This window comes from Rhizobium rhizoryzae, from assembly GCF_011046895.1.
GTDB classification, from domain to species: domain Bacteria; phylum Pseudomonadota; class Alphaproteobacteria; order Rhizobiales; family Rhizobiaceae; genus Neorhizobium; species Neorhizobium rhizoryzae.
Genome location: NZ_CP049249.1, coordinates 902,501 through 959,095 on the forward strand (window position 1 = coordinate 902,501; position 56,595 = coordinate 959,095).

Here is a 56,595-nt window from a genome sequence, read left to right on the forward strand (position 1 = left end):
TTCGAGCTCTTTGGCCTCGAAAACAACATCATAGCCGGCATCGATTATCGCGGTTCCGATAATTCGCTCTCCTCTGCGACAGGCGTGATCAGCGGCGCGCAAAGCCTCTACAACTGGAATACCGGCATCGCGCGCCCGCGCATCACCTTAAGCGCGCCATCGGAAACAGAGACTAGGCAGACCGGGGTTTACGGTCAGTGGCGCATCAAACCGACCGACCAGCTCACGTTGATCGGGGGCGGCCGCTTTACCTGGTTCGACAGCGAAACCGGCAACAGCAAAGTAAGCGCAAATGGAGAATTTACGCCTTACGCAGGCATCACTTACGATCTGACGAACTGGCTTACGGCGTATGGTAGTTTTACCGAAATTTTTCAGCCTCAATCCGTTACCAATGCTGCCGGCAACATTCTGGATCCTCGTACGGGCAAGCAATATGAAGTTGGCCTGAAAGCAGAGGTTTTTGAGAATGCTAATGCCACGCTTGCCTACTTCAATCTGACGGACAAGAACAGGGCGGTTTCTGATCCCAATAACCTGAGCTACTATCTGGCGAACGGAGAAGCCAAATTACAAGGTCTGGAACTGGAGGTAAGCGGAACCATTCTGGATCGCTGGGAGGCAACTGCCGCATACACGTTCACTGACACGGAGTTCAAGAACACAAACCGCGCTGCGGGCTCTGAATTCTACACACCCGAGCACATGGTTCAGTTGTGGACGAAATACACGTTTGATGATCGCACGCCAGCGCTTGACGGCTTCTTCATCGGCGGCGGCGTGAAGATGTTCAGCTCATTCAAGAACGTTTCGCGGACTGCGGCCGGAGGAGCGACGAGCATTGAGGCACCCGGCTATGCTGTCTTCGATCTTCAGGCAGGCTACAAGTTCAACGAACATGTCACCGCAAGCCTGACGGTCAACAACGTGTTCGACAAGACCTATTATGAGCGCGTCGGCGGCACCTCGGTCTTCAATTTCTACGGAGAACCGCGCACGGTGGTCCTGCGGGTCGGCACCACTTTCTAAGATCGCGTTGAGCTCGGCGGGATGACCGTCGAGCTCAACGCGCGGGTCGCGAATTCAGGCCGTTTTCTGTTGTGCAACGGTCTCATTCCGACCGTGATCATCGAGGATCAGAGTGCGCGCATCATCAGGTGTCAGCGGGCGAGAGAAGTGGAAGCCCTGAACATATTGAACGCCCATTTCGCGCAAGACTTCGAGTTCTGCTTCGCTCTCGACACCTTCAACGATGGCTCCGAGACCGAGTTCGCCACAGAGCGAAAGCATTGTCCGGATGATTTTCGCGCTTGCGGGTCGCTCATGCACTTCGGAAACGAAACTGCCGTCGATCTTGATCTTGGAAAGCGGCAGTTTGTGAACATGGTTCAGGCTCGAATAGCCTGTGCCGAAATCATCAAGAGAAATTCCGGCCCCCAATCGTTTCAGTAGCGTGATTGACTGGGTCGCCTGCTCGAAATCTCGGATGACAGCAGACTCCGTAATTTCAAAGTTGATGCGCTTGGCATCGAAGCTGGACTGCTCCACCAGTGCGACGATTTTCAGAATGCTATCAGGGCTCGCAAGATCCAGCGGCGAGAGGTTGAAGGATAGGATAGCATTCTCAGGCCAGGACTTAGCCTCTTCAAGTGCCTGGCGAAGCAGAGTGCGGGTGACGAGACTGATCCGCCCGGTATGTTCTGCAATCGGTATGAATTCGGCTGGGGAAACTCGGCCAAGCCCGGGACTTCTCCACCGCGCCAAAGCCTCGAAGCCAATGCAATGATGTGCCTGGATATTGTAGATCGGTTGATATTCGAGTGTCAGTTCGCGGTCCAGATCGGCCGCCATCAACGCCTCTTCCACCTGCTTCTGACGATCGAGGGATTGAGCCTGTGCCGCATTGAAGATCACGACACCTGCGCGCTGATATCTTTTGGCTGTGTAGAGTGCATAATCGGCTCGCTCATAGAGATCCTGCCCGTCGCGACCCACATCCGGATAGATCGCAACACCCATTGAACCGGTCACCTGCACCGTGTTCCCGCCCACAGGCATTCTCTCCGCAATCGAACTGCAAAGCTGTTCGCCCAGACGGGTCAATCGTTCTTCGCTGCAATCTCCTGTACAGATCATGCCGAATTCATCACCGCCGAGGCGATAGAATGACAGATCGTCCTGCTCGAGTTCTTTAAGACGTCTTGCGACCTCGATGAGGACCTTATCGCCCGCGGCATGACCGTACATGTCATTGATCGGCTTGAAGCCATCGAGATCGATGACCCCGACGCAGATTGGTTTCGTGTTCCGTTCGGCCGTTCCGAACACCTCGGTCAGCACGTTGAAGAAATTTCTTCGGTTCGGTATTTCCGTCAAGCTATCCAGATTTGCCAGCCGGAGATTTTCGTCCGAGAGCGCCTGCAAAGCCTTTTGCTGTTCAAGAAGCACCAGCCTCGACTCGTTCAGCTGTCGGAAATCCCGATAATGAGTGACGACAATCGCAATCATCGCACCGGTTACAAGCGCTACGTTCACACCGGTTGCTATGAAGGTCGGCTCTCCTGTCAGGAACATGGCGACCATGAACGGAATATTGACGGTGACCGCCACAACGAGTGCAGCTGAACGCAGGTGCATAAGGCAAAAGATGATGCCGATCACGGTGATCGCCATGAAGAAGGCAACGTGTGCCTTCTGATAAGCATCGCCATAAGGAAGCAGGGAAATCGACCACCAGGTGCAGAACACCGCTATCGGCGCAGCCAGAATATTCGTAGAGCGGAGCTTGCGATAGGCGAAGTCCGGCGAAATCACCTTGTTTCGATAGGAAATCCACTGGGCCGCCCGGCGCACGCACAGGATCGCAAAGACAATGGGCAAACCTACAACCATCCAGAACGGTGCAGAACCCGCATGCGTCAGAGCGAGCGACGTCATGTTCACGAGAAGAATGAAGTAAAGCAGAGGAACCTGCTTTGATAGCGCCTCGAACTGAGAAACGTTCAATACCGGATTATGGTTCGGAACCTTCAACTCGCTGATGATTTTCGATGCGTATCGACGTAGCATTCGGGCTCTTTTCGGTAGGTCGTGTGGTGCATTTGTCTTTCAATATTTAGCACCCCTCCGTTAAACCGCAGATAACGATCAGTGCAAACCTGCGGATCACTACCCCCACAGATTGAATTCCTCGATTGTACTTAATAGATCCTAGCACCCGACCAACCGTCCAAAACGCCGCGAGATTGGTCTGACCTTTGACGATTTCATTTGAAGTTTTCCAGAATTCATCATACGTATTTGTGGAGTGGTGCGATTTGGTCACCCTAGCAGGATGGAAATCGTGGCAGTGGAACTGAAGACCGGTCGCAAGGGAAGCGGCTCCCTCGTCGCCAAGGTTGAGCAAAGCTTGAGAGATGCGATACTCGCAGGCAACTATGCTCCGGGCGATCGTCTGCCGAGCGAAATTGAATTGACGGAAACGCATGGTGTCAGTCGCACCGTCGTTCGTGAGGCCGTTACTGCCCTGCGCTGTGACGGCTGGGTGGATGTGCGCCAAGGTGCGGGCATCTTCGTGCTTGATCGTTCCACCATACCCCAGAAGTCGGAAACTCTTGATGGTGCCCGGCTCGCGTCAGATCTGGAAGTTCTAGAGGTTCGCACGCCCCTGGAGATCGAGGCGGCAGGGCTTGCGGCACTGCGCAGATCCCCTGCTCAGGAGGAATTGATTTTCGATTGTCATGCGGCGGTTTTGCGCTGCATCAACGAAAACCGATCGATTCGTGAAGCAGACTTGGCGCTCCATCTTGCAATCGCTGCGGCAACAAACAATCCGCTGTTCACGCAGTTCCTGGAGCAGCAAGGCCAACATGCCATCCCGCAATCAAAGGTCGTTGCAGAACATCAAAATGACGAGCAGACTGCCTACAGACGGCTCATCCACAAGGAACACGAAGCTGTCGTTCTGGCTATATCTGATGCCGACGATCGAGCCGCCAGACTGGCAATGCAGAACCACCTTAGAGGCAGTCAGCTGAGATACCGAGACCTGTTGCGGGCGGCACGCGGCCTCGAACGCTCCTTTCCCTGACGCCCGCTGTTGTGCAATTCCAATGGAACCGACAGAGGTCATCCAGAGACCGATCGGTTAATGAACGCGGAACCCAACTTACGGCTGCGATTCGATTGGGGCTAGCATAGCCTCAGTTCCCCAGGCCTCGAACTGGGTCAATGCGGGAAACGGTGACGGATCGTCGGCCTTGATGAGATCATGCAGTTTCAGCCACTCGATCCGCCGTGGCTTCACGGCAAAACGTTGAGCCGATCCCGATTTTCCAAGCTCCAACTGCTCGGTTGATCCGTCGGAGAAGGTCACCGAGGCCTGCTTCCACCACGCATCATGGGGAAAATCGGCTCTGAGATAGAGCTTCAATTCATCGATACTCACTTCGCGACCGAAGTCGATTGTCAGCTCGGCTTGCGGATCCTGATTGATCCCCCAGCTGGTGAATGGCCACTTGCCATGGTCAGTATTTGCCTTCTCGCCATCGATCGCATTCCTAGCCGCAAAGGCTGCCTCTCCTCGTGTTTCGACATTTGCGGAGGCGTGCGGGTAAAGGGCATTGTTGGCGGCAGTATCGAGCGGATTGAACGCAAGATTCCGTCTCGTCACGATCTCTTCATGGGAGGCCTCACGCGCGAACAGCCGATGAATCTGCCCCGCAAAAGCAACGGGGGAAATTGTTTGTCCCTGCTGACCAAGAGGGAGAGGATAGGAATATTCTCGCTCACGCATGAAGAGAAGCGATGGAGCGATGGCTGCATCGAACGCAAGGAGCAGATAACCGGGCTCTGAAACGGTCAGACGAATGCAGTCGCCGGCCTCATATTCACCGCGATAGACGAGATTAAGTTCACCGTCCGATCCTGCTTGCGCTTTGGAACGGCCATTGATATCCATGATCGCGAGTGTGATGTGCATGTCGTTTTCCTCAGACGATACGGATGGTCAGTTCCGCGCCGACCACCGGCACGAGTGTTCGATAAAGGCGGGCGGGCCAAGCCTTTCTCAGGCGGGCATCCTCGATCTCGATTTCTTCGACCGTCGGCATTTCGCCGCCCGAGATCTCCAGTGTCGCAAGGCCAGGCAAGGTTACGAGGCCGCGCCTGACGAGAGGCCGCTGCTCCGTCATCAAAGATAGAACCGGCGTCCGACCGCATTCGTAACGATCGGCGAGTTCGATGAACCTGCCCTTGAACAGGCTCACACGGCGGGTGAAACGGCTTAACTGCGCCTCGGTCGGATAAGCTTCGGCAAGTTCCATGGTGAGGCTTGCCTGATCAGGGCCCAACACCGCTTCAACCTGTTTTGCCGCGAAGGTTTCTCCATCCTGCTGCATCACATCGCCGAATGTCGGCAGATTGTGGAAGGCGGACTGCATGGTCCAGATCTCGTATCGGCGGGGAGAGAATGTCTTGGCGGTATAGGTCTCGACGCCGATATCGATCAGAACGGGACGGCCATTCTTGTAAACGGTAAAGCTGCCGACATCGTTGTGGTTATGGCTTTCGCCGTTGCTACCTGCTTTTGCAGCAAGACAATAGCTGCCATCTCGCGCAATCATCAGGCCAATGCCGGGGAGGAAGACGTCTTCATGCACGACAGTCATCGCGGGCGTGCGCATGATCTCACCGTGAGTCTCCGCCGCTTGAAGCCGGTACCAGAGGTTCCATTCCTGCGGCATCAGACGGTCCGGATCGCACCGATAATCGGCGGCCGCAAAGGAACATAAAGCCTTGGAGCCAACAGCCTTGCCAAACAGATATTCGCGCGTGCCGCAGGGCGGCACCACTGCCGACGAGTCTGCAAAGTTGATGTAGTAGTTCTTCGAAACATGCATGTGGCGGATGAACTCCGCCATGTTTTGGATTTTCGGCTCTGACCACAGCGCGCCGATGAAACCATCGCCGACCTGCTGCAGGATTTGCATCGCACCGAACATGCACAAAGCAGCATGACGATAGTAGACGACACCCTCCTCACAGGCCCCGTCATCCGCATAATCCTTGACGAAGGCGTCGAGGCTGCCGAGTGCCTTCAGCGCAACCGAACGTCGAATGCGTTGGTCGGTCGGTAGCAGAAAGGCGGACAGGAGAACATTCTGCGTTATCCAGGCAGTCCAGTTGTTCATGCGCTCTTCGCCATGCCCCATCCACCAGAAGTGCTCTGACAGGTAAGGCGTGAGAATACGACGACCGACTTCCTCTTCGATCCTTAGACCGATTGCCGGGTCGACGGCGTCCAGTTGCTGTTTCAGAAGATGCCGAACGACACACAGGTTAGCAGCGGTTTCGGCTGCGAAGAGATCAATGATGGGACGGTCTGCGCGAGGCAAAGGCAGCCTTGCTCCACCGCGCACATAGGCGTTGTGTGCTGGCAATTGCCAGCCGCTCTCTTCACAGAGGAGGAAGATGCCATCGATGATCTGGTCCAGATATCGCCCGGATCCCGACGCCCATTCTGCAAGCACAAGATCATTCAGCTTGAGGCGGCGGCCAAAGTAGCGGTCTTCAAAGCGAGCACGGTTGCCGCTTGAGACATAGTCTCGGTAGTGGCTGGCCAGCAGTTCCGGCCAAGGCTTCGTCAATGCGGCGTCTCCCGCTACTTCCAAAACCCTACGGACCTCTGGATCAATCTCTTCGATCCCGCTCAGTGACAGATGCGGGGAAAAGTCTGCCAGATACTCCGGCAGCCGACTGCCAAATGCACTGAACATGCTCACGCGCGCTTGATCTCCTTGCTACTGATCATGTCCCTATCATACCTATTTTCGCTCATCCAGCAAATTTGTCTGATGTTATGTAAAGTTGTTTGACCAATACAACGAGTGTGCTATGCAGAGGCCGGGAAGTTGATGGAAGTTGGGAGGAGTGCTGGTGGCAAGTCTGGATCCAGCAATATCTGGCGATGCGGCAAAACCCGTCAAGGTCCGCAGAAAGGTCCGCGTCGTGTCTCGGCGTCGCCGTCGCGTTGAGAATGCCCTTGTTGCGTATTCCTTCATTGCCCCAAACTTTCTGGGTTTTGCGGTCTTTACACTTGGCCCCATCCTTTTCGCGTTTGCGCTGGCTTTCATGCACTGGGACGGCTCAAACCCGATCAAGTTTGCCGGCCTGGATAATTTCTGGCGGCTGTTCGAAGATCGTGCGTTCATCGCAGCATTCTGGAACACGGTCGTTTACACCGTCGTCTCCGTCCCGCTCACCCTCGCCTGCGCACTGGGTCTCGCAATGTTGCTGAACCAGAAGATCGTCGGCCGGGATTTCTTTCGAACTGCGATGTTCTTTCCCTATGTCGCATCGCTGGTCGCCGTTGCAGTCGTCTGGAACATGATCTTCAATCCGGAAATGGGTCCGGTGAACATGCTTCTCTATACGCTGGGGCTGGATCCGAAGGACATGCCGGGCTGGGCCGCTGACCGCCACTGGGCCATGGTCACGGTCATCCTTTTCGGCGTCTGGAAGAGTATGGGCTATTACATGGTCATCTACCTGGCCGGGCTTCAGGGCATCAATTCCGAGCTTTACGAGGCAGCGGGGCTGGACGGCGCGAATGCATGGCAGAAGTTCCGCCACGTCACATTGCCGCAACTGGCGCCGACCACCTTCTTCGTCACGGTGATGCTCACCATTCAGTCCTTCAAGGTGTTCGATCAGGTTTACATGATCACGCAGGGCGGCCCCGGTACATCAACCCTCGTTCTCGTCTATCACATCTACAACGAAGCCTTCATTTCCTGGGATCTCGGCTATTCCAGCATGATTGCGCTCGTCCTGTTCTTCCTGGTGCTGGCGGTAACCGTCATCCAGTTTCGCCGCCAGAAGGAGGATTGAGCCATGCGCAAGACAAAACGCCGGATCGATTTCTCGCGTATCGCCGTCTACGTCACGATCATCGCCATCACGATCATCATGCTGCTGCCCTTTGCATGGATGCTGTCCGCGTCCCTGAAGCTCAGCCGTGACGTCTTCGTGTTTCCGATCGAGTGGATCCCCTCGCAACCGCGCTGGGAGAACTACACGGAAATCTGGACGAAGATCCCGCTTGCGCTCTTCATCTACAACACATCGAAGCTGACGATTATCGTCACCCTGCTGCAATTGCTGACATCCAGTTTTGCCGCCTATGCCTTTGCGAAACTGCGCTTTCCCTACAAGAATACGCTGTTTCTCGGCTACATTGCGACGATCGCGATGCCTTGGCAGGTCTACATGGTGCCGCAGTTCCTGCTGATGCGCGAGTTTGGTCTGAACAACACGCATCTGGCGCTCATCTGCCTGCAGGCCTTCACTGCCTTCGGCGTATTCTTGATGCGGCAGTTCTATATGTCTATCCCGGATGAACTTTGCGAAGCGGCTCGTATCGACGGCATGAACGAATACCAGATCTGGGCAAAGATCATGCTGCCGCTTTCCAAGCCCGCGCTCTCCACCCTGACGATCTTTACGTTCGTCACGACGTGGAACGACTTCCTCGGACCGATGATCTACCTCACCAAGACTGAACTGAAGACAATCCAGATCGGTCTGCGCATGTTCATTTCGCAGTATTCTGCCGAGTACGGATTGATCATGGCCGCATCAGTTGTGGCCCTGATACCGGTGCTCATTGTCTTCCTGTCGCTGCAGCGCTTCTTCGTCGAAGGCGTCGCTTCGTCAGGTCTGAAAGGGTAATGTCCATGAACGCTCTCGCATCCGGCTCGCCTGCTCCGATCAAAGACGAAGAAGTCAATGCGGCACTCGATATTGCCGTCGCGCAGGTACGCCGCAATCTGCCGCAGTTTACCTATCAGGCGCAGAACCACTCCAGTGTCGGCAACATCTATCCGGCTGTTGCAAACGACCAGTGGACAGCTGGTTTCTGGCCGGGCGAAATCTGGTTAGCCTTTGAACATACAGGCGACAAGCTGTTCCAATATGCGGCGCAGATCCAGGTGCAGAGCTTCCAGCACCGCATCGAGAACCGGATCGAAACCGACCATCACGACATGGGGTTTCTCTATTCGCCCTCCTGCATTGCCGCTTGGAAGCTGGTAAAAGATGAAGACGGGCGCAGAGCCGCACTGATGGCCGCAGACCAATTGCTGGAGCGCTATCAACCGGTCGGCCAGTTCATCCAGGCCTGGGGCCGCAAAGGCAATCCAAACGAATATCGCTATATTATCGATTGCCTGCTTAACCTGCCGCTTCTCTATTGGGCAAGTCAGCAGACGGGCGATCCGAAATATCGCGACATTGCGCTGCTGCATGCGAGAACGACACTTGCGAATTCGGTCAGAGCGGACGATTCCACCTATCACACCTTCTATATGGATCCGAAAACGGGAAAGCCCGTGCGGGGTGCCACCAAGCAGGGCTATAGCGACGATAGTTTCTGGGCGCGCGGGCAGGCTTGGGGCATTGCCGGAATGGCCCTCTCTTATCGCTATGAGCCCATTGCGGAATACAGGGAGGCGTTCGAACGTCTGCTGACATTCTATCTGAACCGTCTACCGGCTGACATGGTGCCCTATTGGGATCTGATCTTCACGGACGGAGATGCAGAACCGCGCGATAGCTCATCGGCATCCATTGTTGCCTGCGGCCTTCTGGAAATGGCCGAACTTGTCGATGCAGACGATGCGGCTCGCTACCGCGATCTCGCACGGCGGATGATGAAGAGCCTGGTTGATCACTACGCGGTCAAGGATCCGTCTCAGTCCAATGGGCTCGTCCTTCACGGCACCTATTCAAAAAAGACCCCGCACAACACCTGCCGTGGCGAAGGCGTCGATGAGTGCGTGTCCTGGGGCGATTATTATTTCATGGAAGCGTTGACGCGTCTTTCGCGCAACTGGTCTTCCTACTGGTGAGGGCCGAAGGGCAGATGGCAAGCATTTCTTTGAAGAAACTGAACAAGACCTTTGGCGCTCTGACCGTCGTACACGACATCGATCTGGAGATCGCCGACAAGGAGTTCATCATTCTGGTCGGCCCTTCCGGATGCGGCAAGTCGACCACTCTGCGCATGATCGCAGGGCTGGAGGAAATCTCCGGCGGCGAACTCATCATCGGCGATGACCTGATGAATGATGTGCCCTCCAAGGATCGCGACATCGCGATGGTCTTTCAGAACTATGCGCTCTATCCGCATATGACCGTCTACAAGAACATGGCGTTCGGTCTCGAACTCAGGAAGGCTCCCAAGGACGAGATCGACCGCAAGGTGCAGGAGGCGGCAAAGATTCTCGATATCAGTCATCTTCTAAACCGGAAGCCGAAGGCCTTGTCGGGCGGCCAGCGCCAGCGTGTGGCATTGGGCCGTGCCATGGTGCGCAATCCGGAGGTCTTCCTACTGGATGAGCCGCTCTCCAACCTCGATGCGAAGCTTCGCGGCACGATGCGCGCTGAAATCAGCAAGCTGCATAAGCGACTGAATGCCACGTTCATTTACGTCACTCACGACCAGGTCGAGGCCATGACCATGGCCGACCGCATCGTGGTGATGAAGGACGGGCATATCCAGCAGGTGGATACGCCGCAGAACCTCTATGACCGGCCAATCAACATGTTCGTAGCAGGCTTCATCGGCGCACCGCAGATGAACATGTTACCCAGCACCATCCGAAAGGATGGAGAGCGGCTGGTCGCGGTTTTCAACGATCATGTCCTGCCACTTCCAGTAAGCTTCGATCGGGCGCGGATCGAACCCTATGTCGGCAAAGAGATCATTCTCGGAATTCGACCGGAAAACTTCCACGAACTTGCGCCGGGCGATATCGATCCGGCCAATACTGCCCCCTTCTCGGCAACCGTCGAACTGGCGGAACCCATGGGCTCGGAGGTGCATCTCAATCTCATCGCCGGCGGGCAGAACATGATCGCGCGCGTGTCGCCGCGTTTTAAAGCGCGATTGGGCGAAGAGGTGCGGCTGACTGCAGACATGACCAATACGCAGCTTTTCGACCCGCAGACTCAGGTTTCAATCCTGTACTAGGAGCAAATAACACCATGGCCGTTCAATGGCTGCAAAACTACTGGACGAAGGAAGGCGCGGGCATCCCAAAAGATGCGCCGAAACGCACCGGCCTCGCCCTGTTTGCAGAAATTCTCGGCCGCGAGTGGTGGGAGATGGTGAAGCTCAACATCCTGTTCCTGCTGACATCTCTTCTGGTGGTCACGATCCCGGCAGCGATCTTTGCGATGGCGAGTGTTTCCCGTGCCTTCGTGGAAGACCGGAACGTTTATCTTTTGCGGGACTACCTGGATGCGCTGAGAGCTTATTGGTTGAGAGCGTCAGTCTGGGCTATCGTTACAAGCGCAGTGCTGGGCCTTTGCGCCTATGCAGTCCGGACTTACGCATCCTACGCGGCAACAGATCTCGCCTATGCAGCACCTCTTACGGTCAGCCTGTCCGTTACACTGTTCGTGGCGATGATGACATGTCAGTTTATCGTGATTTCCGTCATCGAAAGCCGCTCTGTCTTGTCTACGATCCGTCTCTCGGCGCTTGCCATTCTGCTCACGCCGCTGCCGCTCGTCGGCGCGCTTCTGTTCGTCGGCGCACTTTGGCTCGCCCACATCCTGCTTTACCCGGTCTCGGTCTTCATGCCTGCGGCCATAAATTTTTCGCTCGGAATGTTCGCCATCGTCTTTGGCGCACATGGAGCCGCAATGCACGCGCTTGCCCTGTCGAAGGACAGGAACGGTTCATGAAATACAGGTGTTGCAGAAGCAACGCCTGAACCAGACACGATCAGGGAAGGAGATCAGAATGGTTCTGGAACAGTTGGGGAGAACATTGAAGCTTGCGGCCACCGGCCTGGGGCTTGCGACGCTTTTGGCAGGCACGGCGCTTGCGCAATCTGCACCGGTGACGCTGAAATGGGCGCTGTGGGACTGGGACAAGGTCGCCTACTACAAACCATTGATCGAGGCGTTCCAGCAGAAGAACCCGAACATCAAGGTCGAGCCGGTCGATCTCGGCTCCCAAGACTATCCGCAGATGGTGTCTACACAGTTGACCGGGGGCTCCAAGGACCTCGACATCGTGACCATCAAGGATGTGCCCGGCTACGCCAACCTCGTTCGGGCCAATACCATCACGGATCTCAGCGCCTTCATCAAGGATGAGAAGATTGATCCCGCACCGTTCGGTGGCTTGCTGCAGGAATTGACGGTCGACGGGAAGATCTATTCCATCCCGTTCCGCTCGGATTTCTGGATCGTCTACTACAACAAGGACATTTTCGACAAAGCAGGCGTTCCCTATCCGACCAATGACTGGACCTGGAAGCAGTTTGACGAGACGGCTGTGAAGCTTACGGGCGGCATGGGCGTCAACAAGACCTATGGCGCGCTTCTGCACACCTGGCGTTCGACGGTACAGCTTCCGGGCATTCAGGATGGAAAGCACACCGTAACCGGTGGTGAATACGAGTTCCTGAAGCCTTGGTACGAGCGCGCGCTGGCGCTGCAGAAGGCTGGAGCCGTACCGTCCTATGCGCAGTTGAAGACCTCCAACACGCATTATTCGGCTCTGTTCTTCAACGGCACAGTCGGCATGCTGCCCATGGGCACCTGGTTCATCGGCACGCAGATTGCCAAGGTGAAGTCCGGTGAATCCAAGGCCAAGAACTGGGGTATCGTCAAGTTCCCGCATCCGGAAGGCGTTGCAGCCGGCACGACGGCTGCGCAGATCTCGGGCCTCTCCGTCAACAAGAACTCGGATCACCAGAAGGAGGCTCTGGCCTTCATCAAGTTCGTCACCGGAGCGGAAGGCTCTGCGATCGTGGCATCGACCGGCACTCTGCCTGCCATGCGCACCGGCGACGTAGCTGCCAAGATCACGTCGCTTCCCGGCTTCCCGCAGGACCAGAACAGCAAGGATGCGCTACAGTCCGGCAAGTCCTATCTCGAAATGGCAGTCAACCCGAATGCCGCTAAGATCGAAGTGGTTCTGAACCGCGCCCATGATGCAATCATGACCGACAACATGTCGATTGCCGACGGCATCAAGGAGATGAACGAAGGCGTAAAGGCCATCAAGTAAGGCCCGATCAAACCCAGCCGCGGAGCAGTTCTCCGCGGCTGGTGAAACAATCGCAGACTGGAATTCTTGCCGTGCCTCATCCCCTGCTCCGCGCCAATCCGCTCCATGGCAATCCCCTTCAAACCCGCCAGGATGTGGCAAACGCGCTGATCGACCTGTTCGAGCCGCTCTTGCCCTACTTCTCGGAAGGCGGCGCGCGCGTCACTTTAAGTGCAGCAGGCGCCATCTTCGATCACCCGGCGGCAGATCTGGAAGGCTTCGCGCGCCCGCTCTGGGGCATCGTGCCCTTTGCGGCAGGTGGAGGGGAATTTGCGTACTGGGATCTCTACCGATGCGGCCTCGTCAACGGCATGGACCCCGATCACCCCGAATATTGGGGCGATGTATCCGACCGGAATCAGAGACTTGTTGAACTCGCCGCAATCGGGTTCGGGCTGGCGCTCGTGCCGCACCATCTCTGGGCCCCTCTGGACAAGCGCGGCAAGGACATCGTGTCCAGTTACCTCCTGAAGGCACGGGAACGAGACTATGTCGACAACAACTGGAAATTCTTCCGTGTTCTTGTCGATCTTGGCCTGGAGAAAATTGGCATAGATTTCGACAAAACGAAGACCGAAGCCTATCTGGAAGAGTTGGAAGCCTTCGACATCGGGGATGGCTGGTATCGGGATGGCCCTGTCCGTCGTGTCGACCACTACATTCCCTTTGCCATGCATTATTATGGGCTTATCTATGCCGTTCTTGCCAGCGGAGATGATCAGCGAAAGGCGAGGATCATCGCCCGCGCAGAGCGCTTCACACAGGATATTCGCCACTGGTTCGGGCCGGATGGTTCCGCGCTCGCATTTGGTCGCAGCCAGACCTATCGCTTTGCGCAAGGCGGCTTCTGGGCCGCACTCGCCTTCGCAAATATTGAAGCCCTGCCCTGGGGCCAGATCAAAGGCTATTACCTCCGTCACCTTCGCTGGTGGTCTAAGCTTCCGATCGCAGATCGCGATGGCATTCTGTCCGTCGGCTACGGCTATCCTAATCTTCTGATGAGCGAGAGCTACAACTCCGCCTGCTCGCCCTATTGGGCACTCAAGTTCTTCCTGCCTCTGGCTCTGCCGGCTAGTCATCCCTTCTGGGCCGCGACCGAAGAGGAAGCCCCAGCTTGCGACGATGTCGTAGCGCTGGAAAAGCCTGGCATGGTAGCCATGCATCAACCGGACAATATCGTGGTTCTGGCGACCGGCCAGGAGCATGACAAGATGCGGGGCTCGAACGAGAAATATTCGAAGTTCGCCTATTCAACACGCTACGGCTTCAACATCGAAGCCAACGACAGGCACTTCGATGCGGCGAGCTTCGACAACATGCTTGGCCTATCCGACGACGGCGTGCATTTCCGCATGCGGGAAACCTTGGAAGACGCACTGATCGCTGATCATGTTCTCTATTCGCGCTGGAAAGCATGGAGCGATGTCGAGGTAGAGACCTGGCTCATTCCGCGCAACCCGTGGCATCTGCGCGTACACCGCCTGACCACACCATGCAATCTTTTCACAGCGGAGGGTGGTTTCCCGATTCAGCGTGCCGATTTCAATCGCGATACGATGACCGAGACGGAAAACTCAGCCATCTGGTATGGCCAGACCGATACAAGCCTGATCATTGATTGCGGTTCGTCGGTCAAACGAGCGGGCAAGGCACAGCTGGCCATTGCCAATACCAATCTGATCTGGGCGCGCACACTGGTGCCGCAACTACGTGCAAGTGTCCCGGCAGGTACATCCACCCTTGCCTCGGCAATCCTGGCTATGCCCAATCACGCCTGGAAGGCCGAATATCTGACCAATCTGCCAGCAATGCCGACAATTGAGCAACTCGAACAACTGGTTAGGGACAAAGGCCGGAAGATTGCGGCCTTCGATCTCTGATCAGCGACTCGCGGCCTGCTGCAACACACGTTCGATGGAGAGACCGACTGAGAGAATCTGACGGTCACGCATCTCCGTTCCCGCGATCATCAGGCCTGAGGGAGCTTCATCGCCCTGATGCATCGGAACGGAGAGTGCACATCCATCGAGAAAATTGATCATGGTCGGGTTGCGAAGGATGAGACCATTGGCCGCGAAGAACTTCGCATCGTCATTGATAAGCGGCTGGATTGCAGGGGCAATCACCGGCACCGTCGGCATGATCATTGCATCGAATCCGTGAACCTTCTGCAAGACGCGGCGCTTCCATGCAGCCCGTGTCTCGAGAGAGCGAATGTAATCGGCGGCGCTCAGTTCCCCTCCGCGGGTAATCCGCAGCTTGACGCGGGGGTCATAGTTTTCAGCCGCTCGGGAAATAAGCTCACGGTGCCAGGCAAAAGCTTCGGCAGCGACCATGTTGCCGCGCGCATAGATATCGGCAACTTCGGAAAACTCTTCCAGGCCGATTTCGCTGATGATCGCACCTGCATCGGACAGTAAGTCCAGCGTTCGGGAGAAGGCTCGTGAGACCGTTTCGTCCATGTCGAACAGGACGATCGTCTGCGGAACAGCAAGTCGCAAACCCTTGATCGGGGCTTCCACCGGAACGTCCAGGCCGTCTCCGGAAATGATACTGTCGATGATGGCACAGCAGGTCACACTGGCCGCCAGAGGTCCGATTGAATCAAGGGATGTCGAAAGCGGCACCACGCCTTGCGCAGAAACCCGGCGCGCAGTGGGCTTGAACCCGGTCAGTCCGCACAGCGCGGATGGAATCCGGATAGAGCCACCCGTATCCGTTCCGATTGCCGCGACGGCCATCCCGTCCGTCACGGAAATCGCGGCACCCGACGAAGAGCCACCCGGTACCCGCCCCGTGTCCCGGTCGTAAGGATTGCGCGGCGTCCCGTAATGCGGATTGATGCCTATGCCTGAAAAGGCAAATTCGCTCATGTTGGTCGTGCCGGTGATCACCGCCCCGGCGGCGATGAGGCGCTGTACAACCGGCGCAATTTCCTGCGCTGCGGGGGCATCCTTCAGCGCGATGCTACCCGCAAGCGTCGTTTCACCAGCGATATCGAACAGATCCTTGACCGATATCGGGACACCCTCAAGGGGTGATCGCTTGATACCTGCCGTTCTCAGCGTATCCGAAGCCTCGGCCAGCTTCACGGCTCGCTGATCGTTGCGGCGGATGTACACCCGAACTCCTTCGCCTGCCGGATCATTGATCCGCGCGAGTGTCTCTTTGGTCAGCGTACTCGACGATACGATCCCACGATCCAGGGCCTCGGCGGTTTCGACGACGGTAGGATATCTGGACATGAATGCTCCGCAGCTGACGTTTTGAGGTCTACCGATTCATTAGCCGCCTGCAATACAAATTCAAAGCTTTATCGCAGCATCGGACGTAGTTCTGCAGCGATCCGTTGCAACGGACGAAGGAAGCGGTCCGCCATCTCATCCGCCGCGATTTGCGCTGCCGGCGCCCCGATGTTGACGGCTGCGACCACCCTGCCCTTGGCATCGTGAAGCGGCACCGCGAGAGAGCACAGGCCCAGTTCCAGTTCCTGGTTGATCACCGCATATCCCTGACCCCGTACTCTCTGTAGCTCCGCCATGATCTCGTCGGGTTCCGTCATCGTGTGTGGCGTGTTCTTCGTCCTAGGACATTGCTCCAGCAGAGTTCTGGCCTGATCCGGCGGCATGGACGCCAGCAGAACACGCCCCATGGACGCGCAATAGGCCGGGAGTCTGCTGCCTGCTGTCAGATTGATGGACATGACCCTTCTCTGGGAGGCTCGGGCGATATAGACCACCTCCCAGCCGTCCAGAACGCTGACGGATGCGCTTTGACCAACCTCTTCTGAAAGCCTGTCGAGAAACGGCTGAACGATGTTGGGCATGGGCGTTGCAGACAAATAGGCATGGCCGAGCCGCAAAATTCGCGGCGTCAGACTGAAGAACTTGCCGTCATAATCGGCATAGCCAAGCTCCGACAATGTGAGCAGGCAGCGGCGTGCGGTTGCGCGGTCGAGGGCCGTGATCTTCGAAACGTCAGCTATGGAAAGCTTGGGCGTATTTTCGCCAAACGCTTCGATCACGCGCAGGCCTTTGGCGAAGCCACCCATCAGATCCGTATCAGCCACCGCCATATCCCTCCGCTACAGTTTGCTCACATTGTGCGATAATCGAACAAATGTCAAATAACGCACAAATTGTTTGACGCATGCTGGCGAAAGGCGCTTACTGCGCCGCGAAGAGGAGCATGGGAGTCTCTCAAAATGGACAAGACAATTCGGAGCGCGGCAGAAGCCGTCTCCAAGATAATGGACGGCGCAACCGTCATGATCGGCGGTTTTGGTGGTTCTGGCGCGCCGATCGAACTCATTCACGCGCTGATTGACCACGGTCCGAAGAACCTGACCGTCATCAACAACAATGCTGGCAATGGACGGATCGGCATCGCCGCGATGATTGATGCAGGCATGGTCAAAAAGATGATCTGCTCGTTCCCGCGCTCCTCCGATCCGCGCGCCTTCACAGATCGCTATCTCGCGGGCGAGATCGAGCTCGAGCTGGTGCCGCAGGGGACCCTTGCAGAGCGAATCCGCGCTGGTGGCGCAGGCATCCCGGCTTTCTACACCCCCACGGGTTACGGCACCGAACTGGCCGACGGCAAGGTGATCGCGGAATTCGAAGGGCGTCACTATGTGCAGGAGCGCTGGCTGAAGGCCGATTTTGCAATTGTGAAGGCGGAACTCGGCGATGTTCACGGCAACCTGACTTACAACAAGGCAGGACGAAACTTTAACCCCCTGATGTGCATGGCAGCCAGGACGACGATCGCGCAAGTGTCCAAAATTGTGGAAGCAGGCAGCATCAATCCGGAGCATGTCGTCACACCGGGCATCTTCGTGAACGGCGTCGTGGAAATCGCCGACCCGCAACAGGAAGAAGTTCTGATCCGCGCAGGAGTTGCATACGCATGACCCTCGACACACGCGAAGACATCAAGCTTTCCAACGCGCAGATTGCATGGCGCGCTGCACAGGACATCGAAGACGGCGCCTATGTAAATCTCGGCATCGGCTTTCCAGAAATGGTTGCCCGTTTCCAGCCGCCCGGACGCGAAGCGATCTTTCACACCGAGAACGGAATCCTCAATTTTGGCGAAGCCCCTGCTGCCGGTGAGGAAGACTGGGATCTCATCAACGCTGGCAAGAAAGCCGTAACGCTGAAGCCGGGTGCAGCCTTTTTCCACCACGCGGACAGTTTCGCCATGGTACGCGGCGGTCACCTCGATGTCGCCATCCTCGGCGCCTATCAGGTCGCCCAGAATGGTGATCTCGCAAACTGGCGTGTCGGGTCCAAGGGCGTTCCGGCCGTTGGCGGGGCCATGGATCTCGTGCACGGTGCCAAGCAGGTTTTCGTCATCACCGAACATGTCACGAAAGACGGCAAGCCGAAGCTGGTCGACAAGTGCACATTTCCGCTCACCGGTGTCGGCTGCATCACGCGGATTTACACCAGCCATGCGGTGATCGACGTGAAAGATGGTCACTTTGTCGTTCGCGAAAAGCTGGCTGACATGACGATGGATGAGCTTCAGGCCATGACAGGAGCACCGCTCCATACGGATGGTCCTGTGGCCGACCTCGTCGTCCCGCAAGTGTAAGGAGCATGCCAATGACCGACGCATTTATCTGCGATTACATTCGCACGCCGATCGGCCGCTTCGGCGGTTCCCTTTCCTCGGTTCGTGCGGATGATCTCGGCGCCGTGCCGCTGAAAGCCCTGATGGAACGCAACCCCTCCATCGATTGGGAAGCGGTGGATGATGTCATTTTCGGCTGCGCCAATCAGGCCGGTGAAGACAATCGCAACGTCGCCCGCATGTCGCTTCTCCTTGCCGGTCTTCCGGTGAGCGTCACGGGTACAACGATCAACCGCCTCTGTGGTTCAGGCATGGATGCGGTGATCACAGCTGCCCGAGCCATCAAGTCCGGCGAGGCCGAATTGATGATAGCCGGCGGCGTCGAGAGCATGAGCCGCGCGCCCTTCGTCATGCCCAAGGCGGAAACCGCCTTTTCCCGCAACGCGGAGATCTACGATACGACCATTGGCTGGCGCTTCGTGAACCCGTTGATGAAGAAGCAGTATGGCGTCGATTCCATGCCGGAAACGGGTGAGAATGTTGCCTTAGACTTCAATATCAGCCGCGAAGATCAGGATGCGTTTGCCGTGCGCAGCCAGAACAAGGCCGCAGAAGCGCAAGGCAATGGGCGTCTGGCGAAGGAAATCACGCCGGTTACCATTCCGCAGCGCAAGGGCGATCCGGTGATCGTTGCAAAGGACGAACATCCCCGCGCAACGACAATTGAAACGCTGGCGAAACTGCCGACGCCATTCAAGAAGGAAGGCGGCACTGTCACGGCTGGCAATGCTTCTGGTGTGAACGATGGTGCGGCGGCGCTGATCATCGCGTCTGAAGCGGCGATCAAGAAATTTGGTCTTCGCCCAATCGCTCGAATTGTAGGCGGTGGCACCGCTGGCGTTCCTCCGCGTATCATGGGCTTCGGCCCGGCACCGGCCTCCGCAAAGCTCCTCGCGCGCCTTGGTTTAACGCAACAGCAGATGGACGTCATCGAACTCAACGAGGCCTTCGCAAGCCAAGGTCTGGCGACCCTTCGTCATCTGGGCATCGCGGACGACGATGCACGCGTGAACCGCAATGGCGGTGCAATCGCACTCGGACATCCGCTTGGCATGTCCGGAGCCCGCATCGTGGGTACAGCCGCCATCGAACTGCATGAAACCGGCGGCCGCTATGCGCTTTCAACGATGTGCATCGGCGTCGGTCAAGGGATTTCCACGATCATCGAACGGGTTTGATCGGGGAAGGCGCGATCGGGGCGGCTATCGCCCCGATTGTCGACCGTAGAATTGCGCGGCATCCCCGAACATTTTGCTTCGCTCCGCATCATTCGTGTAGAACATATGTCCACCACGATAGAGCCTGAGTTGGGTTCGATCCTTGGCGATTGATTCCGGCAAATGATTGAGCACAAAGCGGCTTGCGCCATACGGCGTCAGAATATCGCTGTAGCCGTGGACCACCATGACACGAAATGACGGGATGACGGACAACAGGTCCCTGAGATCATTGGCGATACTTGCCGAGACACGGGCATCTCCACCACGACCGCCATTCCACTCCCAGCGACGGTTAACCTCTTCGTTGAGCAGGGAATAGGTCATCTCGGTCTTGAAGCCGAGCACGTCTCTTGCATAGGCCGCGAAGGCCGACCCGTAGGCGCGTGTATAGCCCTCCAAAATAGGATCATCGTTGCGGGCGTAGCTGGCTTCAGGATAGGCATCCGGCACAGGAACGCTCGCGTCATACGGGCTTAAAATCTGCCCTTCGCCCGCCGCCTGCTTGGCATAGATCTCCCCAACGAAACCGCGTGTGCGAACGACGTCTTGCCGTGCAAGGCCCGTCATCGTCGCGATGCGGTCGTAGATCGCGTCAGCATCCGCGCCCTGCTCCGGCGGATCAATCAATGCGCTGACATAGTCGCGATTGGCGAAACGTTCGGCCAGCATCACCCCATCCGTGGTGAATGTGCCCTTTCGTTCCATCTGCGCCGCCACGAGTGAGGGGAACTGAAGCGCTGCCGCCAGCGGATCCTTCTCGGGCCCGAAGACGAACCGGCCTTCCATCAATGGCGAGACCATAATAATCCCGGCTGGCACCATGTTCTGATTGTTCTTCAGCGCGAGCGCCACCTTGGCTGCGCGAAAGCCGCCATAGCTTTCACCCAGCAGATATTTCGGAGCCGCTAATACGCCATTGTTCTGCACGTAGAGCGCGATGGCCTTTGCAAGGCTCTCGGCATCCTGACGCACACCATAGAAGCGCGCCGCCGCATCATCATTGACGGCGCGGCTCCAGCCGGTCCCTACCGGATCAATCAGAACAAGATCAGTGAAAGCAAGCCAGCTCTCTGGATTATCCCGCAGCTCGGGCCGGGTTCCATCTCGATTGGCTCCTTCGAAGGGGAGGATCTTCGGTCCGACGAGCCCCAAGTGAAGATAGGCAGATGCGGCACCCGGCCCACCATTGAAGGCAAAGGTTATGGGTCTGTCCTGTACCGGATCCTTTGCCCGATAGGCCGTATAGAAAATCCTTGCGGTAACTTTACCGTCGGAGCCGCGCAGCGCCAGTGTTCCAGCCGTTGCTCGGTAAGCCATCTCGCCTTGCGACGTCTTCAGGACTGCTTCGGTCGTCACGTCGGATGGTAGAAGGTCAAGCAGACCCGATGGGTCAGGCGATGCCTGTTCGGCTCTCTCCCCTCTTGGACGCTCCTGCGCGAACCCAGGTGCAGCGAGGCCGACTGCGGCAACAAGAGCTGAAATCAAGACATATCGCAATGGACTACCCCTTCTGCTGATTTCAACATAGGGCAGTCCGCCGTGAGGGAAACTCAACTCAGCTTCAATACCCGGTGAATGCCTTCAAAGCGAAAGCAGGAACCTGATACAAATCAGCAGCAGAAAGACACCGAAAGCCAGTTCAAGTCGACGACGGGACAGGCGGTGCGCAAGATTGGCGCCAAAGGAAGCACACAGCACGCTCGTGGGGATAAACAGTATGGCGCCGAGAAGCGATACATAACCGATGGCGAGCGGGAACTGCAAAGCGGCTATTTCGGGATTTTCGGCAGCTCGCCCCCAACCCGCGTAGATGTAGCCGAGCGCTCCCGGGATCGAGACAAGCAGCCCTACTCCGGAAGAAGTAGCTACGGCCTGGTGGATTGGACGCGAATAGAAGGTCAGCATCAGCGTCGATAACTGCCCTCCACCGATGCCCATGAGCGACGACAGCAAGCCGATCACGACACCATAGGCACGCAGGACAGGCTTGCCCGGAAGCTCCACACCGAGCCGCCAACTCTCCCGACCAAACAGAAGCCTGACAGCTGAAAAACCTGCAACAGCGATGAAGACCAGCTTGAAGACTTCCGGCGGCGCATAGCGGGCAATCACACTTCCTGCCAGGACGCCAAACAGGATCGGAACCGCCCAAACCTTCAAGACGTCCCGATCAACGGCTCCCTTGCTTCGGTGTGTTCGGTAAGAGCGGAAGGACGTCGGGATGATGATGGCCAGCGAAGTGCCGACGCACAGGGGCATCCGCAACTCTTCCGGCACACCGAGCAGACGAAAGAGTTCGTAAAGCACAGGCACAATGATGGCGCCGCCGCCGACACCGAATAATCCTGCCAGTATTCCTGTCAAACATCCTGCGAGAAGGAGTGCAATGACAAGCAGTGCAAGTTCCTGCACCGATACTCCCAAAAACGCCACCATGTCGTCCCTCGCAAAAACGCCTCATGCTTATGAGCATGAGGCGCAAATTGGCCAAGGGCGCTCAAGACGTAAATACGCCCATCAACTTTATTTTTTCACGATCACCCAGATCGCGTGAATGATACCCGGGAGATAGCCGCACAGCGTCAGCAGTATGTTCAGCCAGAAATGAAGGCCGAGACCGACCTGCAGAAACACGCCTACCGGGGGCAGGAGAATGGCGAAAAGAATACGAATGACGTCCACGGTCGTTCCTCATAATCGGCGTTGTCTGGAGCCGTGCAAACGCACAACTCCGCTGATGGTTCAGATCTGGTTTTCCTCAGGCCGCACCGCAAGGCATCCCGCGCAAGAATTATGATCAGGATCCCTTTCCGATGTATCCAGCCGCTCTAATTCCGCGAGGTCAGGACTTGCGCTTATCTGGAGGTCGATCCTTTGAAGGACTTGCATCGTTGCGTTGCAGACGACCCGGTATCTTTTGCGCATGACGGCTGACAATCAATCCGAAACGACCCGCTTCGCCATCGGGCTGCTGCGTGGCGCAGCTGGCGCATTGATCTTCGGTATTCCGATGCTGATGACCATGGAGCTTTGGTTCCTTGGCTTCTACATGCCACGAGAGCGGCTTCTCCTTCTCCTCGTCGTCAATTTTCCGGTTCTCGTCCTGTTGGCGCGGCGCATCGGGTTCGAACATACATTCACTTGGTCCGAGGCGGCGCGAGACGCAATCGTTGCATACGCGCTCGGCATCCTGACCAGTGCTGTAATCCTAACCCTCCTCGGAATCGTGATGGAGGATCAGCCTCTGCGCGAATGGGTCGGAAAAATCGCCCTTCAGGCTGTTCCGGCAAGCATCGGTGCGCTTCTTGGACGCAGCCAGTTGGGCGGACAGCAGGACGACGATGAGGAGCAAGAGCCGGCCGAAGAGGCATCAACCAGTTACTCGGGTGAACTCTTCATGATGGCTGTAGGCGCTCTGTTCCTCAATCTCAACATAGCGCCGACAGAGGAGATCATCGCGATCTCCTACAAGATGACGCACTGGCACAGCATGGCGACGATTGTCATCTCCATCTTACTCATGCACGCTTTCGTCTACGCGGCACAGTTTCGCGGAACACACACGCTTGCAGGAAATGCACCCGCCTGGCACGCGCTCGTCCGGTTCACACTGCCGGGCTATATCGTAACATCACTCATCAGCGTCTACGTCCTTTGGACATTCGGCCGACTGGACGATACGTCCCTGACGCAGGCCATGATGTCCATGATCGTGCTGAACTTCCCCGGCGCCGTGGGCGCTGCCTCCGCTCGCCTCGTTCTGTGAGACCGACCATGACCACATCCAACAGGCAACAGAAAACGCATACGGAAACCGGGAAACCGCACTGGATCGAATGGTTGACCGGTATCGTATCGACCGTGCTCGTTCTGGCGTTGATGTCGTGGATAGGCCGGGAGGCGGTTCTGGCTGACTCGAGACCACCCGACCTTAGCGTCAGGATGCTACAGATCGAGCAGGCCGGAGCGCTTTACCGGGTCGATATTGAACTGCAGAATTCAGGGCCGAGCACCGCAGCATCAGTTCGAGTGGTTGGAAAGGTAACGCCGCAAAACGTACCGTCCGAGACAGCCGAGGTCACGTTCGATTTCGCGCCCGCTGAATCCCGAACGAAGGGAGCTCTCTACTTTCGAACAGACCCGCGTTCGAATCCGCTCGAGTTGATGCCGTCAGGCTTCACGGAACCCTGACGACATATTCCGTCAATCTCTCATCCGGCCCAATTCAGGAAAGGCCGCTCGAGCAGCCTCGAGGGAAGAGAATGTCTGATCTTCGCTGCGAAGCGTCACAGAGATCGGATGGCTTACGTCCAACTGGCCGTCGAGAGCGACGTCGAGGTCTTCACCAGCCTCTCGATGGAGCGTCGCCTCTCGTTCAAAGCCTTGTTTCAGAAGCCAGTCCCGGGGAGCCATGACGCTGACGGCGACGACAATCTGCTGGTCCGGCTGTTGTGTGGCAACAAGCTTGTAGCCGACGCTGGATTCTTCTCCACCCAAGGATAGACGTCCGTTGCCAGACAGTTCCTGCAAATGCTCGGTCATGAAACCTCCTTTATCGTTCAGTGCGATAAACAGGCATTCAAACCTCTTTGTTCCTCATCCGCGCAATCTCCTGATCGCGATACGTCTTGGGTGTAAGACCAATCTGGCTGCGAAATACGCGACAGAAATATGCGGCATCACTAAAGCCCAGGTTTTCTGCGACCTGATGAATGCTGTATCCGGTAAAGACGAGCTCACGACATGCTTCGTCCATCAAGCGATCCATAATGAGTTCATGAGCCGTCTTGCCGGTGACGAGGCGAGCCATCCGGTTAAGATGAGTCGGCGAAACACCCAATTGCCGCGCATAGGCTTCGGCAGGCAAATGATCGCGCAAATGACGAACGATCAAATCCTTGAACTGACGAACACGCAATTCCGCCAGTGTTTCGGGTTGAGTGCCAGGCGTCGGCAAGGCTCTGCGGAGCAGCATGACCACGACCGCCGCGACATGCAATTCGAGAAGAATGTCATTCTGCGGCGTATCCAGCTGATGTTCCGTTACGATGCGGGCGAATGTCGCCTGAAAGTAGCTTGCGTCGGCGGTATCCTGATCAAGTGGCACCATGAGCGGATCTGACAGTCGTCCTAGTGCATCATCAATCACGCTGCGCAAGGGTTCGCGTACAAGCCGGGTGGCTATCGTGACCACGAGGCCATCGATATCGCGGGAAAAGCGGAAACCATGTGCGGGGCCGGGCGGTATTACGACCACGCAAGGGGGTTGCAGCGTGATGGTACCGTCCTCCAGCACAACATCGCCCGCGCCGGAGCGGATGTAAAGAAACTGCAAGAAACTCTCATGCCGGTGTAACGCAATCTCGAAGCGGTACGTGCTGCTGCGCGACACGATGGTTTCGCAATGCAACCAGAAAAGTCGGCCCTCGGCGGGATCTTCGCCATAAAGTCCGTAAGTTGGAACTGACATGATCCACCCGCCTCCCTACTTCTATGTTCGATTTGTCCAATAAACCGGCAGAATTGTCCATTGTTAAGCCACGTCGGCTTTGTCAATTTTCATGGAGAGGAAGAGCATCCGGAGGACTTCATGCGTACCAAAGTTGCCATCATTGGATCGGGGCCATCGGGCCTGTTGTTGGGACAGTTGCTGACCAGAGCAGGCATTGACAACATCATCGTCGATCGGGTCAGCCGGGACTATATTCTGGGCCGCGTCCGGGCGGGTGTTCTGGAATGGGGAACCGTTGGGCTGCTGGAGCAGGCCGGTGTTGCGGCGCGGATGTTCGCCGAGGGACTGCCGCACGACGGATATTCGCTTGCCTTCGACGGACGCGATCATCGGATTGATCTCTTTGCCCTGACTGGTAAACGGGTCATGGTCTACGGCCAGACTGAAGTGACCCGCGACCTGATGGATGCGCGCGAAGTCGCTGGCGCCCCCACGATCTACGAAGCGAACCATGTGCAGATTTTCGATTTTGATGGGGGAAATCCCTATGTCACCTACGAAAAGGACGGGGTCACGCACAGGATAGATTGCGACTTCATTGCAGGCTGCGACGGCTTTCACGGTGTCAGCCGGAAGTCAGTTCCGGAGAAGTCCATCAAGACCTTCGAAAAGGTCTACCCATTCGGATGGCTTGGCATCCTCGCCGACATTCCGCCTGTCAGTCACGAACTGATCTATGCCAATCATCCGCGAGGCTTTGCACTCAGTTCCATGCGCTCCGAGACCCGTAGCCGCTATTATATTCAGTGTGAGCTTGACGATAAGGTAGAGAACTGGAGTGACGAGCGTTTCTTCGACGAGTTCCGTCGTCGCCTTCCTGCGCATCACGCGGAGGCTTTGGTCGTTGGCCCATCGTTCGAAAAATCCATTGCCCCTCTTCGGTCATTCGTTGCAGAGCCCATGCGGTTCGGCCGACTATTCCTGGTGGGAGATTCCGCCCATATCGTTCCACCGACTGGGGCGAAGGGGCTGAACCTTGCTGCGAGCGATGTCTACTATCTCTTCAACGGCCTTCAGGAGTATTTCGCAGAAAAGTCCGAAGCCGGTATCGACGTTTATTCGGAACGCGCGCTCAGCCGCGTCTGGAAATCGGTTCGCTTCTCGTGGTCCATGACAACATTGATGCACCGCTTTCCCGATACCGGCGACTTCGGGCAAAAGATCCAGGAGTCAGAGCTCGACTACCTTATCCACTCCAAGGCGGCGTCCACGGCCATGGCAGAAAACTATGTCGGGTTGCCGTATTGACCGCAGCCTGAAGCAGTCTGGAGAATCGTGCAACAATTCCGGCTGATCGAACAAACCAGAAAACGCATTTGCGCGTTAAGTAATATTGCTGCCCCCACCGGGGCAGTTTCATTTTCAGATGCAATTTTGGAAGGTTCAAACATGGCTATAGCACGAGGCTATGCGGCAACGGATGCATCCAAGCCGCTTGAGTTCTTTACCTTCGAGCGCCGTGAGCCGCGCGAGGATGATGTCGTGATCGACATCAAGTTCAGTGGTGTCTGCCACTCCGATATTCACCAGGCCCGCAACGAATGGGGCAATTCCCGGTTTCCGATGGTCCCGGGTCATGAAATCGCAGGCGTCGTGATCGCCGTCGGGCCGAAGGTAACACGCTTCAAGGTGGGCGATCATGTCGGCGTCGGATGCTTTGTGGACTCTTGCATTCATTGCCAGACGCGCGACGTCGATAACGAGCAGTATCTGCCGGGTCTCGTTCAGACATATAACGACGTAGAGGCTGATGGGCAGACACCCACCTACGGCGGCTATTCGGACCATATCGTCGTGAAGGAAGGCTATGTGTTGTCGATCCCCGACAACCTGCCGCTCGACAAGTCTGCGCCGCTTTTGTGCGCCGGCATCACGCTTTATTCACCGCTCGCGCATTGGAAAGCGGGTCCGGGCAAGAAGGTCGCGATTGTCGGCATGGGCGGCCTTGGCCACATGGGTGTGAAGATTGGCGCAGCAATGGGCGCCGATGTGACGGTTCTCAGCCAGACGTTGTCGAAAAAGGATGATGGACTGAAGCTTGGCGCGAAGGCCTATTATGCAACGTCCGATGCAGAGACCTTCAAGACGCTGGCCGGAACATTCGATCTGATCATCTGCACCGTCGGCAAGGACATCGACTGGAACGCCTATCTCAACCTTCTGAAGGTCGATGGCACGATGGTTCTGGTCGGCGTTCCGGAAAAGCCGGTACCGGTGCACGCCTTCTCGCTCATCCCTGGCCGTCGCAGCCTGGCCGGTTCCATGATCGGATCGATCAAGGAAACGCAGGAGATGCTGGATTTCTGCGGCAAGCACAACATCACTGCGGAAATCGAACTGATCGACATCAAGGATATCAACACAGCCTATGAGCGTGTGATCAAGAGCGATGTCCGCTATCGCTTCGTCATCGACATGGCGACTCTCCCAAAGGCTTGAAGCAATGACGGATCAACGCACCGAACACCGGCAAGACAGTGACGCTGGACCGTCACGGACGTTGATCTCTGTTGTGGGGTTGGCGGCGGGTTCCCTCGTCGCCAACATCTATTACGCGCAACCACTGATCAACGAGATCGCCCCTGAACTCGGAATCACAGGAGACCTGGCCGGCGCGCTCGTCAGTACGACCCAAATCGGTTATGGTATTGGGCTGTTCTTCCTCGTGTCTTTGGCGGATCGGATCGAAAACAAGCGGCTGACACTGACGCTGTTGGCCATCACGCTCTTCGGTCTGCTCGGCATGGCGGTCTCGACATCCGTAGTCCCGTTTTTCGTCTGTTCTTTCCTGATTGGCGTCTGCTCGACGGGAGCGCAGGTTCTCATCCCCTTCATCGCGCACAGGGTTCCGATCGAGAAGCGTGGTCGTGTGGTCGGAAATGTCATGGCAGCAGTTCTGACCGGAATCATGCTGTCACGCCCCATCGCGCTTTTCGTTTCAGCGACATTCGGCTGGCGAGCGATTTTCCTTCTTTCTGCGTGCCTTATGGCATTCATCGGCGTCACCCTGCTCAAGGTCATGCCGCAACAAAAACCCCAATCCAGCATGAGCTATCCCGCAATCCTGCGATCCATGGGGAGCCTGATCCGGGAAACGCCGGTTCTTCGTTGGCGGTCGACGTATCAGGCAATCATCTTCTGTGCGTTCAATCTCTTCTGGACAGCCATCCCGTTTGCTCTGAGTGAGCGGTTCGGGCTTAGCCAGGAAGGGATTGGCCTCTTTGCACTTGCGGGCGCGGGTGGTGCGCTCGCGGCACCAGTCGTCGGTCGTCTGTCTGATCGCGGCTGGGGCATGGCGTTATCCATGTCTGCCATGCTCGGGCTCGCCGTCTTCTTCGCATTGTCGGGATATGCGGTCGCTGCCGGTGCTCTCATCCTGCTGACGATATGCGCTGTTCTGATCGATGCCGCCGTGCAGGGAAACCAGATCGTATCGCAGCGCATCATCTTCGCCATCGCACCGGAAAAGCGAGGGCGCCTGAACGCGATCTATATGACATCCGCCTTTATTGGTGGCGCTATTGGTTCAACGCTCGGCACCGTCACCTATCATGCGGGCGGATGGAGCGGCACCGCCGCGACCGGCGGCTTGCTTGGAATTCTCGGTCTGGTCCTCTTCCTGATCGAGCATCGTGGAAGACTGACGACCAGACACTCATGAAATCTCGGCAGCCGCCTGACGAATGGTCTGCATCAGGATGGACATCGGCAGGCTTGGTGTCGCGTCCGTACGAAGCGTGAGGCCAACGGGGCCGCGCGTTTCCGTCGTGTCGAGCGGAAGTGCTGCCAGGACGCCATCCTCAATGTCGCCCGCAACGACGCCGCTGGAAATGATCCAGATGGCATCGCTCGACCGGACGAAAGCACGGCCGAACGAGTCCGATACAGTCTCTACCTGATTGGAAAGAGGCCCAGCACCATTTGCAATCAGGAACTGCTCTACAAATGGTCGGATGATCGAACCGCGCGTCGGCATGAGCACCGGGTAATCGCCGAGACTGGCGAAGATCGGTCCCCTTTCTGTCAACAGCGGGTGCTCCGCCCGGACGATGAAGAGCACCTGCTCGGAATAGAGGTGCTCGAACGAGAAGCCGGTCATCTTTTCAGGCGGCGCCAATCGACCGACGACCAGATCCAGATCGCCGGTTCTCAATTGCTCCAGGAGAACAGCGTTCTCTCCTGTCACGATCTTGATGCGGCTTCGTGTGCCTTCCGCCAGAAAAAGCTCCATAGCGCGCGGCATGATGCGGGTCGACACGGTTGGCAAGGCACCGATGCGAACAGGTGGGACGCTGTCCAACTGCTCCTGCGAGACTGAATCAATGCCCTGGCGCAACGCCGTCAAGGAGGCCGTTGCATGCCGGAGAAACACCTCACCCGGTTTGGTGATCCTGATGCCGCGTCCATCTCGCTCGAAGAGTTCGACCTTCAAGACGTCCTCAAGTTCCCTTATCGTTTTCGTCACGGCAGGCTGGCTAATGTGCAGACTGTCTGCGGCCTTCACGACGCTCCGCTGCCGGGCGACCTCCACGAATGTCTGAAGGTGGCGGTACTTGATGCGCGATCCGATCAAATAATAACCCCTGAGTTAAGAATATGGCCTCAAAATCTTATTTTACCTAACCATTTGAGCGATGCAATAAAGAGCACGGAGGAACTCATCATGAAATTCTTGCGCATTGGCGATGTTGTAATCAGCCATGACATCGTCGGGGCTGACAGTGGCAAGCCCGCGATTGCCTTCATTAACTCGCTCGGAACGGATCGACGCATCTGGAGCCAGGTTGTTGAAGCGCTTTCGGATGAATTCACGCTTTTGACATTCGATAAGCGCGGACATGGCCTGTCGGATCTTGCTTCGCCGCCCTATCAGATCGAAAATTTCGCGGACGATTTGATCGCTCTGATTGAGCACTACGGCCTGCGCAATGTAACGCTCTGCGGACTTTCCATCGGTGGGTTGATTGCGCTCAGCACCTACGACAAGCGCCCGGATCTCATTCGAGGTCTCTTCTTCGCAGACACGGCGCATAAAATCGGTACGCCGGAATTCTGGGCAGCGCGCATTGGTGCGGTGGAGAGCGGCGGGATTGGGAGCATACTCGAACCCATCATGTCACGCTGGTTTACAGGTCCGTACCGTACGAATGGAAACGCGGATTATCGAGGCTACTGCAATATGCTCCTTCGTCAGCCTGTCGAAGGATATGCCGGCGCTTGTGCAGCCATTCGGGATGCAGACTTCACCGATGTCGCAAAGCGTATCGCGGTCCCGGCGCACTGCGTTGCCGGCGCGGAAGACGGTTCCACCCCTCCGGAACTGGTGCGTTCGCTTGCCGACCTCATTCCGTGTTGCGGTTTCGAGATCATCGAAGGAGCGGCGCACATACCCTGTGTCGAGACGCCGGAACTCTTCACCGGCATTCTCCGCCGTTTTCTATCCGCCCTTTGACTGGAGCCGATCATGACCGACCGTACAGATGTCTCGGACCGTTATCGCCAAGGAATGGTCACGCGCCGTTCCGTTCTGGGTGATGCGCATGTTGACCGCGCCAATGCCAATGAGACACCCTTTGATCAGCCCTTTCAGCGCCTGATTACAGAGGCAGCCTGGGGAACGGTCTGGTCAGGCACTCACTTTTCGAAACGCGAACGGTCCATTGTGACGATCGCACTTCTCGCTGCCCTCGGTCAGGACGATGAGGTAGCCATGCATATTCGTGCCACGGCGAATACAGGCGCGACAAAAGAGGATATCCGCGAGGCACTCCTCCATGTCGCAATCTATGCCGGAGTTCCGGCAGCAAATCATGCCATCAAGATAGCAAAATCGGTCTATGCCGAGATGGAGGCGTCAGCCGGCGCCGAGGAGGTTACGAAATGAAAAATACATTGCCCGAAACGGGAGGGTTCTTCGCTCGAGACAGAGCCATGCACCCGCCTGCATTGACACCCGGTTATAAGACTTCGGTGCTGCGCTCGCCCCAGCGCGCCCTGATATCCCTTGAAGGTACGAAGAGCGAAATTACCGGCCCGGTTTTCGGCCACAACATGATAAACGAGTTCGACAACGATCTGATCGTCAACTACGCCAAGCCCGGCGAAATGGCGATTGGCCAGCGTATTCTCGTGCATGGTCGTGTATTGGATGAACGCGGTCTCGGCGTTGCAGGCGCTCTCGTCGAATTCTGGCAGGCCAATGCGGGTGGTCGTTATCGGCACAAGAAAGAAACCTATCTTGCGCCGCTCGATCCGAACTTCGGCGGCTTCGGCCGGTGCGTGACGGATGAAAACGGCTATTACTGGTTCAAGACCATCAAGCCAGGTCCCTATCCTTGGCCAAACGGCGTGAATGACTGGCGCCCAGCGCACATTCATTTCTCGGTGTTCGGTCACGGCTTTGCCCAGCGGCTGATCACACAGATGTATTTTGAGGGTGATCCGCTGATCTGGATTTGTCCGATCGTTAAAACCATTCCGGATGAGGAAGCAATCAAGCGTCTCGTTGCACCGCTCGATATGAACAATACGATCCCGATGGACATGCGCGCCTACAAATTCGATATCGTTCTGCGCGGTCGCCGCTCGACCTTCTTCGAGAACCGCAAGGAGGGCAACTGATATGGTACAGCCGCTGAATTATTTGAAGGAATCTCCTTCCCAGACAGCCGGTCCGTATGTGCACATCGGCTGCACGCCAAACTTCACAGGCATTCACGGTGTCTATGAAACGGATCTCGGATCGGGTCCACTTTACAACGAAAAGACCCGTGGCGAGCGGATCACGATCCGCGGCCGTGTCATAGATGGCTCAGGTACGCCATTGCGGGATGCGCTGATCGAAATCTGGCAGGCAGACAGCGACGGTTTCTACAACAGTCCATCGGAAACACGCGGTACCGCCGATCCCAATTTCGCCGGTTGGGGACGATGCCCCGCCGACATGACCACAGGCGAATTCGTATTCGAGACCATCAAGCCGGGCCGAGTGCCTTTCAATGATGGTTCGTTGATGGCGCCTCATGTTACGTTGTGGATCGTTGCACGCGGCATCAATATCGGTCTGCACACGCGTATGTACTTTTCTGACGAAGAAGCGGCCAACGCGCAGGATCCCATCCTGAACCGGATCGAGCATCGTGTGCGCGTGCCAACGCTCATCGGCAAGCGCGAGGGCGATACGGTGACCTTCGACATTCACCTGCAAGGTGAGAACGAGACCGTATTCTTTGATATCTGAGGCCCTATGAACGCGACCGCCTTCGCCCATCCTTTTCTCTCCGGTCTGTTTGGAGACGATGAAATCTCTGAACATCTGGGGGCGGAGGCGGACATTCGCGCGATGCTGACATTCGAAGCCGCGCTTGCGCACGTGCAGGCTGAAGCTGACATGGTTCCGCAAACCGCCGCTCATTCGATTGTTGCGACGTGCAAGAACTTCTGGCCTGACATGGGTCAGTTGAAGGCGGGTGTTGCGGCAGATGGTGTTGTCGTCGCAAATCTCGTCAAACAGCTCCGCGCCGCCCTGCCTTCCGAAGTGGCCGGGCACCTGCACTACGGAGCAACAAGCCAGGATGTCATCGACACAAGCCTCATGCTGAGGCTGAAGTCGATCTTTCCGATCCTCATCCGTCGGCTGCAATCCGTGATCGAACACCTCGCGAAGCTGAACGAGGCGCATGGATCGCGCTCACTCATGGGATATACCCGCATGCAGGCGGCGATCCCGATCACCGTCGGCGATCGTGTCTCGGCGTGGCAGGCGCCGCTCGAACGCAGCCTGCAACGCTCCATTGAAATGCTGAAGGCAGGATTTCCGGTCCAGTTCGGAGGAGCTGCCGGGTCTCTCGACAAGTTCGGTGCTCAGGGGCAGGCGCTTCGAGCCGCCTTGGCCGCAGAGCTTGGTCTTGTCGATTGGCCGCAATGGCAAAGTCAACGCGACCTTATAGTTGACCTTTCCAACCTGCTGTCGCTTATCACAGGCAGCCTCGGCAAGTTCGGGCAAGACATTGCCTTGATGGCCGAGATCGGCGGCGAGATCACCATGTTCGGCGGAGGTGCATCCTCCGCCATGGCGCACAAGCAGAACCCGGTAACGGCAGAAATACTGGTCACGCTGGCTCGTTTCAACGCCGTGCAGGTCTCTGGAATGCATCATTCGCTCGTGCATGAGCAAGAACGTTCCGGTGCTGCCTGGAGCCTTGAATGGCTCATTCTGCCGCAGATGCTGCTTGCAACCGGCGCTTCCCTTCTGCAGGCAAACAAGCTCGCGTGTTCAATCACCTCGCTGGGCCGTGATTGAAAGTTGAACCGGCGCTCTGGATAAAACTATTCCGAACCGGAGTGGTAAAGTTAGCATTTACCATTCTCTGGTAAGTCTCTGTTAGCTAATCCCCGTTGAACGGGCGCATCCGGACATTCCGGTGTGCTGAAGCAAGCAGAGTGTTGGTGTAATGCGTTTTCCGGTCTTGCCTGCCATTTTCATCGGCTGCATCCTTCTTGGGGGCTGCCGTTCCAGTGGACCCGAGGATGCGCTTGACCTCGCTCCTTCCAAGGAAACGACAAGTGCGCTGACCCCAGTCACGCCCCCGGCTTCGATTGGCAATAGTGCGGCGCAGATCTCGGCCCGAGCGGCAGCCGTGCCTTCGCAGCCAATGCCACAATCAGCACCGGAACCTGCACCCCACGAACTCGCCTGGGCGGGATCTGCCGCGCCTCATGCACAAGCGCTGGATGTTCAGCAAAGCCAGGTCGGCATGCCCATGCCATCAGCGCGTCCAGTCGCGATGATGATGCCGCAGGACCCTTCGCCATCCGCCTCTGCCAAGGGTCCGAGGATCTACAATCAGCGCTTCCGCGATGCGAAACCGATCAATTTCGGGAAGATCACGCCGCGCCATCATCCCGTTCACGGAGTCGATGTTTCGCGCTGGCAGGCCGATATCGATTGGCCAACCCTGCGTACGCAGGGTGCGAACTTTGCCTTCATCAAGGCGACAGACGGCGGCGATCATCTCGATCCGATGTTCAGAACGAACTGGCGCAAGACCAAGGAAGCTGGCATCAAGCGCGGTGCCTATCACTTCTTCTACTGGTGCCGGGTAGCAAGCGAACAGGCAGCCTGGTTCATTCGGAACGTGCCAAAGGACCCCGACGCGCTGCCGCCGGTGATCGATGTCGAATACAATCACCTTTCCGACTGCAAGCGCAGACTGTCGCCAGAGAAGATCCGCGAGAAGATGCAGGTCTTCATGGACATCCTCGAAAAGCACTACGGCAAGCGGCCGATCATCTACACGGCACCGGATTTCTATGCCGACAATCTACGCGGAGCCTTCCCGCACCATCCCTTCTGGCTGCGGGCGGTTGCGCAACACCCCTCGCAGGTCTATCCGGAGCGCCGCTGGCTGTTCTGGCAATATTCAGGTTCCGGCCTTTCCCAGGGCGTAGACGGCAAAATCGACCTCAACGTCTTCTACGGCAGCGAAGCCGATTGGCATCGCTGGTCTTCGGGACGGGGCTGACCAGAGTCTCAGTCGCGCGGCGTCAACCCGCCGCCCGGCTGAGCATGCCGAACAGATCGCGTGGATCGTCAGGATCGGCAATCATGTCCAGTTCCTCGAAGAACTGGGTGTCACGGATTTTCTCGCGAACATACCGAAGCGCTGAAAAATCTTCGATAGCGAAGCCAACACTGTCGAAAAGCGTGATCTGGCGTGGATCACGGCGTCCCTCTGTCTCACCTGTCACCACACGCCACAGTTCGGTGATGGGATAGTCTTTCGGCATCTGCTGGATCTCGCCTTCAATCCAGGTCTGCGGAGGATATTCGACGAACGTATCCGCCCGCTTCAGGATATCAGGGTGGAGTTCGGTCTTGCCGGGGCAATCTCCACCAATCGCGTTGATGTGAACGCCAGATCCGACCATGTTGTCGGTCAGGATGGTTGCAAAGGCTTTGTCGGCAGTACAGGTCGTGATGATATCAGCACCTTCAATGGCTGCCTGAGCCGAAGTGCATGCAACCGTTTCCAAGCCACTGCCCGCAAGATTGCGGAGAGCTTTTTCAGTCGCCTTAGGGTCAATATCGAAAAGCCGAACGCTCTCGATGCCCAGTACGGCACGCATGGCAAGTGCCTGAAATTCGCATTGAGCGCCGTTACCTATGATCGCCATTGTCCGGCTGGATTTCGGCGCCAGATGTCTGGCTGCCATGGCAGAGGTTGCGGCTGTGCGCAGAGCCGTCAGTACAGTCATCTCTGTTTGCAGGACGGGGTAACCCGTGGCGACATCGGCCAAAAGTCCAAAAGCCGTGACGGTCTGCAAACCCTGCGCCATGTTCTTCGGATGACCGTTCACATATTTGAAGCTGTAGATCTGACCGTCAGATGTCGGCATCAACTCTATGACACCATCATGAGAGTGCGAGCCAAGTCTCGGCGTCTTGTCGAATTCCGGCCAACGTGCAAAGTCGGCTTCTATTGCGTCCGTCAACTCCTTCAGGAAAATCTCGACCCCGACATGATGAACCAGTCGCATCATATTGGCGACACTGACGAACGGTACGAGCGCCTTTTTCGATGGAGCGAGCAACATATTCACCTCGTTGGTTGAACCTGGTTCTAAGTGTGCCCGTTGCCAAACTTATAGAAAAGATCAAGTTTGTGTTGAAACCGATAGCGAACTGAGCAATTTGATCTACCAACTTAGCTGAACGGACATTTTGATGAACAGGCCGCATTACATTCCAGACGATCTCGATCGCCAATTGATTGCACAATTGCGGATCGACGGACGCGCATCCCTATCGAAACTGGCCGAGTTGCTGGATGTGGCGCGAGGCACTGTTCAGAACCGCCTCGATCGGCTTCAAGAGTCGGGCATACTTCTGGGCTTCACAGTGCGCGTCAGAGAGGAGTTCGATTCCCAGAGCGTTCAGGCCATCATGATGATCGAAGTCACAGGCAAGGCGACCGGGCAGGTTATCCGGAAGCTGCGTGGCATTGCGGAAATCAACAGTCTGCACACCACCAACGGCAACTGGGATCTCGTAGCGCAGATTCGTGCCGCCAATCTGGGGGAATTCGATCGCGTCCTTCGTGAAGTCAGGATGATCGAAGGGGTTTCGAACAGCGAAACAAGCCTGCTGTTGAGCAGCGTCTAATCATATACTTGACGGAGACCGGTCGCTATCGGTAACGCTTGGTCCCCGTGGTCATGCGTCAGTCCATCGACCGCGTCGAGGAGGATGACATGCTGATCAATATCGACCCACTGCTCTCGCCGGATCTGCTACATATTCTCAGGGCGATGGGCCATGGCGATGAAATTGCCATCGTCGACGCGAATTTTCCGGGAACGACGAATGCCCAGCGGCTCGTGCGGCTGGACGGGATCAGCGTCACAAGGGCGACGGAAGCGGTTCTTTCCGTCATGCCACTCGATGATTTCGTCGAGGTTCCGGCCGTCACCATGGAGGTCGTTGGCAATCCGGATGAAGTTCCGCCTGCCGTGCAGGAACTGCGGGCTATCGTCGGTGACCGTGGACAGTGCGGCACTCTGGAGCGCCACGCGTTTTACGCACGGGCAAAACAGTGCTTTGCCATCATTCAGACCGGAGAAACACGCCTGTACGGCAACATCGTTCTGAAAAAAGGCGTTGTGCGCAGTTGAGGCAACGGTTGCGTGGTGAGGCTGACCCCGATCCGTCTCCTCTGGCCGCGTTTTTCCGACGCTTCCAATCCGCTTGTCCGCAGTGATTTGAAATCTCATACCAATATTGCCGGAGCAGCCGGATCGCTTTCTCTTCATCTGAAGATCGCCGGTTTATAAAAGCAGCAGATACGTATGTTCGTGAATGAAGGACCGACTTGAATGACGAAGGCCTGTGAGATCGCCTGGTTTTCCGCGTTATGCGATGACGATTACCAGTTCCTTGGCGTTCCTGATCCAAGGCTGCAGTCCAGCTTCGAGCACTGTCGGGATATCGTCCTTCAGGCCGAAAGCGGAGGTTTCGATAACATTCTGCTCCCTTCCGGTTACGCGCTTGGCATTGATACCACGGCCTTTGCATCGGCCATGGCCGTCCTGACCCAGCGGATCAAGCTGTTGATGGCGCTTCGTATGGGGGAAGCATGGCCCGCCCAGCTTGCGCGCCAGATTGCGACAATAGACCGGATGGCAGGCGGTCGCCTGGCTATCAACATCATTTCCAGTGATCTCCCGGGAGAAGCCTTGGCCAGTGGGCCGCGCTATCAGCGAACGATCGAAGCGATGACGATCCTGCGATCACTCCTGAACGGAGAGAGCGTTGATCACGACGGGACCTTCTGGAAGCTGAAGGTCGAGCCACCGCGTATTTCCACGCTTTCCGGACGCTGCCCGCAATTCTATTTCGGCGGTCTTTCCGAAGATGCGCGTCATGCAGCGGCAGTCGGCGCTGATGTTTACCTCATGTGGCCGGACCGCATGGAGGCTGTCAAGGATGTCATCAGCGATCTCACAGAGCGCGCGAAAGGCCAGGGCCGCACGCTTCGCTTCGGTTATCGCGTCCATGTCGTGGTGCGCGAAACGGAGGCTGAGGCGCGGGAAGCTGCAGACCGGCTGCTTTCGAAACTGGACGATGCGACCGGCGCTGCAATTCGTGCGAAATCACTGGACAGCCAATCGGTGGGCGTTCGCCGTCAGGCCGAATTGCGTGAGCAGTCGGCAAATGATGGCTATTTCGAGGACAACCTCTGGACCGGGATCGGTCGGGCAAGGTCCGGATGCGGCGCTGCGATCGTCGGCGATCCGGACCAGGTTTTGGCCAAATTGAAGGCCTATCAGCAAGCAGGCATCGAAGCCTTCATTCTGTCCGGCTACCCTCACGCTGCGGAAGCGGACCTGTTTTCGCGATACGTACTTCCCCGCATCGAGCATGGAAAGCTATAAGCAACCATCTGCAGGTGGTTTTCAGCAGACTTATCTTCCGTGACCGGGATCATGATGGAAAGCGCGAGCAAGCCAAAGACGTCTTCCAAGCTCGAAGCCAAACGGATACGCAATCGCGATGCGATCAAGCAGGCGGCTTGGTATGTCTTCGCGCATCATGGGCTGGACGGATCCACTGTGCGCGACATCGTTGCTCACAGCGGCATTTCCATTGGAACCTTCTATAACTATTACGGGACACGGGAAGCCGTTTTCCAGGAGCTACTGGCCGACCTGACAACGGAGATCCGCAGGCGATCCAACGAGGCTCGCGGGAAGGAAACGGAACTGGAGGCGATGCTGCAATCCAGCTATCGCGGTTTTCTGGAATTCATTCTCGGGATTGAGCATGCGCTCGATTTCTGTGCACGCAACCAGCACCACATCCGCTCCTACCTGTTTAAACTCTCGGCCACCACCGGCATCGTCGATGACCTCATCCTCGATCTGCAGCGCACGCTTCCCAACAACAGCTTCGGACAGGGTGAACTGAAGCAGATCGCAACATTGATAGTGGCCAATGGTCTCGAACTTCTTCTGCAATCGCGTGACGAGGCGGAGGCAGATATCTTCACAGCCAGCGTTCTCCTGGTTCGCGTTCTTGTCGGCGGCATAGCCAATCTCGGATCCGGCAATCAGAATTGACGCTTGCGTCAATTTTGCTAGTGTCTGTTCGGGGTGGGGGACAAGACATGACGATTGCCGATTTCATTATCGTTGGAGCGGGTCCGGCGGGGTGTGCGCTGGCCGCGGGCCTGGCAAAATCGAAACGTGCGCCGCAGGTCGTGCTGATCGAAGCAGGTGGCTCAGATCCATCGCTGTTTTCTCAGATTCCCTTGGGTCTTGCGACGCGTGTTCCCTGGAGAAACCGCGAGAACTATGCATTCGAAACGATCCCGCAGCCGGGCATGAACAACCGCAAAGGCTATGTGCCCCGTGGCCGTGGCCTCGGTGGTTCCAGCCTGATCAACGCCATGATCTACATTCGTGGGCAGCGTCAGGATTACGATCACTGGGCGGCCCTTGGGTGCAGAGGCTGGGGCTGGGCGGACGTGCTTCCATTCTTCAAGAGAGGCGAGACCAACAGCAGAGGCTCGGACGACCATCACGGAGGCGACGGTCCGCTGCGTATCACAGATCTCACAGCGCCCGGAGCCGCGACTTACGCCTTCCTGGAAGCGGCAAAGCACTGCGGATTTCCACTCAATGAAGACTTCAACGGCGCAGATCAGGAAGGCGTCGGTCTCTATCAGGTCTTTCAGCATCAGGGAAAACGCTTCAATGCTGCAGAGGCCTACCTCGGTACCGCCCCCTATCCGCAAAACCTGCAGGTGATGACGAATATCGAGGTTGAGAGCGTGGTCTTCGAGCAACGGACAGCCGTCGGCGTAAAGATCAGGTCTGGCGGGAAAGAAACCGTGATACGGGCGAGGCGTGAAGTCATTCTATCCGCCGGTGCCATTGGCTCGCCACACCTTCTTCAGCTCTCCGGCATCGGACCGGGAGACGCTCTGCGCTCTCATGGCATTGACGTCGTCTACGATGCACCGGATGTTGGCGAAAATCTGCAGGACCATGTGGATTATGCTGCCAACATCCTGTCCCGATTAGACGGACTTGTGGGTTACACGCCAAAGGCGCTGGGCAATATCGCCAAGGCAGCCTTTGAGTACCGGAAGAGGACAGGGTTGCTGACCAGCAACGTTGCCGAGGCTGGAGGATTTGTTCGCAGCCGCCCGGAGGTCGACCGACCGGACCTGCAGCTGCATTTCTGTATTGGTCTCGTGGACGACCATGCGCGAAAAATGCATGTCGCGACCGGATATGCGCTCCATGTCTGTGTATTGAGACCCGAGAGTCGCGGTCGCGTGACCCTTTCGTCCGGTCGCCCCAGTAGTAAACCTCTCATTGATCCCCGGTTCTTTTCCGACGAGAGAGATCTGGACCTTCTCGTGAGGGGCGCTCGGATCGTGCATGACATTGTCGAGGCGCCTCCACTTGCCGGTTCCGCATCACGTCCACTCTATCCGATCGATTTCACGAATGAGACTCAGGTGAAACAATTCGTCCGCGAACATGCAGATACGATCTATCACCCGGTCGGCACCTGCCGTATGGGAGGGAATGAGAGGTCTGTCGTTGACCCGACACTCAAGGTTCGGGGCGTGGATAGACTTCGGGTGGCAGATGCCTCCATCATGCCGACCCTGATCAGCGGCAATACGCAGGCGCCGTCCGCCATGATCGGCGAAAAGGCGGCCGCTCTTATTCTTGACGAGGCAGTTTAAGTGGCAGAGTTTCAGCAGGTCTTTCAATCGATGCACCTCGCCTCGCGGAGTGGACCCGAGGCGACCTATTCGGAACGCATCGACAGGCTTGGTCGACTGGAAAAACTGCTTTCTGACAATGTGGAAGCGCTTTGCAAAGCGATATCCGCCGATTTCAACTGGCGATCGGATACGGAAACAAAGCTTCTGGAGATACTGCCGTTACTTCGCGGGATTCGCCATGCAAAACGGCATCTAGCGCGCTGGATGAAAGAGGAGCGGCGGAAGGTCGATCTGGCATTCCAGCCGTCAAGGGCATGGGTTCGCTACGAAGCGCTGGGTGTGGTGGGCATCATTGCGCCCTGGAACTACCCGCTTGCGCTTGCAATAGCGCCGCTGACGGACGCTCTGGCGGCAGGCAACAGGGTCATGGTCAAACCATCGGAACAGACGCCCAGCTTTTCGGACCTGTTGGCGAAGCTAATTTCCGAAAACTTTGCCGCGGATGAGGTTTTCGTTGTCCTGGGGGATGTTTCGGTCGCTCAGGACTTTGCAAGACTGCCGTTCGATCATCTGCTCTTCACCGGATCGACAGAGGTCGGTCGATCGATCATGCGTGCGGCGTCGGACAACCTCACACCGGTCACACTCGAACTCGGAGGAAAATCCCCAGCCATTGTTTACGAGGATTTTTCGATCGACGCCGCGGCTCGCTCCATCAGCTTCGGCAAGTTCATCAATGCGGGCCAAACTTGCATCGCGCCAGACTACGCGCTCGTGCCCCGTCAGGGCGTTGACCAGTTTGTCGATGCTGTCATGAACCACGTGGCACAAGCCTATCCGAACCCGGCATCCAACCGGGACTACACATCCATCATTTCCGAAAGGCATATGGTACGTCTCAGGAATGCTGTGCAAGAGGCAGAAGCCGCGGGAGCACGGGTTGTCCAGTATGCCGGAGAGACACCCGATCGCGTGATGCTTTACCCGAAATTGGTCGTTGATCCGCCGCGCGACGGCCTGCTGATGCAGGAAGAAATCTTTGGGCCTGTGCTGCCCGTTGTCCCATACGACACGGTGGATGAGGTCATTGCTTTCGTGAATTCAAAGCCACGGCCGCTTGCTCTCTATCTGTTTACCGACAGTGAAGAGATGCAGTCAAAGATCATCGGCAATTGCAAATCAGGCGGCGTAACCGTCAACGGCACTTTGCTGCATTACGCTATGGAAAACTTGCCTTTCGGCGGAATTGGACCAAGTGGCATGGGCGCCTATCACGGCAGGGACGGGTTTCGTCGGTTCAGTCACGCCCGCGCCGTCCATAAGATCGGCAAGATCAACATGTTTGAAAAGCTGGGTCCACCCTGGGGGCTCCTCCTTCGTCTGACATTGCGGATACTCGGCAATATCAGGTGAAGCGCAATTGGCCGGACATATGCCAGGGTATGGAAGCCAAAAAAGCCTGCAGCATCTGGGGAGCTGCTGCAGGCCAGCGGTGAAAGGCTTGCGGGCGCACAGCCTTTCACCAAGGTAGGCTCCCTAAAGACCGAGCGACGCAAGCCCGGCCAATACACGAGCCTTCGCCTTGTTCGGAAGATCGTTCGCTTTCACGGCGGCCAGATTTGCCGGAGCATCTCCCACGACGATGACACCTGCCATGCCCATGCCGACATGCGGCGCGCATTTCACAACATAGGCTCCCGGCAGATCAAGCGTCACCTTGACTTCTTCATTCATCTTGCCCTTGAAGGCCTGCGCTCCTGCGGGAATAAGATTTGCCACCGCTTCTGCGTTGTGGCTTTTGTCCGTCGGGGTGAAAATGACCGTGTCGCCGGGTGCCACCTTGATGGCTGCCGGCTCAAACACCATGGCTCCGTCAGTGCCCTTGTTCAGCATTTGAACGTGATGTTCGGCAGCGTTTGCCAGACCGGCAAAGGCCATTGTCGCGGTGATAGCTGCAGCGTACAGCGAGAAAATACGTGGGCTCATTGTCTTGCTCCTTCAGGAAGGTCGGTTGCGACCTTGAATGGCAGGAGAATAGCTGGACTGTCAGAACCGTCTTTGCGCAATGGCAAAGAGCAGGACGGATTGGGCCACAGCGCTCAAAGCTTGGCACTGTCGGCAAGAGCCTGAAGGCGGGTCACATCACGAACCGTCAATTTCTGACGCCCGCCTTCCACAAGACCATCACCTTCCCAGGCACTGAGGATGCGCGAGACAGTATGAAGGGTGGTACCGGTCATTTCGGCAATGTCCTGGCGTGTGATCGGAAAGTCGATGCGAATACCGCCTTCGGCAGCCCTCCCGGCCTGTTTGGTCAACCGCAGAACGGCATGCGCGACGCGACGCTCGACCTCCTGCGTCGACATTTCTCGAATTCGCGTATGCGCCTCCTCGAGACGCGCGCCGATGGTGTTCAACGCACTAGCAGCAAGAACGGGGCTGCGATCGATGAAATGCGGCCAGAGATCGGTCGGCCAACAAATCGTAAGGCTCTCGATGACGCTGAGGGCGGTGCCGGGGTAATCAGGCCTTCGTAACGCTTTTGCAAAGCCGAACAGGTCGCCCGGATGCACAACGCGCACGATGATCTGCTGACCATCCGGTGTCACCTGTGTGACCTTCAGGCGACCGTTCAGCAGCAGAAAGAAATGCGAGGCAGGTGCGCCCTGCTCAAAAACCGCCTCACCGGAAGGCACCCGTCGTGTGATAGCGCGCGAAAGCAGTTCTTCGATTTCCACATCGGGCATTTTCTCGAAAAGAGCGAATGAGCGAAGAACGCTCTTGTCAATTTTTACCACGACCGTTCCCCCGGCTGAGGCCCATAAGGGCCCAAAGTCGGGGCACTTTAGCATGCAGGAATGAGTGCGATTTGTTAGAGATCAAATCCAGTCGGGCAGATGTCGCCGCAAGCGGGCAAGCCATGGCTCATCCCGCACAAGGCGAAAGCCGAGGTTTGCAGGGGGTGTTCCAACCGCGCAGCCGCCGGATTTCGGTTCGCGCACAAAGGAACTCATGGGAGAACGATGCCTGCCCACCGTCACATAGACGCCGCAGGCCACATCCTGCTTTGTGGCACCGGCATTGCTGCCAAGCTCCACGCGCCTGTGACAGGTTGAGGTCCACTCCCAGATATTACCTGCAAAATCTGCGAGCCCGCTTTCCGCTTCACCAAATGAACCGGCTGGTTGCGGGCGTGCATCCATGGGTTTGCGACGTGTCTCACGATCATAATCGGCAAGCCAGCGAATGGCGGGATTGGTAGTATCAGTATCCACGCCCAGCGCATCATCAGGAAATTTCTCTCCTGCCGCCATGGCCATTTCACGATCCGTTGGCAGACGCCATTGCTCGCCCGTGGCCTCACTCAGCCAGGCGGCATAGGCCGTCGCATCATCAAAGCTCATGCCGGTGGCGGGGAAATTGCTCCGCGCCGACACGGAGCGATCCGCAGGATTGCAGCGCCTTACTTCTACACAGCGTTCATAGTCCGCTTCGCTGACCTGATATTTCATGATGGTCAGCGGAATGCCTTTGCCTTCCACTTTCAGCAAGGGTGCATTGACCGCAAAGCCGTTGCGATAGAATTCGCCATCCTGCCGGTAGGAGAATTCGTGCGGCAGAACCGAGATCGTCGGTGATGACTCTACGCTGCTATCTCTGGCAGCGAACGTCAGGCTTTTGACCTGTGAGGCCACGCCACCGGACAAGGCCACAAGCAGAATTGCTGGAAGGGCAATGGATCTGATCGAGCTTGTTCCGGTGGTCATGCCGCACCTGTTTTAACCTTGAGGCTCTCCGCACCAGATGCGGAGAGTAATTTCGATTTCGGACAAAGGGTCAATGTGTGTTGGGCGAAAGCACTGCGGTCATCAGATCATTGTTCCATTGACCTTCGACCTTGAAATGGGCGGCAGCACCCTTCTCGAATGCCTCGATAAGATTATGGTTCACATAGGCATAGATGCCCGGCTGCTGGAACGTGTAGAGCGCAGCCCCGGCGGCACCGCCTGGAATGAACCATGTTTCCTGATCGAGTTCCGGCGGATTGGCAAACTTGCCGGTTGCCCAGACATAATCCCCATGCCCACCGATCAGGTGCGGGCGCGTATCGCGATTGGCCTGCGAATGGAGGATCAGAACCTTCTCGCCGACTTTGGCCTTCAGGGCGTTCTCGCCAGTCAGAGCTCCCACCTTACCGTTGAACACGATGTGGCTTGGCGTCAGCGTCCGCATCACCTCGAGCACATCGGCATAGGCGTCGCCGTGGCTTTCGTATTTCTTGTATTCGCCGTTTGCATCGCGGGGAACGTAGAAATCCTGTTCGCCGACGTAATAGGCGCGGTCATAGGTAATATCCTGACCCTTGTGATCCTTTAGGCCCTCGCGCGGCAGAACCATAATTGCACCGTTCATGCCCGAGGTGACATGCCACGGAACCATGCCGGGAGGTGCGCAGTGGTAGACGAAGACGCCGGCCTTCGTTGCCTTGAAGCGCATGATCGCCTTTTCGCCGGGGTTTACGACCGTCAAGGCGCCGCCACCCAGCGCACCCGTTGCCGAATGGAAATCGATATTGTGTTGCAGGGTGTTCGTATCGGGATTGACCAGCGTCAGTTCGACATAGTCGTCCTGATGGACCACGATCATGGGGCCAGGCACCGAGCCATCGAAGGTCATGGCATGCACTTCGGTTCCGGCATCATCAACGATGATCTTCTTTTCCTCGATCGTCAGGGTGACTTCGTAGATCTTGGGCGCACCTTCAGCCTTCTGCGTATGCGGGTGAACGAAGGGAGGCTTGACCAGAGCAAGCTTCACCCGCTCAAGCTTGGAGAGGTCCGGTTGGCGCGGAACCGTTGCAACGGGGTTTGCGGCCTTCGTCGCCGTGGCCGCAACCAGCGGCACGATTGCGCTGGCGAATGCGGCACCGCCCAACATGGTACGTCTGGTCAGTTCAAAATTTCTGGGCATCGACTTGGTCTCCTGTCTGGAACGGAGCAGTGCCGTTCTTCGAGACAGATAAAAACCCAATTCGAACCGTCGCTCTTTGCTCCAAAACAACAAGCTCGATCTATTTCTTCTCAGTAATTGTCATTGCGCAAAGAACAGACGCGCCAGAATATTAGCATTGCTCTCATATTCAGGAGCAATCACATGACACATGCAGCACAGAATGCGGATGCTGGCACGATCAGAACAATCCGCGGCCTTTCGCCCAACCAGCTCACGCTGTTTTCCTACGGGTTTCGACCTTTTTTCCTGGGAGCAGTCATCTGGGCCCTCATCACCATGGCACTGTGGCTTCTGGTACTAAGAGGCACGATCGAGGTCGCCGGGGATTATGGGCTCAAAGCCTGGCACGCCCACGAAATGCTTTTCGGCTTCGGTTCAGCAGTGCTCGCCGGCTTTCTGCTGACAGCTATTCCAAACTGGACGGGAAGGCTGCCCGTCTCGGGTCTGCCTTTGGCTGGTCTCTTTGGTCTCTGGGCCATCGGGCGGCTATCGCTTTTGCTGGTCCCGCTGGTGGGTGCGCTTCCAGCAGCGGCGCTAGAGGCGCTTTTTCTTCCGGCCTTATTCTTCATCTGCGCCCGTGAAATCATCGCCGGACGCAAATGGGCGGATTTGAAGGTTCTTGCCGGTGTAGCCGCGCTAACCCTCGCCAATCTCTGCTTCCATCTCGAAGTCATTCTATGGCAGGGACCGGATCATTCCGCGCGCCTTGCCGTCTCTGCCTATGTCATGCTGATCATCATCATCGGCGGGCGGATTTTACCAAGCTTTACTCGCAACTGGCTGAACAAGCAGGGCCGCACGGATTTCCCGACACCGTTCAATGGCTTCGATAAAGCGGCCATCTTGGTAAGCCTGCCAGCCCTTGGCCTCTGGGTCGCGCTCCCGAATGCACTTGCAACAGCAATCTTCGCCGTTCTGGCCGCAGACTTGCATATTGTGCGGCTGATCCGGTGGCGCGGCTGGACGACAGCAAGCGATCCGATCGTGGTCGTGCTCCACATCGCCTATGCCTTTGTGGCGCTCGGCTTTTTTGCGATTGCAGGCGCGGCGCTGGATCTGCTTGAACCGACCGCGGCACTGCATATCCTGACAGTCGGCACGATCACGTCCATGATGCTGGCGGTGATGACACGCGCTACCCGTGGCCACACAGGTCGCGAATTGAAAGCGTCGCGCATGACGTGCATCAGCTACACCGCGTTGTTCCTCTGCGCACTCGTGCGACCGCTTTCAACGCTTTTTCCCGCTCACCTGCCTGAGATCTACGGACTGGCGGGACTGTTGTGGCTCACGGCTCTTGGACTGTATCTGGTTGAATATGGCCCGATGCTGGCCTTCAAACGCAGGCAGCCGCTTCACCGCTGAGCTAAAAAAGGATCCATAGAAAATGCCGCGTTTTCCACTGGAAGGCGCGGCATTTTTGTTGTCAGGAATAAACCATTCAGGCTCGTATCATCGAGGGGTTCCATTCGGGCTCGTAGGTCAGCTCAACATCAACCGCATCCACATGCCCCTGCTCCAGAACCCGCTGACGCACGGCTTCTGTCAGAAACCCGGCAGCGGGGCAGCCACGGGCGGTCGTAGTCATCAAAATATGCGCCTGTCGTTCACCACGCATCTCGATCTTGTAGATAAGACCGAGATCAACGATGCTCATGGCCGCTTCCGGGTCCATGACCGTGCAAAGGCTTTGCTCGATAAGTTGACTGACCAAAGGTTCAGACATCGCGGTTCCCCTCCCCCCGCCTGACCAGCATGCGAAACACGGTGCCGGTTTCATCGTGATTGCCAACCCACTGGTGGCCGCGCCGCTGCAACTCCGGAAACAGGAAGACCGGCTCTCGCGACAAAAGGGCAAAGAGAACCTCGCCCGGCTGCATTCCTTCCAGTTCGGCCAGGATTCGAACCATGGGCTGGGGAGGGTCGAGATCCGTCAGGTCCAGTTCCAGCACTGCTTCAGGCCAGATATCGGCGCTTGCGGCATCCTGGGAATGGGCCACACTTGCCGCCGCAGGCAGGAAGCAGACCTCGTAGTCTCCGCCGCCCAGTTCCCGCACCTGATGGCTGAAGCCTCGCCTGCGCATGACGTTGAACAGCGGCTCTGGCCGAAACGGTGCCAGCAACCGCAGGCCTTGCTGCGGCGAAAGCGCCTCTACGGCACTCATGATCTGGGGAAAGGGTTCGACCCCATTCGCCAGCAGCGGACGCACGTCCAGTTCTGCGAAATCCTGTGCCATGGCATCACTCCTGTCTGGCGGTTGCAATGAAAAGAAGAGGGCGTTGCGCGCCCTTTGGGAGTTTGAGAGCAAGTGGCACGTAGAATAACCTGCGTGCCCGGATGAATTCGATGATCAGGATCAAGACAGAGAAAGCCATTCCGCCAGAAGCGGTTCTGAACAGTGTCGGCAAATCTGCAGCAAGCCCAATGGCAGCGGAGCAGACAGCGGCGAAATACACAGCAAAGGCTATCCGCGCAGGCTTTTCGCGTACCAGATCCTGCACAGCCGGCACCGTCCCCCTGCCCATGGCAGGGCCGTATGTTTCAAGCCAGGTGAGAAACGGAATGATCTTGTAAAGTTGTGCAAGACCAAGGCCCGACAGCCAGCCCATCGCCAGCAGATAAAAGCCGGTCACGGCCAGTGGGCGAGAAAAATCTGCCAGCGCATCAGACGCGACAAGGCCTAGCCCGATAGGCAGAAAGGCGAGCGCCACAAGGCTGGCGAACATGTTGGGTTCTATCTTCTTGCGTCTTCTGGTTCTTGCGATGGCAATGACATCCCGCACATAGACAGCCGCAGCGATGGCCGCGAATGCCAGGGCAGCAAGGGTCATGAAGCCAGTGACGATGGCAAGCGAAGCAAGCAGGCACAGCAGTGCAAGCAGCGTGAAAGCCAGGACAAGGCGCGAACCGCGCCCACCATTCTGCGACAGAAGAAACATGGAAAACAGGCGATAGCTGACGCCGATCGCTGTCACTCCCATCCAGCCAACTAAACCGAAGCCCGCATGGATGGGAACCGCAAAGGCGGTGAGCGCAATCAGCCAAGGTAGCGCTGACACACCCGAAAGAACGAGCGTGAAGCAGAGGCCGAGCAGCAGAGTGGCAGTGAGGGCTGCGAGCCCTGTCAGCACGAAGACACCCGGCGGTGAATTGAGCGACAACGGCACGAGAGTGGCACCGCACATGAGGGCGACCAGCCCGAGACCGAGGCACAGCAGCAGCCCACCCGCTGGCAGAATGACCGGGGGCGCATCGATAAATCCCCCTAGTGAAGCAAAGCCCGACAGAAGGAGGGTCAGACCCGCCAAAATCAGCAGCAGGGCCGGGGCCGCGCAAGATGAAAAACGCAAGGACCGCGATGCCAGCACCGGCACGAATTGCAGGAGAGCGCCGCAAAACAGCAGACCGAGCCAGCCAAGGGCAATGGCATGGACGGTGATGAGTGTTGCCGGGTCCTGCCAAATCTCCTGCGGGAAGCCGAAGCCTGCCGCCATCAGGCAGAGCCCGATCAGGAGGAAGATCAGGGCGCATGCGAAATAGGACATGGTCCAGCGCGAAATGGATGCGCCCTGCATGAAACGTCACTCCTTAATGCGTCAGAACTCAGTGTCCGCAGCAGCAACCACAGCCGCCACCGGCCTGCCGCCGGATTTCAACCCGCCAGACATCCGGCCCGGCTTCGAGATAGCTCCAACGGAATAGGTCCGGGTAGCGGCTATCGATCTGCATATGCAGCGGTTGCGGATCATGGTCGCTGGCCACATGCAGCGCATCGCCAGGAGCCAGATCGCCCAGCAACCCAAAGATGACCGGGTGACGCTGGCGGGGAGGAAGCAGACGAACATCAACTTCCTGAATGGGGGTAGTATTCATGTGAGAGCCTCATGATGAAGGAAATTCCGCGCTGGAATGAACCCGCATCATGAGACTAGAATCACCATCGTCCGGCTTCGTTGTTGCGCGACAAACAGCAGCGCATTTCATCGTGTGAGGGAGCGATAAATTGCCGGAAGCGACTGCGGAAGCTTGCCGATGTGGCCGACGATGGCAAAACCATTGCGCCCGAACATGGCAGGCAGATAACTACGGGCGTCCTTATCAACGGTGACGGCAAAGACGCTGGTTCCCGCTCGTCTGGATTCCGCGATGGCCTTGCGGGAATCCTCCAGTGCAAACCTCCCCTCATAATGATCGATGTCGTTCGGCTTGCCATCGGTCAGGATCAGAAGCAGCTTCCGGCGGTTCGGTTGTTTGACAAGTTCGGCATGAGCATGGCGGATGGCGGCTCCGATGCGGGTATAATAGCCGGGCTTCAAGCCCTCGATCCGCCGCTCGACGTCCGAGCTCATGCTTTCATCAAACGCCTTGACCGTCTCGATCTTCACCCAGTCGCGGCGGCGGGAGGTGAAGGTCTGGATGGAATAATGGGTGTCGCAAGCGCTCAAGCCATGCGCCAGAACACGCACCGCCTTCTTCTCCACATCCAGCACGCGATGATCATCGAACCAGGCATCGGTCGACAGCGACACATCCACCAGAAGCGTCACCGCAAGGTCGTGCCCCCTGGGGCGTGAGAGAAGATGGATGCGGTTTCCGCCGTCCCCTCCAGATGCCAGATCGGCACGCATGCGCACCACCGCATCAAGATCCAGTTCCGAGCCGTCCACCTGCGCCCGCAGGATTTCATGCCGGGGTCTGAGAATTTCAAACTGACGCCGCACCAGACGTACGAGATCGCGCATATCTGCGGTTTGCGGCTCAGAGGTTTCTGAAAGCGAAGCCGGGCCGGAAATGACGCGGCAATAATTCGGCATATAGCTCAAACTGCGGTAGTTCCACTCGGGGTAAGTGTTTTCAGCCTCAAGCGAACTGGTGTCCACCGCTTCCGGCGGCAAATCCAGATCGAAACGAAACTTGGCGGAAGGCCGCTCTTTACGTCTCCCGAGCCGGATTTCATCCAGATCGCGGCTGGCATCATCGTTTTTATCATCGCTGTCATCGGTCGGACGATCGACATTGACCATTTCCGCCATGGCGAGAATTTTCTCGAAGCGGTTCAAAATGAAAGGGCTGCGCTCGCTTTTGTCCCGCTCGGTTTCACGTTCACCCCGAAAGAAGCCGGTGCCATCTACGGCGGCAGCAGCGGCGGTGCTGCCGTCTTCATCGCCAGTTTCAGCAGTGGAAGATGCTTCCCGCCGCAGATCATGAACAGGCCAAAGTGGCACCAACAGCAAAGGCTGGTAACCGACAGGTGCCTGTGCCGGAAAGATGGCGGGCATAATCTCATCGGCCAAGCCTGCGCCCCGACGAAGCAGAGCCATGGCGCGCGCTTCAACCAGCTTTTCGACGGGCGGAAGCACTGCTCTGCGACGCCCGGCCAAGCCAGCACGGCAAAGCGCGGCGTACCGGTGCCGCAAGCCGGGAAAAGCGTTCAAAACATGCTGAACCGTGGCAGAGGCCAGATCAAGACGTGCCAGATCTGCCCGCAGGGGATCATCCGGCTCCACCCCTCCTGACGGCATTAAGGCCAGATAGGCGGCCAGCCAGATGTAGAGATCGCGGTTAAGTGCCCGTTCCGGAAAAATGTCGATGAGGGGCGGCAGGGCCATTGCCCCCTCCCCTCGCGCAGCCCAGGCAAGCTTTTCCTCACCCAGCCCGACGAGTTGACGAAGCCTGAGGCGGTGGGAAGACGTGCGGGCATGGGCGGGCCCCAATTGCGCGGTAAGCTCTCCGCCGAAGGCGCGAAAGCAGGTTGCGAGATACGGCTTCACCTCATCGAAGGTGACGGCCTGATCCGGATAGCGCGGCATGCTCGAGGTCTGTCCCACAAGCCGGTGCCAGAATTTTCCGACGCTTTCTTCCAGTTCCAGAAACTCGAACATGGCAGCCTCAGACAATCACACTATGGGCGACTTCCGTCAGCGCCAGTTTCACGTCCGCATCATCCGTCAGCGGTTCGATGATGGCAGCGCGCACCGCATCGCGCACCGGCATTCCGCTATCGATCAGGCAGGCGCAGTAGACCAGAAGGCGGGTCGAGACCCCCTCTTCGATATCGTGACCTTTCAGGCGGCGAAGCTTTGCCGCAAGCTCTACCAGCGGTGCCACGCGGGCCTCATCCAGACCGCTTTCTACGGCAACCACTGCAATCTCTTGCGCCTTCGGCAGAAAATCGAACTCGATTGACAGGAAGCGCTGCTTCGTCGACGGCTTCAACGCCTTCAGCATGTTCTGATAGCCGGGGTTGTAGGACACAACGAGCATGAAGCCGGGAGGCGCTTCCAGCTGCTCACCGGTGCGCTCCAAAGGCAGAATGCGGCGGTCATCAGTCAGGGGATGCAGCACGACGGCGACATCCTTGCGGGCTTCGACCACCTCATCGAGATAGCAGATGCCGCCTTCGCGCACTGATTTCGTCAGCGGTCCATCCACCCAGACCGTATCGCCACCCTTGAGCAGATAGCGCCCGGTGAGATCCGCGGCTGCGAGATCGTCGTGGCAGGAAACCGTTGTCAGCGGCAGGCCGAGCCGCGTTGCCATGTGGCTGACGAAGCGGGTCTTACCGCAGCCGGTTGGCCCTTTGAGAAGCAACGGCAGCTGCCGCACCCATGCCATTTCGAACAGCTGGCACTCGTTGCCATTTGGAATGTAAGGCGGGATTTCTGCGAGCGTGACCCCGCGCAGTTTTTGATGGATCGTCATTGTGCAATGTCCTGTGTGAAGGGGGAGGCCCTGCATGATTAGGCAGGGCCTGAGGCTGGGATGCGCTTATTCCGCTGGCTGGAGCGAAGCGGCTGAAGCGACGCGCTGCTTGCCGGGCACGAAGATGGCCCAGATGAACATGATGGCAGAGATCAGCACGAAGATGCCGGAGCCGAGCCTGATCCAGTAGAACAGCGCCAGCTGGTCTTGCACATCCATGTAGCTTTGGCCGAGAACCCGCTGCAGGTGCACCTGAAGGACGCCTGCAAAGGTCAGCGCGAAGGTCATGACCGACATGGCCGTGCACATGATCCAGAAGCTGACCATGGAGAGCATCTGGCTATAGGGCTGGCGACCCAGAAGTTCCGGCACCGCATAGGCCATGGCGGCAAGGTTCAGCATGACATAGGCACCGAAGAAGGCTAGGTGGCCGTGCGCTGCCGTGACCTGTGTTCCATGCGTGTAATAGTTCACCGATGACAGCGTGTGGAGGAAGCCCCAGACACCGGCACCGAAGAAGGCCATGACCGAGCAACCCAGCGACCAGAGAATGGCGGCGCGGTTCGGGTGCTTGCGCCCTGCCTTCCAGGTCATGACGAAGGTGAAGACCACCATGGTGAAGAAGGGAGCAACTTCCAGCGTCGAGAAAATCGAGCCGATCCACTGCCAGTAGCCCGGAGCGCCGATCCAGTAGAAGTGATGGCCGGTGCCGAGAATGCCGCTGAAAAGCGCCAGACCCACGATGACATAAAGCCACTTCTCCACGACTTCGCGATCGATGCCGTTCAGCTTAATCATCAGGAAGGCAAGAATGGACGCCATGATGAGCTCCCAAACGCCTTCGACCCACAGATGGACGACGTACCACCAGTACATCTTGTCCAGCGCCAGATTGGCAGGATTGTAGAAGGCGAACAGGAAGAAGATCGCGACACCCCAGAGCCCGAAGATCAGGATGTTGGTCACCACCGTCTTACGGCCCTTGAGCACTGTCAGCGTGATGTTGAACAGGAACATCAGGCAAACGATGACGATGCCAATCTTGATCGCAAACGGCTGCTCCAGAAATTCACGGCCTTCGTGAATGTGGAAGAGATAGCCCACCACGGCGGCGGCAGCGGCAATCAGGAAAATCCAGAACTGCGCAATGGCAAGCTTCGGGCTGTAAAGCTCGGTCTCCGCTTCCTCAGGCAGCAGGTAGTAGGTGGTACCCATAAAACCGATCAACAGCCAGACAATCAGCGCATTCGTATGAACCATACGGACGATGTTGAAGGGCAAAAGAACGGAAAGCGTGTTTGGCAGAACATAGATGGTGCCTGCCAGAACGCCGAACAAAACCTGGGCGATGAACAGGCCGAGTGCACCGTAGAAATACAGCAGCGCGACCCTTTGTGTTTTATATTTCATGATGATGTCCTCTGGAGTGACGGTCAGCCGGCTTCGTTCGGCGGCCATTTTTGCGTCTTGATCTTGCTGGCCCAGCGCAGGAATTCCGCCAGATCACTCGCTTCCTGGTCCGTCAGGTTGAACTGCGGCATCTGCCGGCGACCTTCGATGCCGGAGGGCTGGGCAGCCATCCACGCCTTGAATGTGTCGCGCGTGGATTCAACATCCTTGTCTCCACCCATCCGGGTCCAGACATTGCCGAGTTCAGGTGCGAAATAGGCACCTTCCCCCAGAAGCGTGTGGCAATTGATGCAGGAGTTTTTCTCCCAGACGTGCTTGCCGCGCGCGACGGCGGCGGTCAGCGTTGTCTCGTCGGTCGAGGTGGTGCGCATGTAATAGTGGCTGTGCGCCGTCAGCCCCAGAAAAATGGCAAAGAAGAAGGCGGATCCGCCGTAGAAGACGTTCCGCGCTCCGGTTTTGGTGAGATGTTCCGACATATCCTGTCCCTCTCGCGCTCCGTCATGCTGCAACGGAGCCGGATTGTTTCAGGCGTCATACGGCTAAAGCCGCATCAGCCTTCGGGACGAGAAGTGCCTGAGAGCGGCACTTCATTCTTTGTGAAAGTGCAAACAAAATTCCGGAAGGTGATCTGTTCTCAATGAAACAGAACCGGCGCGAGAGCCTTGGCAAGCGCCACAAGGGCAAACAGGCCAACCCACGACGTCAGCGCCAATGTCAGTGCGGGGTTGCGCAGGCCCATATAGTGCTTGATGACGATGCGCCCTTTCAGGATTGTGAGCCCGAGAACGGCAGCGATCGCAGCAACCGGCAGGGCGCTGTGGCGCCATTGCACGATGACGAGCGACGCGATGATGGCAAGAAGGAGCAGCCAGAGGGCCGCTCCAAACAGCCAGTGATCAGCCTGCTTTCGCATCACTACACCAGATAGAGAACGGGGAAGAGGACGAGCCACACCAGATCCACCACGTGCCAGAAGGTGGCCAGTGCGCCTGCCGTTTCCGCCTTGGGGCGGACTGCGGAAAGGAGCATGAGAACGGGCAAAAAAGCAACATGCGCAAGATGGAAGCCGGTGACGAGAAAATACATCTCGAAGAAGCCCTGCAGGCCCGGCTCTTGAGAGAACGGAATCTCGCTTGCGTATTCCAAGAGTTTGATGGCGACGAAGGCAAAGCCGAAGAGTGCGGCAAGCACCAGCCATCTGCGCCGCTTGCGATCTTCATCGGCACGCGCCGCCTCGGCCATCAACCAGCCGCTGGTCAACAGGATCAGCGTATTGAAACTGGCAAGGCCGGTGCCGAGATGCCGCCTTCCCGTTTCGAACGTTTCCGGTTGCTGTAGCGACAGAAAAAGAAAGCCACCGATCAGGATGGAGAAGACGGCAAGTTCGCTCCAGACCAGAAGCCAGAGCAATAAGCCGCCATCGGCTTCTTCTGCGCCCGTCATGTCATCAATGGCAGCCATTTGAACCTCTCCCGCAATCCGCCAGATCTCCATCGGGATATGCGTCTTTCAGCGACCGGCTTCTTTGCGCAGAAACAAAGACCGGAGACGCGAACGGATGCAGTTTGCATCAAATGAGATTGCGGATCAGGAGAACGGGCATGACCGACGCACAAACTGGACTTGTCGTTGCGACGCCGATCATCATCGGCTTTTCAATCGCGCTCTACAAAATGGGCGTCCTCCAGCGCTACAGCACCGTCATCGCGGTCCTGGCTTCCTGCGTGATCGCAGGCGTTTTGTTCGTTCAGCAGTAGGCGCGAATTCGGAAAGCACGGACCATAGAAGAACTTTTTATCGCCGGCGGCCTGTTCATCGCCCTGCACTCTATTCCGACCAGTCCGCAGGTTCGGTCCCGGCTGATTAGCATGATTGGACGAACGGCCTATCTTGCCCTTTACTCCGTCGCCTCGACGCTTGTGCTCATCTGGCTTTTCGCCTTGGCCTTGAGAATGGACTATGTCGAGCTATGGGCACCCGCTGCTTGGCAGGCGGCAGTCAATTTCGTACTTTCGCCCATCGGTCTGTTTCTGGTGATTGCGGGCCTTCTCAGCCCCAACTCCTATTCAGTCACCTTGCGAAAACCGACGGGCGAGTGCGGAGCCATTCTTCGGGTAACCCGCCACCCCGTTCTCTGGGGGTTCTTTCTCTGGGCCATCGGCCATGTGATTGCGAACGGAGACGTGCGTTCGCTCGTCCTGTTCGGCGGTTTTGCCGGTTTCTCACTGATGGGCATTCGCCTGCAAAACAAGCGTGCAGCCCGGCAAAGCCTGCCGAAATGGCGCATCCAGCCACAAGCCCGCATCGACCGACCAATGATAGTCGGGCTGTTGCTGACATCAGCGGCGCTTTTACTTCTGCTGGCGGGCGGTCACGCGCTGCTGTTCGGCGCCGATCCGCTGGTCATGCTGACCATTCAGTGAGGCCGCAGCTTAGACGGTGAGGGCAGTTGCTGGAGAGCCTTTTCAGCATCATCACGAAGCGGCATGCCGGTTCGTCCGCCGAAGACCGTGCATTTCAGCGCTGCGGTAACCGAACCAAGACGAACGGCATCTGATGTATCAAGCCCTTCCGCAACCGCCAGGGCATAGGCCCCGTGGAAAGCATCGCCAGCCGCAAGTGTGTCCACCGCCACGACTTGAAGCGCGGGTTGATGGCGAAGCTCAGCACCCTCCATCCAGTAGGCACCGGCTGCACCCAAGGTCACGCAAACAAGCGCTTGCGGAAAACGC

The 56,595-nt window shown here is 57.3% G+C and carries 59 protein-coding genes (2 of these 59 only partly in view); 32 read left to right on the forward strand and 27 right to left on the reverse strand.

Annotation, left to right across the window (positions count from 1 at the left end; all coding sequences use genetic code 11):
- A protein-coding gene (locus tag G6N80_RS04940; RefSeq protein ID WP_165131725.1) for a TonB-dependent siderophore receptor crosses the window boundary here: on the forward strand, window positions 1–1,029 show its 3' end. 1,116 nt of this gene lie to the left of the window's left edge; only the last 1,029 of its 2,145 coding nucleotides appear in the window; its start codon lies off the left edge, out of view; its stop codon occupies window positions 1,027–1,029.
- Window positions 1,030–1,083: 54 nt separating this feature from the next.
- On the opposite strand, the gene G6N80_RS04945 is transcribed toward G6N80_RS04940, so the two are convergent.
- A complete protein-coding gene (locus G6N80_RS04945) occupies window positions 1,084–3,069 on the reverse strand; it encodes a putative bifunctional diguanylate cyclase/phosphodiesterase (RefSeq protein WP_165131728.1) in 1,986 nt (661 codons plus the stop codon).
- A gap of 265 nt (window positions 3,070–3,334) precedes the next feature.
- Here G6N80_RS04945 and G6N80_RS04950 point away from each other — a divergent pair, with 265 nt between their 5' ends.
- Window positions 3,335–4,090 (forward strand): FadR/GntR family transcriptional regulator, encoded by a 756-nt coding sequence (locus G6N80_RS04950; RefSeq protein WP_165131730.1) that lies wholly within the window; start codon window positions 3,335–3,337, stop codon window positions 4,088–4,090.
- A 78-nt stretch (window positions 4,091–4,168) separates the two neighbouring features.
- Here the strand turns inward: G6N80_RS04950 and G6N80_RS04955 are convergent, their stop codons facing one another.
- Together G6N80_RS04955 and G6N80_RS04960 are read right to left on the reverse strand one after the other, a co-directional pair.
- Entirely contained in the window at window positions 4,169–4,981 is an 813-nt protein-coding gene (locus G6N80_RS04955; RefSeq protein WP_062557169.1) for a discoidin domain-containing protein, read from the reverse strand.
- A gap of 10 nt (window positions 4,982–4,991) precedes the next feature.
- A complete protein-coding gene (locus G6N80_RS04960) occupies window positions 4,992–6,776 on the reverse strand; it encodes a heparinase II/III domain-containing protein (RefSeq protein WP_062557168.1) in 1,785 nt (594 codons plus the stop codon).
- Between the two features lie 169 nt (window positions 6,777–6,945).
- Between G6N80_RS04960 and G6N80_RS04965 the strand changes: the two genes are divergently transcribed.
- From G6N80_RS04965 to G6N80_RS04995, 7 genes are all read left to right on the forward strand, one after another.
- A complete protein-coding gene (locus G6N80_RS04965) occupies window positions 6,946–7,890 on the forward strand; it encodes a carbohydrate ABC transporter permease (RefSeq protein ID WP_165132378.1) in 945 nt (314 codons plus the stop codon).
- A gap of 3 nt (window positions 7,891–7,893) precedes the next feature.
- The gene (locus G6N80_RS04970) at window positions 7,894–8,730 is read left to right on the forward strand and encodes a carbohydrate ABC transporter permease (protein ID WP_062557167.1); all 837 of its coding nucleotides are present in this window, start codon (window positions 7,894–7,896) and stop codon (window positions 8,728–8,730) included.
- Window positions 8,731–8,735: 5 nt separating this feature from the next.
- Window positions 8,736–9,908, forward strand: coding sequence for a glycoside hydrolase family 88 protein (locus G6N80_RS04975; protein WP_165131732.1), 1,173 nt, complete (start codon window positions 8,736–8,738; stop codon window positions 9,906–9,908).
- 14 nt (window positions 9,909–9,922) lie between these two features.
- Entirely contained in the window at window positions 9,923–11,032 is a 1,110-nt protein-coding gene (locus G6N80_RS04980) for an ABC transporter ATP-binding protein (protein ID WP_165131734.1), read from the forward strand.
- 14 nt (window positions 11,033–11,046) lie between these two features.
- Entirely contained in the window at window positions 11,047–11,751 is a 705-nt protein-coding gene (locus G6N80_RS04985; protein WP_062557165.1) for a DUF624 domain-containing protein, read from the forward strand.
- Between the two features lie 58 nt (window positions 11,752–11,809).
- The gene (locus tag G6N80_RS04990) at window positions 11,810–13,087 is read left to right on the forward strand and encodes an ABC transporter substrate-binding protein (protein ID WP_165131736.1); all 1,278 of its coding nucleotides are present in this window, start codon (window positions 11,810–11,812) and stop codon (window positions 13,085–13,087) included.
- A gap of 71 nt (window positions 13,088–13,158) precedes the next feature.
- On the forward strand, window positions 13,159–15,006 hold the full coding sequence (locus G6N80_RS04995; RefSeq protein ID WP_165131738.1) for a DUF2264 domain-containing protein: 1,848 nt from the start codon (window positions 13,159–13,161) through the stop codon (window positions 15,004–15,006).
- Here the strand turns inward: G6N80_RS04995 and G6N80_RS05000 are convergent, their stop codons facing one another.
- Complete coding sequence (locus tag G6N80_RS05000) at window positions 15,007–16,371, reverse strand: amidase (protein ID WP_165131740.1); 1,365 nt, start codon at window positions 16,369–16,371, stop codon at window positions 15,007–15,009. It abuts the gene before it with no gap.
- A 68-nt stretch (window positions 16,372–16,439) separates the two neighbouring features.
- Window positions 16,440–17,195, reverse strand: a complete 756-nt coding sequence (locus G6N80_RS05005; RefSeq protein ID WP_062557200.1) for an IclR family transcriptional regulator — start codon at window positions 17,193–17,195, stop codon at window positions 16,440–16,442.
- Window positions 17,196–17,330: 135 nt separating this feature from the next.
- Here G6N80_RS05005 and G6N80_RS05010 point away from each other — a divergent pair, with 135 nt between their 5' ends.
- The 3 genes from G6N80_RS05010 to pcaF are packed head-to-tail and all read left to right on the forward strand — an operon-like array spanning window position 17,331 to window position 19,941.
- Window positions 17,331–18,038 (forward strand): 3-oxoacid CoA-transferase subunit A, encoded by a 708-nt coding sequence (locus G6N80_RS05010; protein WP_165131742.1) that lies wholly within the window; start codon window positions 17,331–17,333, stop codon window positions 18,036–18,038.
- Window positions 18,035–18,724, forward strand: a complete 690-nt coding sequence (locus G6N80_RS05015) for a CoA transferase subunit B (protein WP_062557161.1) — start codon at window positions 18,035–18,037, stop codon at window positions 18,722–18,724. Before G6N80_RS05010 ends, G6N80_RS05015 begins: the two co-directional genes overlap by 4 nt.
- An 11-nt stretch (window positions 18,725–18,735) precedes the next feature.
- Window positions 18,736–19,941, forward strand: coding sequence for a 3-oxoadipyl-CoA thiolase (gene pcaF, locus G6N80_RS05020; protein ID WP_062557160.1), 1,206 nt, complete (start codon window positions 18,736–18,738; stop codon window positions 19,939–19,941).
- 24 nt (window positions 19,942–19,965) lie between these two features.
- Here the strand turns inward: pcaF and G6N80_RS05025 are convergent, their stop codons facing one another.
- From G6N80_RS05025 to G6N80_RS05035, 3 genes are all read right to left on the reverse strand, one after another.
- Window positions 19,966–21,468, reverse strand: a complete 1,503-nt coding sequence (locus tag G6N80_RS05025) for a S10 family peptidase (protein ID WP_246251364.1) — start codon at window positions 21,466–21,468, stop codon at window positions 19,966–19,968.
- Between the two features lie 96 nt (window positions 21,469–21,564).
- Window positions 21,565–22,419, reverse strand: a complete 855-nt coding sequence (locus tag G6N80_RS05030) for a sulfite exporter TauE/SafE family protein (protein ID WP_165131744.1) — start codon at window positions 22,417–22,419, stop codon at window positions 21,565–21,567.
- Between the two features lie 87 nt (window positions 22,420–22,506).
- On the reverse strand, window positions 22,507–22,665 hold the full coding sequence (locus G6N80_RS05035; RefSeq protein WP_082547372.1) for a YqaE/Pmp3 family membrane protein: 159 nt from the start codon (window positions 22,663–22,665) through the stop codon (window positions 22,507–22,509).
- A 241-nt stretch (window positions 22,666–22,906) separates the two neighbouring features.
- Between G6N80_RS05035 and G6N80_RS05040 the strand changes: the two genes are divergently transcribed.
- Both G6N80_RS05040 and G6N80_RS05045 read left to right on the forward strand, forming a co-directional pair.
- Window positions 22,907–23,749, forward strand: a complete 843-nt coding sequence (locus G6N80_RS05040) for a TIGR02587 family membrane protein (RefSeq protein ID WP_165131746.1) — start codon at window positions 22,907–22,909, stop codon at window positions 23,747–23,749.
- Between the two features lie 8 nt (window positions 23,750–23,757).
- The gene (locus G6N80_RS05045; RefSeq protein WP_062557158.1) at window positions 23,758–24,174 is read left to right on the forward strand and encodes a hypothetical protein; all 417 of its coding nucleotides are present in this window, start codon (window positions 23,758–23,760) and stop codon (window positions 24,172–24,174) included.
- Between the two features lie 12 nt (window positions 24,175–24,186).
- On the opposite strand, the gene G6N80_RS05050 is transcribed toward G6N80_RS05045, so the two are convergent.
- Together G6N80_RS05050 and G6N80_RS05055 are read right to left on the reverse strand one after the other, a co-directional pair.
- Window positions 24,187–24,525, reverse strand: a complete 339-nt coding sequence (locus tag G6N80_RS05050) for a hypothetical protein (protein ID WP_165131748.1) — start codon at window positions 24,523–24,525, stop codon at window positions 24,187–24,189.
- A gap of 37 nt (window positions 24,526–24,562) precedes the next feature.
- Entirely contained in the window at window positions 24,563–25,393 is an 831-nt protein-coding gene (locus G6N80_RS05055; RefSeq protein WP_162249608.1) for a helix-turn-helix domain-containing protein, read from the reverse strand.
- A 180-nt stretch (window positions 25,394–25,573) separates the two neighbouring features.
- On the opposite strand from G6N80_RS05055, the gene pobA reads away from it, so the two are divergent.
- From pobA to G6N80_RS05070, 3 genes are all read left to right on the forward strand, one after another.
- Window positions 25,574–26,743, forward strand: a complete 1,170-nt coding sequence (pobA, locus tag G6N80_RS05060; RefSeq protein ID WP_165131751.1) for a 4-hydroxybenzoate 3-monooxygenase — start codon at window positions 25,574–25,576, stop codon at window positions 26,741–26,743.
- A gap of 141 nt (window positions 26,744–26,884) precedes the next feature.
- Window positions 26,885–27,934, forward strand: a complete 1,050-nt coding sequence (locus G6N80_RS05065) for an NAD(P)-dependent alcohol dehydrogenase (RefSeq protein ID WP_165131754.1) — start codon at window positions 26,885–26,887, stop codon at window positions 27,932–27,934.
- A 4-nt stretch (window positions 27,935–27,938) separates the two neighbouring features.
- A complete protein-coding gene (locus G6N80_RS05070; protein WP_062557154.1) occupies window positions 27,939–29,156 on the forward strand; it encodes an MFS transporter in 1,218 nt (405 codons plus the stop codon).
- Here the strand turns inward: G6N80_RS05070 and pcaQ are convergent.
- Window positions 29,151–30,068, reverse strand: a complete 918-nt coding sequence (gene pcaQ / locus G6N80_RS05075; protein WP_062557153.1) for a pca operon transcription factor PcaQ — start codon at window positions 30,066–30,068, stop codon at window positions 29,151–29,153. The two genes, G6N80_RS05070 and pcaQ, sit on opposite strands and share 6 nt — an antisense overlap.
- Window positions 30,069–30,158: 90 nt before the next feature.
- Between pcaQ and pcaD the strand changes: the two genes are divergently transcribed.
- The 6 genes from pcaD to G6N80_RS05105 all read left to right on the forward strand — a co-directional run bounded on the left by pcaD (window position 30,159) and on the right by G6N80_RS05105 (window position 35,019).
- A complete protein-coding gene (gene pcaD, locus G6N80_RS05080; RefSeq protein ID WP_165131757.1) occupies window positions 30,159–30,947 on the forward strand; it encodes a 3-oxoadipate enol-lactonase in 789 nt (262 codons plus the stop codon).
- Window positions 30,948–30,959: 12 nt separating this feature from the next.
- Window positions 30,960–31,379, forward strand: a complete 420-nt coding sequence (gene pcaC, locus G6N80_RS05085) for a 4-carboxymuconolactone decarboxylase (RefSeq protein ID WP_165131760.1) — start codon at window positions 30,960–30,962, stop codon at window positions 31,377–31,379.
- Window positions 31,376–32,116: a protocatechuate 3,4-dioxygenase subunit beta gene (gene pcaH, locus G6N80_RS05090; RefSeq protein ID WP_062557150.1), complete on the forward strand. Its 741-nt coding sequence runs from the start codon at window positions 31,376–31,378 to the stop codon at window positions 32,114–32,116. The genes pcaC and pcaH overlap by 4 nt, the downstream gene beginning before the upstream one ends.
- A gap of 1 nt (window position 32,117) precedes the next feature.
- On the forward strand, window positions 32,118–32,735 hold the full coding sequence (gene pcaG / locus G6N80_RS05095) for a protocatechuate 3,4-dioxygenase subunit alpha (protein WP_165131763.1): 618 nt from the start codon (window positions 32,118–32,120) through the stop codon (window positions 32,733–32,735).
- A 6-nt stretch (window positions 32,736–32,741) separates the two neighbouring features.
- Entirely contained in the window at window positions 32,742–33,797 is a 1,056-nt protein-coding gene (locus tag G6N80_RS05100) for a 3-carboxy-cis,cis-muconate cycloisomerase (protein WP_165131766.1), read from the forward strand.
- A 151-nt stretch (window positions 33,798–33,948) separates the two neighbouring features.
- Entirely contained in the window at window positions 33,949–35,019 is a 1,071-nt protein-coding gene (locus G6N80_RS05105) for a glycoside hydrolase family 25 protein (protein ID WP_165131769.1), read from the forward strand.
- A 22-nt stretch (window positions 35,020–35,041) separates the two neighbouring features.
- Here G6N80_RS05105 and G6N80_RS05110 read toward each other — a convergent pair whose 3' ends face one another.
- The gene (locus G6N80_RS05110; RefSeq protein ID WP_165131772.1) at window positions 35,042–36,091 is read right to left on the reverse strand and encodes an ornithine cyclodeaminase; all 1,050 of its coding nucleotides are present in this window, start codon (window positions 36,089–36,091) and stop codon (window positions 35,042–35,044) included.
- A 130-nt stretch (window positions 36,092–36,221) separates the two neighbouring features.
- Between G6N80_RS05110 and G6N80_RS05115 the strand changes: the two genes are divergently transcribed.
- The 6 genes from G6N80_RS05115 (at window position 36,222) to G6N80_RS05140 (ending at window position 42,150) form a co-directional block, all read left to right on the forward strand.
- Entirely contained in the window at window positions 36,222–36,659 is a 438-nt protein-coding gene (locus G6N80_RS05115) for an Lrp/AsnC family transcriptional regulator (RefSeq protein WP_062557145.1), read from the forward strand.
- A gap of 89 nt (window positions 36,660–36,748) precedes the next feature.
- The gene (locus tag G6N80_RS05120) at window positions 36,749–37,168 is read left to right on the forward strand and encodes an RbsD/FucU family protein (protein ID WP_062557196.1); all 420 of its coding nucleotides are present in this window, start codon (window positions 36,749–36,751) and stop codon (window positions 37,166–37,168) included.
- Window positions 37,169–37,369: 201 nt separating this feature from the next.
- The gene (locus G6N80_RS05125) at window positions 37,370–38,428 is read left to right on the forward strand and encodes an LLM class flavin-dependent oxidoreductase (protein ID WP_165131775.1); all 1,059 of its coding nucleotides are present in this window, start codon (window positions 37,370–37,372) and stop codon (window positions 38,426–38,428) included.
- A 39-nt stretch (window positions 38,429–38,467) separates the two neighbouring features.
- The gene (locus G6N80_RS05130) at window positions 38,468–39,112 is read left to right on the forward strand and encodes a TetR/AcrR family transcriptional regulator (RefSeq protein ID WP_156379362.1); all 645 of its coding nucleotides are present in this window, start codon (window positions 38,468–38,470) and stop codon (window positions 39,110–39,112) included.
- A 47-nt stretch (window positions 39,113–39,159) separates the two neighbouring features.
- Complete coding sequence (locus G6N80_RS05135) at window positions 39,160–40,755, forward strand: GMC family oxidoreductase (protein ID WP_165131778.1); 1,596 nt, start codon at window positions 39,160–39,162, stop codon at window positions 40,753–40,755.
- The gene (locus G6N80_RS05140; RefSeq protein ID WP_210300881.1) at window positions 40,756–42,150 is read left to right on the forward strand and encodes a coniferyl aldehyde dehydrogenase; all 1,395 of its coding nucleotides are present in this window, start codon (window positions 40,756–40,758) and stop codon (window positions 42,148–42,150) included.
- A 123-nt stretch (window positions 42,151–42,273) separates the two neighbouring features.
- Here the strand turns inward: G6N80_RS05140 and G6N80_RS05145 are convergent, their stop codons facing one another.
- From G6N80_RS05145 to nirK, 4 genes are all read right to left on the reverse strand, one after another.
- Window positions 42,274–42,723, reverse strand: a complete 450-nt coding sequence (locus G6N80_RS05145; protein WP_062557140.1) for a pseudoazurin — start codon at window positions 42,721–42,723, stop codon at window positions 42,274–42,276.
- 113 nt (window positions 42,724–42,836) lie between these two features.
- The gene (locus G6N80_RS05150) at window positions 42,837–43,589 is read right to left on the reverse strand and encodes a Crp/Fnr family transcriptional regulator (protein ID WP_062557139.1); all 753 of its coding nucleotides are present in this window, start codon (window positions 43,587–43,589) and stop codon (window positions 42,837–42,839) included.
- A 27-nt stretch (window positions 43,590–43,616) separates the two neighbouring features.
- A complete protein-coding gene (locus tag G6N80_RS05155; protein ID WP_165131781.1) occupies window positions 43,617–44,504 on the reverse strand; it encodes an SUMF1/EgtB/PvdO family nonheme iron enzyme in 888 nt (295 codons plus the stop codon).
- A 70-nt stretch (window positions 44,505–44,574) separates the two neighbouring features.
- Complete coding sequence (nirK, locus tag G6N80_RS05160) at window positions 44,575–45,708, reverse strand: copper-containing nitrite reductase (RefSeq protein ID WP_165131784.1); 1,134 nt, start codon at window positions 45,706–45,708, stop codon at window positions 44,575–44,577.
- Between the two features lie 183 nt (window positions 45,709–45,891).
- On the opposite strand from nirK, the gene G6N80_RS05165 reads away from it, so the two are divergent.
- Window positions 45,892–47,115 (forward strand): NnrS family protein, encoded by a 1,224-nt coding sequence (locus G6N80_RS05165; protein ID WP_165131787.1) that lies wholly within the window; start codon window positions 45,892–45,894, stop codon window positions 47,113–47,115.
- 76 nt (window positions 47,116–47,191) lie between these two features.
- On the opposite strand, the gene G6N80_RS05170 is transcribed toward G6N80_RS05165, so the two are convergent.
- The 10 genes from G6N80_RS05170 to G6N80_RS05215 form a co-directional block, all read right to left on the reverse strand.
- A complete protein-coding gene (locus G6N80_RS05170) occupies window positions 47,192–47,476 on the reverse strand; it encodes a metal-sulfur cluster assembly factor (RefSeq protein WP_165131790.1) in 285 nt (94 codons plus the stop codon).
- Window positions 47,469–47,987 carry a DUF2249 domain-containing protein gene (locus G6N80_RS05175; protein ID WP_062557134.1) on the reverse strand — a complete coding sequence of 173 codons (519 nt, stop codon included), beginning with the start codon at window positions 47,985–47,987 and terminating at the stop codon, window positions 47,469–47,471. Before G6N80_RS05175 ends, G6N80_RS05170 begins: the two co-directional genes overlap by 8 nt.
- A gap of 4 nt (window positions 47,988–47,991) precedes the next feature.
- Window positions 47,992–49,326, reverse strand: a complete 1,335-nt coding sequence (locus tag G6N80_RS05180) for a hypothetical protein (RefSeq protein WP_165131793.1) — start codon at window positions 49,324–49,326, stop codon at window positions 47,992–47,994.
- Window positions 49,327–49,354: 28 nt separating this feature from the next.
- Window positions 49,355–49,624: a DUF2249 domain-containing protein gene (locus tag G6N80_RS05185; RefSeq protein WP_062557132.1), complete on the reverse strand. Its 270-nt coding sequence runs from the start codon at window positions 49,622–49,624 to the stop codon at window positions 49,355–49,357.
- Window positions 49,625–49,731: 107 nt separating this feature from the next.
- Window positions 49,732–51,633 (reverse strand): nitric oxide reductase activation protein NorD, encoded by a 1,902-nt coding sequence (locus tag G6N80_RS05190; RefSeq protein WP_165131796.1) that lies wholly within the window; start codon window positions 51,631–51,633, stop codon window positions 49,732–49,734.
- Between the two features lie 7 nt (window positions 51,634–51,640).
- Entirely contained in the window at window positions 51,641–52,453 is an 813-nt protein-coding gene (locus tag G6N80_RS05195; RefSeq protein ID WP_062557130.1) for a CbbQ/NirQ/NorQ/GpvN family protein, read from the reverse strand.
- Window positions 52,454–52,519: 66 nt separating this feature from the next.
- Window positions 52,520–53,863 (reverse strand): cbb3-type cytochrome c oxidase subunit I, encoded by a 1,344-nt coding sequence (locus G6N80_RS05200; protein ID WP_165131799.1) that lies wholly within the window; start codon window positions 53,861–53,863, stop codon window positions 52,520–52,522.
- Between the two features lie 23 nt (window positions 53,864–53,886).
- Window positions 53,887–54,339 carry a c-type cytochrome gene (locus G6N80_RS05205; RefSeq protein WP_165131802.1) on the reverse strand — a complete coding sequence of 151 codons (453 nt, stop codon included), beginning with the start codon at window positions 54,337–54,339 and terminating at the stop codon, window positions 53,887–53,889.
- Between the two features lie 158 nt (window positions 54,340–54,497).
- Entirely contained in the window at window positions 54,498–54,776 is a 279-nt protein-coding gene (locus tag G6N80_RS05210; protein WP_156379361.1) for a hypothetical protein, read from the reverse strand.
- A 2-nt stretch (window positions 54,777–54,778) separates the two neighbouring features.
- Window positions 54,779–55,324, reverse strand: a complete 546-nt coding sequence (locus tag G6N80_RS05215) for a cytochrome c oxidase subunit 3 (RefSeq protein ID WP_162249607.1) — start codon at window positions 55,322–55,324, stop codon at window positions 54,779–54,781.
- A gap of 140 nt (window positions 55,325–55,464) precedes the next feature.
- Here G6N80_RS05215 and G6N80_RS05220 point away from each other — a divergent pair, with 140 nt between their 5' ends.
- Together G6N80_RS05220 and G6N80_RS05225 are read left to right on the forward strand one after the other, a co-directional pair.
- The gene (locus G6N80_RS05220) at window positions 55,465–55,620 is read left to right on the forward strand and encodes a hypothetical protein (protein ID WP_165131805.1); all 156 of its coding nucleotides are present in this window, start codon (window positions 55,465–55,467) and stop codon (window positions 55,618–55,620) included.
- Window positions 55,621–55,644: 24 nt separating this feature from the next.
- Window positions 55,645–56,286: an NnrU family protein gene (locus G6N80_RS05225; RefSeq protein ID WP_165132387.1), complete on the forward strand. Its 642-nt coding sequence runs from the start codon at window positions 55,645–55,647 to the stop codon at window positions 56,284–56,286.
- Here G6N80_RS05225 and G6N80_RS05230 read toward each other — a convergent pair.
- Window positions 56,280–56,595, reverse strand: partial view of a sugar kinase gene (locus G6N80_RS05230; RefSeq protein WP_165131808.1) — the 3' portion only. Its footprint extends 614 nt past the window's final position; only the last 316 of its 930 coding nucleotides appear in the window; the start codon falls outside the window, past its right edge; it ends in the stop codon at window positions 56,280–56,282. The genes G6N80_RS05225 and G6N80_RS05230 overlap by 7 nt on opposite strands.

Coding starts and splice junctions, on each gene's coding strand:
- G6N80_RS05195 (WP_062557130.1), bottom strand. CDS start 52,453: ATGACGATCCATCAAAAACTGCGCGGGGTCACGCTCGCAGAAATCCCG.
- G6N80_RS05150 (WP_062557139.1), bottom strand. CDS start 43,589: ATGCTAAAGTGCCCCGACTTTGGGCCCTTATGGGCCTCAGCCGGGGGA.
- G6N80_RS05210 (WP_156379361.1), bottom strand. CDS start 54,776: ATGCGAAAGCAGGCTGATCACTGGCTGTTTGGAGCGGCCCTCTGGCTG.
- G6N80_RS05125 (WP_165131775.1), top strand. CDS start 37,370: ATGACGAAGGCCTGTGAGATCGCCTGGTTTTCCGCGTTATGCGATGAC.
- G6N80_RS04960 (WP_062557168.1), bottom strand. CDS start 6,776: ATGTTCAGTGCATTTGGCAGTCGGCTGCCGGAGTATCTGGCAGACTTT.
- G6N80_RS04955 (WP_062557169.1), bottom strand. CDS start 4,981: ATGCACATCACACTCGCGATCATGGATATCAATGGCCGTTCCAAAGCG.
- G6N80_RS04990 (WP_165131736.1), top strand. CDS start 11,810: ATGGTTCTGGAACAGTTGGGGAGAACATTGAAGCTTGCGGCCACCGGC.
- G6N80_RS04985 (WP_062557165.1), top strand. CDS start 11,047: ATGGCCGTTCAATGGCTGCAAAACTACTGGACGAAGGAAGGCGCGGGC.
- G6N80_RS05100 (WP_165131766.1), top strand. CDS start 32,742: ATGAACGCGACCGCCTTCGCCCATCCTTTTCTCTCCGGTCTGTTTGGA.
- G6N80_RS04945 (WP_165131728.1), bottom strand. CDS start 3,069: ATGCTACGTCGATACGCATCGAAAATCATCAGCGAGTTGAAGGTTCCG.
- G6N80_RS05190 (WP_165131796.1), bottom strand. CDS start 51,633: ATGTTCGAGTTTCTGGAACTGGAAGAAAGCGTCGGAAAATTCTGGCAC.
- G6N80_RS05165 (WP_165131787.1), top strand. CDS start 45,892: ATGACACATGCAGCACAGAATGCGGATGCTGGCACGATCAGAACAATC.
- G6N80_RS05145 (WP_062557140.1), bottom strand. CDS start 42,723: ATGAGCCCACGTATTTTCTCGCTGTACGCTGCAGCTATCACCGCGACA.
- G6N80_RS05115 (WP_062557145.1), top strand. CDS start 36,222: ATGAACAGGCCGCATTACATTCCAGACGATCTCGATCGCCAATTGATT.
- G6N80_RS05040 (WP_165131746.1), top strand. CDS start 22,907: ATGACGGCTGACAATCAATCCGAAACGACCCGCTTCGCCATCGGGCTG.
- G6N80_RS05135 (WP_165131778.1), top strand. CDS start 39,160: ATGACGATTGCCGATTTCATTATCGTTGGAGCGGGTCCGGCGGGGTGT.
- G6N80_RS05105 (WP_165131769.1), top strand. CDS start 33,949: ATGCGTTTTCCGGTCTTGCCTGCCATTTTCATCGGCTGCATCCTTCTT.
- G6N80_RS05015 (WP_062557161.1), top strand. CDS start 18,035: ATGACCCTCGACACACGCGAAGACATCAAGCTTTCCAACGCGCAGATT.
- G6N80_RS04975 (WP_165131732.1), top strand. CDS start 8,736: ATGAACGCTCTCGCATCCGGCTCGCCTGCTCCGATCAAAGACGAAGAA.
- G6N80_RS05185 (WP_062557132.1), bottom strand. CDS start 49,624: ATGAATACTACCCCCATTCAGGAAGTTGATGTTCGTCTGCTTCCTCCC.
- G6N80_RS04950 (WP_165131730.1), top strand. CDS start 3,335: ATGGAAATCGTGGCAGTGGAACTGAAGACCGGTCGCAAGGGAAGCGGC.
- pcaG (WP_165131763.1), top strand. CDS start 32,118: ATGGTACAGCCGCTGAATTATTTGAAGGAATCTCCTTCCCAGACAGCC.
- pcaC (WP_165131760.1), top strand. CDS start 30,960: ATGACCGACCGTACAGATGTCTCGGACCGTTATCGCCAAGGAATGGTC.
- G6N80_RS05065 (WP_165131754.1), top strand. CDS start 26,885: ATGGCTATAGCACGAGGCTATGCGGCAACGGATGCATCCAAGCCGCTT.
- G6N80_RS05110 (WP_165131772.1), bottom strand. CDS start 36,091: ATGTTGCTCGCTCCATCGAAAAAGGCGCTCGTACCGTTCGTCAGTGTC.
- pcaF (WP_062557160.1), top strand. CDS start 18,736: ATGACCGACGCATTTATCTGCGATTACATTCGCACGCCGATCGGCCGC.
- pcaH (WP_062557150.1), top strand. CDS start 31,376: ATGAAAAATACATTGCCCGAAACGGGAGGGTTCTTCGCTCGAGACAGA.
- G6N80_RS05120 (WP_062557196.1), top strand. CDS start 36,749: ATGCTGATCAATATCGACCCACTGCTCTCGCCGGATCTGCTACATATT.
- G6N80_RS05050 (WP_165131748.1), bottom strand. CDS start 24,525: ATGACCGAGCATTTGCAGGAACTGTCTGGCAACGGACGTCTATCCTTG.
- G6N80_RS05180 (WP_165131793.1), bottom strand. CDS start 49,326: ATGCAGGGCGCATCCATTTCGCGCTGGACCATGTCCTATTTCGCATGC.
- G6N80_RS05220 (WP_165131805.1), top strand. CDS start 55,465: ATGACCGACGCACAAACTGGACTTGTCGTTGCGACGCCGATCATCATC.
- G6N80_RS05045 (WP_062557158.1), top strand. CDS start 23,758: ATGACCACATCCAACAGGCAACAGAAAACGCATACGGAAACCGGGAAA.
- G6N80_RS05215 (WP_162249607.1), bottom strand. CDS start 55,324: ATGGCTGCCATTGATGACATGACGGGCGCAGAAGAAGCCGATGGCGGC.
- G6N80_RS05200 (WP_165131799.1), bottom strand. CDS start 53,863: ATGAAATATAAAACACAAAGGGTCGCGCTGCTGTATTTCTACGGTGCA.
- G6N80_RS05000 (WP_165131740.1), bottom strand. CDS start 16,371: ATGTCCAGATATCCTACCGTCGTCGAAACCGCCGAGGCCCTGGATCGT.
- pobA (WP_165131751.1), top strand. CDS start 25,574: ATGCGTACCAAAGTTGCCATCATTGGATCGGGGCCATCGGGCCTGTTG.
- nirK (WP_165131784.1), bottom strand. CDS start 45,708: ATGCCCAGAAATTTTGAACTGACCAGACGTACCATGTTGGGCGGTGCC.
- G6N80_RS05175 (WP_062557134.1), bottom strand. CDS start 47,987: ATGGCACAGGATTTCGCAGAACTGGACGTGCGTCCGCTGCTGGCGAAT.
- G6N80_RS05170 (WP_165131790.1), bottom strand. CDS start 47,476: ATGTCTGAACCTTTGGTCAGTCAACTTATCGAGCAAAGCCTTTGCACG.
- G6N80_RS05205 (WP_165131802.1), bottom strand. CDS start 54,339: ATGTCGGAACATCTCACCAAAACCGGAGCGCGGAACGTCTTCTACGGC.
- G6N80_RS04970 (WP_062557167.1), top strand. CDS start 7,894: ATGCGCAAGACAAAACGCCGGATCGATTTCTCGCGTATCGCCGTCTAC.
- G6N80_RS05070 (WP_062557154.1), top strand. CDS start 27,939: ATGACGGATCAACGCACCGAACACCGGCAAGACAGTGACGCTGGACCG.
- G6N80_RS05030 (WP_165131744.1), bottom strand. CDS start 22,419: ATGGTGGCGTTTTTGGGAGTATCGGTGCAGGAACTTGCACTGCTTGTC.
- G6N80_RS05010 (WP_165131742.1), top strand. CDS start 17,331: ATGGACAAGACAATTCGGAGCGCGGCAGAAGCCGTCTCCAAGATAATG.
- pcaD (WP_165131757.1), top strand. CDS start 30,159: ATGAAATTCTTGCGCATTGGCGATGTTGTAATCAGCCATGACATCGTC.
- G6N80_RS05155 (WP_165131781.1), bottom strand. CDS start 44,504: ATGACCACCGGAACAAGCTCGATCAGATCCATTGCCCTTCCAGCAATT.
- G6N80_RS04980 (WP_165131734.1), top strand. CDS start 9,923: ATGGCAAGCATTTCTTTGAAGAAACTGAACAAGACCTTTGGCGCTCTG.